The organism is Pseudomonas sp. 10(2024), from assembly GCF_045164175.1.
GTDB lineage: Bacteria > Pseudomonadota > Gammaproteobacteria > Pseudomonadales > Pseudomonadaceae > Aquipseudomonas > Aquipseudomonas alloputida.
Map to the genome: position 1 here is coordinate 110,326 of NZ_CP174006.1, position 57,671 is coordinate 167,996.

Below are 57,671 nucleotides of genomic sequence, written 5' to 3' on the forward strand. Positions count from 1 at the left end.
CCCTGGCTGACCGGTCTTGTGCCGGTAGTGGGCGCTATCCTAAAAGGGCAAGCTTTCAGCCAGCTTTCGCTGAAGCAAAGGTGACGAGAGGTAGGTGATGCAGGATGTAACCGAAGGTGGCTGCCATTGTGGAGCCCTGCGTTATCGGCTGGAGGGCAACCTGACGGACATTGCCCACTGCCATTGTTCGATCTGCAGGCGGGTCAGCGGTGGACTGGTGGTCACCTGGCTTACCCTGCCCCGTTCTGGGTTCCAGTGGTTAAGGGGCGAGCCGAGCTGCTATGTGGCGCCTGCCAGTTGCAGCCGCTACTTCTGTGGGCAGTGTGGGGCGCATGTGGCGCTGGTGACCACGCATAGCCCGCAGACGATCGATGTGACGGTGGCGACGCTGGATCACCCTGAGCGGGTACGAGCCAACCGACATATCTGGGCAGGCAGCCGGTTGGCTTGGCTGCATCTGGATGAGGATTTGCCCTCGGAAGATGAGGAGCGCCTGTAGGCGCGGGCTCGCCCGCGAAAGGGCCAGCCCTTCATACATCACAACTGCAGGCCACCAGCAGCCTTGTGCAACGCTCGCAAGTGCTCGCCGATCTGCTTCACGTTTGCCTCGACCGCTGCAATTTCCTTGGCTCGCGACGGCTCCAGCAGCGCCCTCACCTCTTTGTCCAGGCTTGTGCTCAAGCGCAACAGCTGTGCCTGGCGCTCTCTGCTCACCTGCTCCAGGTGCTTGCGCTCTTCTGGCTGCGGCAGCCCGTAGCCTTTGGAATCGAGCAACTCTGCCGGGCGGCTGAGAAAACCGCTGTTGGCAAGCATTTGCTTGAGCGTGGCATCGGCTTTGTTGATGCTGCCATCCTTCAAGGCTGCGGCATTCAGGTAACGCTGCTTGACCTCGTCCTGGGCCAGCAGAAGCTGCCGGCGCAGGCTGGCCTGCTCAAGCAGAAGCAGTGCCGCACTGGTGCGCAGGTCAGCCTTGGCGAACCAGCTACGGCGCTGCTCGGCATTGAGGGCCAGCCAGTCTTCAACCAGAGCTTGCTTGATTGGCAACTGCTTTCTCAGCACCTCGAACATGGCCTGGTACCGGTCGCGGTAAGAATCGAAGCGGTAGCCCAGGCGTAACGCTTCGCGCGGGTTATCAAGCACGCTGGTGTCTGCCAACCCCCTGCCCTTGAGCACTGCCAGCAAACCGTTGGGCATGATGCTGTCCAGGTCGTTGAGGCGTGGATTGGCGGTGCCGCTGCGCAGCAGCTTCAACGACTCCACGGCACAGTTGTTGGACAGGAACCAGTAGTTGCCGTCATAGCTCCAGTGCATCTCGGCGGCCTGGCGCACCAGGTTCTCGATTTCGTCGCGGCTGAGCTTCAAGGGCACCGAGGCCAGGCTGCGCAGCTCGGTCTTGGTGTATTCGTCGATCACCTGGCCCAGCGGCAGCACGAATAGCCGCGACGGGTAGTTGCCGACCAGGCCGTCCCAGCTGGACAGTTGCACGTCGTTGACGAAGGCGCGGTACGACAGCACCAGGCTTTGATCGAGGTCCAGGCGGCAGTCTGGTCCGCGTGGGCGGCCCGGCTTGCAGATCACCAGGCGCAGCATGCTGTGCCCCCAGCGGCTGACCAGGTTCTGATTGGCTTCAGCCAGCAGATAGTCCACTTCGTAGACCCTTTCCGGGTCTATTTCACCTAGGGGCTGGCGGGCGAAGTCGCTGCCGGCATTGATGAATGGCAGGCCCTTGGCACAGGTGTCCTGTTGGGGTGCCCAGCCGAAGTGTTCGCGAAGGTACTGATACAGCGCCGGGCGACGGCAGCTGTAGCTCGGGTCGAGGAGGAAATACTCCATGTTGACCGCGATGTATTCCTTGGGGCTGCTCAACTCATAGCTGTCGGGGCTGCGCACGAATTGGCCATTGTGCTGTTCGCGCTCGCCTCGTCGGCCCACGTACTGCTGCCACCCGGCCAGGTCGAGCAGGCGTGGGTCGTCGCTCAGGGTGAAGCGGCGCTCGGCCTGCCCGCGGCATTCTTCCGGCAGGCCGACCTTGCCCAGCGTGCCTTGCTGGCGTTTGCAGCGTGCAATCAGCGCATTTTCGGCGCTGGGCCACAGGCGGGCACGGTCGTAGAGATGGGTGAGCTCGTGCAGCACGGTGGCCAGCAGCTCTTCACGCACCGTGCCATGTGGGCGGTCGGTGCGCTTAGCGGCGGCGCTGCCATCGGCGAGGCTGGGCAGCAAGCGGCGGTTGAGCTCGAGGGTGGATATCAGTGATGCCTGCCCATAGGCGTCGGCAGGCATGTTGTCGCTCCAGCTGACCCGCACGCGGCGGTCCAGCTGTTGCTTGAAGCGCGGTGGCAGCTTGCCCATGGCCTCGTCGAGCAGGGCTTGGGAGGCTTTTGTTTGTTGTGGGTCGAGGCCGGACGCCTGCAGCTCAAGCTGCAGGTCGGCCAAGGCGGGCGTGCCGAGCAGCGTCAGGGCGCAGCCAAGCAGCCAGGCACGCACGCGCTTCACAGTGCGAGTATGGCTTCAGCCAATACCTGGTCGCTGGCGCCGCGCGCTTCCGGTACTCGCTCGCGCAGGGTACTGAAGGCCGCCTCGAGTTGGACGCCGCGGATGTCACCGTTGCTGGCGACGAAGCTTGCAGCGTCGTCGTGGGCTTCGCGCACCACTTTGGAGTCGCGGATCGAGGTGGTGGTGTCTGAGGTGAAGTCGATCGAGCGGCCAAAGGCACGCACGATGATGTTGCTGGTGGCCACCAGGGTCTGTGCCTGGGCCAGGTCGGCCAGCAGCAGCATGCCGAGGGAAGCGGCAATCAGCGGTTTGCGCATGGAGCATCTCCGAAAAATACAGGGAGTCAGATGTAGTTATTGGACGAGAATTGCCTGCGCCAGTTCCAGATCGCCGACGGCGTGCCGTGCGCAATTGTGGCGTAATGATTCCAGGGCGGCTTCCAGGCGTGCACCACGGATCAGCCCGTCGCTGGCAACGAATGCGGCGGCATCGTCGCGGGCCTGTGTAAGCAGTTTGCGATCGAATGGTGCGACTGTGACCTGGCTGGTGACATAGCCGGTGATGACCAGGCTTTGTGTGGTGGTATCCATGGCATGGGCGCTGGCCATGCCTGCGGCGGCGAACAGCAATGGCAACAGATAACGCATGAGCTTTCTTGAAGGCTGGAAAAATGAACGGCGAAGCCTACCTCAGGTGCGAGGGCCGAAGCCAACGCACCTGTTGTGCATGGCGCGTATCAGAGTGCCAGGATGGCCTGGGCCAGCTGTGCATCGCTGGCTTGCAGGGCCGGCATGTTCGAACGGATGTGCACAAAGGCGCTTTCCAGTCGGGCGCCGCGGATAGCGCCCTGAGTGCCGACGAAGCTGGCTGCGTCATCGCGGGCTGCCTGGACAATCTTGTCGTCGCGGAAGGAAGAGCTCACGTCGGATGTGGCGTCGGTGGAGGCAGCAACGGCGCCCACTACCGCGTCGGTGGTGACAACGAAACTGGTGGCATTGGCAGTGCCAGCCAGGCCAAGCAGCAGGGCGGCGCCAAGCAGGTGTTTACGGTTCATGATGTGGACTCCTGGGTAGGTCAGGTTGGTTCTGCTGTATCGGACGTTTGCAGGGCTCGTCACGGTACGTTTTCTTCAACGGGTTCCAGCAGACGGTTAGGCCAAGCGTATCACGCAGTGCTGTGTAGAGATGACAACGACTGCTATGTCAGACAACTGTTAAGGCGAATTTTCGTTTTTGTAAAACTGTACTGGTCTCAATCTGAAGCACGCGACTGCGCGTCTCTCGGGCAATAAAAAACCCGCTGCAGTCACCTGCAACGGGTTTGAGGAATTCACGGTGCCGGCGAAGCCGGCAAGCCGGGAGCTTAGCGCCAGAAAGGCTTGCTCAGCTCTTCGTAACGCTGCGACTCGCTGATACCGGCGTCTGCCAGCAGGCGGGAGTCCAGGCGAGCCAGTTGACGACGGCTGGTCATACGGCGCTGCCACAGCAGCAGGGTCGACAATGCGCGCAGTGGCAGCGAAGTGTTGGATTGCTGGGCGTTGCTTTCAAAAACCAGACCGGAACTGAGGGTACGTTCCATGATGCTTCATCCTTCCGCTTATGGCGGCATTAGGTAGTGATTTAACTGATGCCAATGATCCTCCTCTGTCGTCCATAACAGTAGATACAGTTCGGTGGAAAGACGATGGCTCAGTTAACTGTGTAACCCTACTGTTGCACTCGAAATAGGCGTAACTGTACTGGTCCGCACTTATTTGGTGCGTTCTGATTCGAAGAAGGGGATTTGTCAGTCGGGAAGGTCTGAAAGAACCAGTACAGTAGTACAGATTATGCTGCTAGTAGAGGCGTGGCGTAGTGATAGAAGGGTTTGACTGTTATGCCCCATTCGCGGGCAAGCCCGCGAAGAGGCCGGAACAGCGGAAGCAGGGCCGCCGTTCCGTACCACATCTGGATCAGCTGGCCAGCATGCGCCCGGTTTCTTCCAGGTTTTCGTGCCAGCTCAGGGCTTCACGCAGGATGTGCGGGGTATGGCCGCCACGCTGGCAGGCGCGGTCGAAGTAGTCGTTCAGCGCAGCGCGGTAGTCTGGGTGCACACAGTTGTCGATGATCGCTCGCGCCCGTTCGCGCGGCGCCAGGCCGCGCAGGTCCGCCAGGCCCTGCTCGGTGACCAGGATGTCCACGTCGTGCTCGGTGTGGTCGACATGGCTGACCATTGGCACCACGCTGGAAATCGCCCCGCCTTTGGCAATCGACTTGGTGACGAATACCGCCAGGTGGGCGTTACGGGCGAAGTCGCCGGAGCCACCGATGCCGTTCATCATCCTGGTGCCACAGACGTGGGTGGAGTTGACGTTGCCGTAGATATCGAACTCCAGTGCGGTGTTGATACCGATGATGCCCAGGCGACGCACTACTTCCGGGTGGTTGGAGATTTCTTGCGGGCGTAGCACCAGCTTGTCCTTGTAGCGCTCCAGGTTGCCGAACACATCGGCATTGCGGCGCGTCGACAGGGTGATCGAGCTGCCGGATGCGAAGCTAAGCTTGCCGGCATCGATCAGGTCGAAGGTGGAGTCCTGCAGCACTTCGGAGTACATGGTCAGGTCTTCGAACGGCGACTCGATCAGGCCGCACATCACCGCATTGGCAATGCTGCCAATGCCGGCTTGCAGCGGGCCGAGCTTGTTGGTCATACGGCCTGCATCCACTTCCTTCTTGAAGAAGTTGATCAGGTGGTCGGCGATGCCCTGTGTTTCATCATCTGGCGGCAGCACAGTGGACGGCGAGTCCGGCTGGTCGCTGATGACGATACCGACGATCTTGGCCGGATCGATCGGGATCGCGGTGCTGCCGATACGGTCGTCCACCTTTACCAGCGGGATTGGCGTGCGAGTCGGGCGGTAGGTTGGGATATAGATGTCGTGCAGGCCTTCGAGGTTGGTGTTGTGCGAGAGGTTGATCTCCACAATCACCTGCTTGGCGAAGATTGCGAAGCTGGCCGAGTTGCCCACCGAAGTGGTTGGCACGATGTGGCCTTGCTCGGTGATGGCCACGGCTTCGATGACCGCGATGTCCGGCAGCTTCAGCTGCTGGTTGCGCAGTTGCTCGACGGTTTCCGACAGGTGCTGGTCAATGAACATCACCTGGCCGTCATTGATGGCTTTGCGCAGGGTGCTGTCGACCTGGAACGGCATGCGGCGGGCCAACACACCGGCCTCGGTCAGTTGTTTGTCCAGGTCATTGCCCAGGCTGGCGCCGGTCATCAGGCTGATTTTCAGTGGCGATTGCTTGGCACGTTCGGCCAATGCATGCGGTACGGCCTTGGCTTCGCCGGCGCGGGTGAAGCCGCTCATGCCGACAGTCATGCCGTCCTCGATCAGACCAGCGGCATCAGCCGCACTCATTACCTTGCTGTGCAGGGAGGACAAGCGGATACGATCACGGTACATGGATTGTTATCTCGGGCTACTGAAACTACTGCAGCGCAGTCTAGAGATTTCGCCCATTGCCGTCCCACGACCATGGTCGTATGAGAAGCCTTGTATTTGAGCCGTTGATCCGGATCAATAAAAGAAAAGCCCCGGCAGATTCTGACCGGGGCTTCCTTTATATCAGCAGGTTTGCAGCGGCTGGTGTCACTCCACCGCCTTGACCATGTCCTCGATGACCTTCTTGGCGTCACCGAACACCATCATGGTCTTGTCCAGATAGAACAGTTCGTTGTCCAGGCCGGCATAGCCGCTTGCCATCGAGCGCTTGTTGACGATGATGGTCTTGGCCTTGAACGCTTCGAGGATCGGCATGCCGGCGATTGGCGACTTGGGATCGTTCTTCGCCGCCGGGTTGACCACGTCGTTGGCGCCCAGCACCAGCACCACGTCGGCCTGGCCGAACTCGGCGTTGATGTCTTCCATTTCGAATACCTGATCGTACGGCACTTCAGCCTCGGCCAGCAGTACGTTCATGTGCCCGGGCATACGGCCCGCTACCGGGTGAATCGCATACTTCACGGTCACGCCGTTGTGGGTCAGCTTCTCGGTCAGCTCTTTCAGCGCGTGTTGTGCGCGGGCTACCGCCAGGCCGTAGCCCGGAACGATGATCACGCTGTCGGCGTTGCTGAGCAGGAAGGTGGCATCGTCAGCCGAACCGGACTTCACCGGCCGCTGTTCTTGCGAACCTTGCGCCGCGCCAGTGTCGGTATCGCCACCGAAGCCGCCAAGGATGACGTTGAAGAACGAACGGTTCATCGCCTTGCACATGATGTACGAGAGGATGGCACCGGACGAACCTACCAGGGAACCGGCGATGATCAGCATCGAGTTGTTCAGCGAGAAGCCGATGCCGGCCGCTGCCCAGCCCGAGTAGCTGTTGAGCATCGACACCACCACTGGCATGTCGGCGCCGCCGATCGGAATAATGATCAGCACACCCATGATGAAGGCCAGGACCAGCATCAGGGTGAAGGCACTGTAGTGGCCAGTGAAAGTGAACAGCAGGCCCAGGGCGATGGTGGTCAGGCCAAGGATCAGGTTCAGTTTGTGCTGGCCAGCGAACTGTACCGGTGCGCCCTGGAACAGTCGGAACTTGTACTTGCCCGACAGCTTGCCAAAGGCGATCACCGAACCGGAGAAGGTAATGGCACCAATGGCGGCGCCGAGGAACAGTTCCAGGCGGTTACCGGTGGGGATCGGGTCGCTGATGGCAGCCACAATGCCCATCGACTGCGGCTCTAGTACGGCGGCGATGGCGATGAATACCGCGGCCAGGCCGATCATGCTGTGCATGAAGGCGACCAGTTCGGGCATCTTGGTCATTTCGACGCGCTTGGCCATGATCGAACCGGCGGTGCCACCGACCAGCAGGCCGACGATGACATAGCCGATACCCGCAGTGGCAAGTTCAGCCCCGAGCTTATAAATGAGGCCAACGGTAGTGAGGATGGCGAGCCCCATGCCGATCATGCCGAACAGATTGCCGCGCCGCGAGGTGGTCGGGTGCGACAGGCCCTTGAGCGCCTGGATGAAGCACACCGAGGCGACGAGGTAGAGGAGCGTTACCAGATTCATGCTCATGCTTACTTCTTCGCCTCGTTCTTGGTTTTCTTCTTGAACATCTCAAGCATGCGGCGGGTGACCAGGAAGCCACCGAACACGTTGACTGCGGCAAGGGCCACGGCCAGGGTGCCCATCAGCTTGCCAGCCGGGGTCACGGTCAGGGCCGCGGCTAGCATGGCGCCGACGATGACGATTGCCGAGATGGCATTGGTGACCGCCATCAGTGGGGTGTGCAGCGCCGGGGTGACGTTCCACACCACGTGGTAGCCCACATAGATGGCCAGCACGAAAATGATCAGGTTATAGATGCCGTGGGAAATCAGCATGTCTTCCATTGTCGTGCTCCTTAGCCGTTTTTGCGGACGACCTGACCATCACGGCACATCAGGCAGGCCGCGACGATGTCGTCTTCGAGGTTGATGATCAGCGCGCCATCCTTGTCGAACAGCAGCTTCATGAAGTCCAGCAGGTTGCGTGCATACAGTGCCGAGGCATCGGCACTCACCTGGGCCGGCAGGTTGGTCGGGCCGACGATGATCACGCCGTTTTCCTGCACCACCTGGTCTGCGACGGTCAGCGGGCAGTTGCCGCCTTGGGCTGCAGCCAGGTCGATGACCACCGAGCCGGGCTTCATCTGCGCCACGGTTTCGGCGCTTAGCAGGGTCGGCGCCTTGCGCCCGGGGATCAGCGCGGTGGTGATGACGATATCCGCCTGCTTGGCGCGCTCGTGCACGGCCTGCGCCTGGCGCTGCATCCAACTGGCCGGCATTGGTCGGGCATAGCCGCCAACACCTTCGGCGCATTCTCGCTCCTCGTCGGTCTCGTATGGCACGTCGATGAATTTTGCACCCAGTGATTCGATCTGCTCTTTCACTGCCGGGCGAACGTCGGATGCTTCGATCACTGCACCCAGGCGCTTGGCTGTGGCGATGGCCTGCAAGCCGGCAACGCCGGCGCCCAGTACCAGCACGCGTGCGGCCTTAACGGTACCGGCAGCGGTCATCAGCATTGGCATGAAGCGTGGGTAGTGATGGGCTGCCAGCAACACGGCCTTGTAGCCGGCGATGTTGGCCTGCGACGACAGCACGTCCAGGCTCTGCGCCCGCGAGGTTCGCGGCGCGGCTTCCAGGGCGAAGGCGGTAATGCCGCGTTCGGCCATCTTGCCGATCAGTTCACCGTTGAAGGGGTTGAGCATGCCCACCAGAAGGCTGCCGCTGTTGATCAGGGCCAGTTCCTGGTCGTTGGGGGCGACCACTTTGAGTACCAATTGGGCGCCGTAGGCATCGGCGGCGCTCCCAAGGGAAGCACCCACGGCTTCATAGGCACTGTCCGGAATGGCGGCGTTGAGCCCTGCCCCCCGTTGAACGGTGACCTGATGGCCCTGGCCAATCAGTTTCTTGATGGTTTCGGGGGTCGCAGCGACCCTTGTCTCACCGGTCTGCGTCTCGAGAGGAACACCAATGTGCACGACTATTTCTCCTGCGGTGACCTTTTGTCTTTGTAGAAGCCAACACACTTCGGATGGTGCGCTGGGGCGGCTGTGGAGCGCCAACCCGCCGGATCCCGGGCGGGGCGAAGCATTTTGCAGACGAACCCGAAGGCCTTCAACCGGTTCTGGAGCGAAACGAAGTCAAAACTACAAGTCACCCTGTGACCGCTTGTCGCAGCAATAGGGTTGCAGCCCGTCAAACATGCGCCATTGGCAGATTAGGAGAAAAAATCAAAAAAAAAGCGGCCAATTCGCTTACGACTAGTTGGATGTCGCAAAATAACCCGCAAAGCCGCGTACTGAGCACGGTTAAAGGGTGTTTTTGTGCTTGCGTTACAGTTTGCGAATATGCGACATATACATACATCTGTAGGTGTTTAAAATAATTGACTACAGGGTCAATTTGTCGCGTTTGTCCCTGAGCTATTTATGTAGGCCTGAGCCTGGCTTACCAGCCAGTCGCGGAAGGCGCGTAGCGACGCCGACTCCACCTTGCGCTCTGGAATCATCAGATAGTAGGCCTTGTCGCTACTCAGGGCATGCCTGTTAGCGACCACCAGCCTTCCCTCCTCCAACTCCCGCTGGATCAGGAACGGTGGTATCAGGGCAATGCCCATATCGTGCATGGCCGCCTGGGCGAGCATCGAGAATAGTTCATAGCGCGGGCCTGTCATGTCGCGCTCCACATTCATGCCCACACTGCCGAACCATTGCCGCCAGGCATACGGGCGCGTGCTCTGCTGCAGCAGTGGTAGCTGCGCGATGTGGCGTGCCTCGAGCATGCCTTGGCCGTTCAGCAGCGCCGGGCTGCACACAGGTACCGGGTTTTCACCCATCAGTTGGTGCGATTGGGTGCCTGACCAGTCCGCATCACCAAAATAGATGGCGGCATCGAAGGTAGTGTCGGCAAACAGGAATGGCCGGGTGCGGTTGGTGAGGTTGACTGTGACCTCCGGATGGCGCTGCTGGAAGTCCTTGAGCCGTGGTAGCAGCCATTGAGTGCCAAACGTCGGAACTACCGCCAGCTCGATCACATTGGCGCCTTGCTGGCGCATCACCGACAAGGTATCGCGCTCCACGGCGTCCAGTTGGGCCGCCACCTGGCGACTGTAGGACAGGCCGGCTTCGGTCAGCCTTACGCCGCGGCGCGAGCGACGGAACAGTTCCACATTAAGGAAGGCCTCCAGGCCACCGATCTGCCGACAGACGGCACCCTGGGTCAGCGCGAGTTCCTGGGCAGCCTTGGTAAAGCTCTCGTTACGGGCTGCCGCCTCGAAGCAAATCAGGGCGGCGGTACTGGGGATCTTGCGGCGCATGTACGTCAAACTCACTTGTAAGGCTGTCAATAAGGCGTTTTGCCGATTTACGGAGTGACAAAATATCACTAATCGGTGCGCAATCCTCGTTTGTCCCCGCAGCCGATCAGGCCTAGGCTCAAAGGCACAAGAAACTGCCCCCTATTTCGAGGATTCGCTCATGGCCGGTAAAGCAAGCTTCAACTGGATCGACCCGTTGCTGCTGGATCAGCAGCTCACTGAAGAAGAGCGCATGGTGCGTGACAGCGCTTATCAGTTCGCCCAGGACAAGCTGGCGCCGCGTGTGCTCGAGGCCTTCCGCCATGAGCAGACCGATCCGGCGATCTTCCGCGAGATGGGTGAAGTCGGCCTGTTGGGTGCAACCATCCCCGAGCAATACGGTGGCAGCGGCCTGAACTATGTGTGCTACGGCCTTATTGCTCGCGAAGTGGAACGTATCGACTCGGGTTACCGCTCGATGATGAGTGTGCAGTCGTCGCTGGTGATGGTGCCGATCAACGAATTTGGCACCGAAGCTCAAAAGCAGAAGTACCTCCCCAAGCTGGCCAGTGGCGAGTGGATCGGTTGCTTCGGTTTGACCGAGCCTAACCATGGCTCCGATCCTGGCTCGATGATTACCCGGGCGAGAAAGGTCGACGGTGGCTACCGGCTGACCGGCAGCAAGATGTGGATCACCAACAGCCCCATCGCCGATGTGTTCGTGGTGTGGGCCAAGGATGATGCGGGCGATATCCGTGGCTTTGTACTGGAAAAAGGCTGGCAAGGTCTGAGTGCCCCGGCAATTCATGGCAAGGTTGGCCTGCGCGCCTCGATCACTGGCGAAATCGTCATGGACAATGTGTTCGTGCCAGAAGAGAACATCTTCCCGGACGTGCGTGGCCTCAAGGGCCCGTTCACCTGCCTGAATTCGGCTCGCTATGGTATTTCGTGGGGTGCGCTGGGTGCCGCTGAAGCCTGCTGGCACACCGCCCGCCAATACACCCTGGATCGTCAGCAGTTTGGTCGTCCACTGGCCGCCAACCAGTTGATACAGAAGAAGCTGGCCGACATGCAGACCGAAATCACCCTGGCGCTGCAGGGCTGCCTGCGTCTGGGGCGCATGAAGGATGAAGGGACGGCTGCGGTGGAAATCACCTCCATCATGAAGCGCAATTCCTGCGGCAAGGCGCTGGATATCGCCCGTATGGCGCGTGACATGCTGGGCGGCAACGGCATCTCCGACGAGTTTGGTGTGGCCCGCCACCTGGTTAACCTGGAGGTGGTCAACACCTATGAAGGTACCCACGACGTGCATGCACTTATCCTGGGGCGTGCGCAGACTGGTATCCAGGCGTTCTATTAATAAGGAGCAAGCCATGGGCGCGCTATCACATCTGCGGGTGCTAGACCTTTCGCGCGTGTTGGCCGGCCCGTGGTCTGGTCAGATTTTGGCTGACCTTGGTGCCGACGTGATCAAGGTCGAGCGCCCAGGCAGTGGCGACGATACCCGCTCATGGGGGCCGCCTTTCCTCAAGGATGTCGAAGGTGAGGACACCAGTGAGGCGGCTTACTACCTGTCGGCCAACCGCAACAAGCGCTCAGTGACCATCGACTTTACCCAGCCGGAGGGGCAACGGCTGGTGCGGGAGCTGGCGGCGAAGTGCGATATCGTCATAGAGAACTTCAAGGTGGGTGGGCTGGCTGCCTATGGCCTGGACTACCAGAGCCTCAAGGCGGTAAACCCGCAGCTCATCTATTGCTCCATTACCGGCTTCGGTCAGACCGGGCCCTATGCCAAGCGCGCTGGCTATGACTTCATGATCCAGGGGTTGGGTGGGCTGATGAGCCTGACCGGCCGTCCGGAGGGTGAAGAAGGCGCAGGGCCGGTCAAGGTGGGTGTGGCGCTTACCGATATTCTGACCGGGTTGTATTCCACGGTCGCCATGCTGGCTGCCCTCGCTCATCGGGATCAGACAGGGGTCGGCCAGCATGTCGACATGGCATTGCTCGATGTGCAGGTGGCCTGCCTTGCGAACCAGGCAATGAACTACCTGACCACGGGCATCCCTCCCCGTCGGCTGGGTAATGCGCATCCTAATATAGTCCCTTACCAGGACTTTCCGACGGCAGATGGCGATTTCATTCTTACCGTCGGTAATGACAGCCAGTTCCGCAAGTTCGCTGAAGTGGCCGGGCAGCCGCAATGGGCGGAGGACCCTCGGTTCGTTACCAATAAGCTGCGGGTCGCCAACCGGGCTGAGCTGATACCTTTGATTCGCCAGGCTACGGTGTTCAAGACCACGGCTGAGTGGGTGGCCCAGTTGGAGGCTGCAGGAGTGCCATGTGGGCCTATCAATAACCTGGCGCAGATGTTCCAGGACCCCCAGGTGCTGGCGCGCGGGTTGGCGTTGAATATCCCGCATCCATTGGCGGGTAGTGTGCCGCAAGTTGCGAGCCCGATACGGTTGTCGGAGACGCCAGTGGAGTATCGCCGGGCGCCACCACTGCTGGGCGAGCATACCGAAGTGGTGCTGGGGGAAGTGTTGGGGCTGGATGCTGGCGAGGTACAGCGTCTGCGTGATGCTGGGGTGCTCTAGATGAAAAGCGGGGAGGCCGTCAGGCCTCCCCGCTTTGTTTTTCAGCGCTATCAAAGTTTATTGAAATTAAAGGTTGACGCCCTCTCGAATCCCCTTATAATGCGCCCCACTTCCAGCGACATCGGAACGAAAAACTCCTTGAAATTCAATGAGTTAAGTAGTTAAGGCGAAAGCTGAAAGGGCTGCGATCAAATGATCGAAAGCGGTTGAGATGATGGTTGACAGCGCTTCCAAGTGCTGTATGATTCGCCTCCCGCTACGAGAGATCGCAGCGAGCCAAGTGTTTGAAGCTAAACGAGTTTCTCGCAAAAAACTTCAAAATAAACGCTTGACAGACCCTGAGGAAAGCGTAGAATGCGCGCCTCGGTTGAGACGAAAAGCTCTTAACCAAACGCTCTTTAACAAATCGAATCAAGCAATTCGTGTGGGTGCTTGTGAGTACGGACTGATAGTCAAAAAGATTATCAGCATCACAAGTGGCCATGCGAGAAATCACATAGTCATTTGAGATTGCTGAGCCAAGTTTAGGGTTTCTTAAAAACCCAAGCAGTATTGAACTGAAGAGTTTGATCATGGCTCAGATTGAACGCTGGCGGCAGGCCTAACACATGCAAGTCGAGCGGATGACGGGAGCTTGCTCCTTGATTCAGCGGCGGACGGGTGAGTAATGCCTAGGAATCTGCCTGGTAGTGGGGGACAACGTTTCGAAAGGAACGCTAATACCGCATACGTCCTACGGGAGAAAGCAGGGGACCTTCGGGCCTTGCGCTATCAGATGAGCCTAGGTCGGATTAGCTAGTTGGTGGGGTAATGGCTCACCAAGGCGACGATCCGTAACTGGTCTGAGAGGATGATCAGTCACACTGGAACTGAGACACGGTCCAGACTCCTACGGGAGGCAGCAGTGGGGAATATTGGACAATGGGCGAAAGCCTGATCCAGCCATGCCGCGTGTGTGAAGAAGGTCTTCGGATTGTAAAGCACTTTAAGTTGGGAGGAAGGGCAGTAAGCTAATACCTTGCTGTTTTGACGTTACCGACAGAATAAGCACCGGCTAACTCTGTGCCAGCAGCCGCGGTAATACAGAGGGTGCAAGCGTTAATCGGAATTACTGGGCGTAAAGCGCGCGTAGGTGGTTTGTTAAGTTGGATGTGAAAGCCCCGGGCTCAACCTGGGAACTGCATCCAAAACTGGCAAGCTAGAGTACGGTAGAGGGTGGTGGAATTTCCTGTGTAGCGGTGAAATGCGTAGATATAGGAAGGAACACCAGTGGCGAAGGCGACCACCTGGACTGATACTGACACTGAGGTGCGAAAGCGTGGGGAGCAAACAGGATTAGATACCCTGGTAGTCCACGCCGTAAACGATGTCAACTAGCCGTTGGAATCCTTGAGATTTTAGTGGCGCAGCTAACGCATTAAGTTGACCGCCTGGGGAGTACGGCCGCAAGGTTAAAACTCAAATGAATTGACGGGGGCCCGCACAAGCGGTGGAGCATGTGGTTTAATTCGAAGCAACGCGAAGAACCTTACCAGGCCTTGACATGCAGAGAACTTTCCAGAGATGGATTGGTGCCTTCGGGAACTCTGACACAGGTGCTGCATGGCTGTCGTCAGCTCGTGTCGTGAGATGTTGGGTTAAGTCCCGTAACGAGCGCAACCCTTGTCCTTAGTTACCAGCACGTTATGGTGGGCACTCTAAGGAGACTGCCGGTGACAAACCGGAGGAAGGTGGGGATGACGTCAAGTCATCATGGCCCTTACGGCCTGGGCTACACACGTGCTACAATGGTCGGTACAGAGGGTTGCCAAGCCGCGAGGTGGAGCTAATCTCACAAAACCGATCGTAGTCCGGATCGCAGTCTGCAACTCGACTGCGTGAAGTCGGAATCGCTAGTAATCGCGAATCAGAATGTCGCGGTGAATACGTTCCCGGGCCTTGTACACACCGCCCGTCACACCATGGGAGTGGGTTGCACCAGAAGTAGCTAGTCTAACCTTCGGGGGGACGGTTACCACGGTGTGATTCATGACTGGGGTGAAGTCGTAACAAGGTAGCCGTAGGGGAACCTGCGGCTGGATCACCTCCTTAATCGACGACATCAGCCTGCTGATGAGCTCCCACACGAATTGCTTGATTCATTGTCGAAGACGTTTTTCCTGGTCAGAACCTGGAAATGAGCATTCGCTTCGAATGTTGATTTCTGGCTTTTGTCAGATCGTTCTTTAAAAATTCGGATATGTGATAGATATAGACTGAACACCAGTTTCACTGCTGGTGGATCAGGCTAAGGTAAAATTTGTGAGTTCTGCTCGAAAGAGCAACGTACGAATTTTCGGCGAATGTCGTCTTCACAGTATAACCAGATTGCTTGGGGTTATATGGTCAAGTGAAGAAGCGCATACGGTGGATGCCTTGGCAGTCAGAGGCGATGAAAGACGTGGTAGCCTGCGATAAGCTTTGGGGAGTCGGCAAACAGACTGTGATCCAGAGATCTCTGAATGGGGGAACCCAGCCAGCACAAGCTGGTTATCTTGTACTGAATACATAGGTGCAAGAGGCGAACCAGGGGAACTGAAACATCTAAGTACCCTGAGGAAAAGAAATCAACCGAGATTCCCTTAGTAGTGGCGAGCGAACGGGGACCAGCCCTTAAGTTGATTTGAGATTAGTGGAACGCTCTGGAAAGTGCGGCCATAGTGGGTGATAGCCCCGTACACGAAAATCTCTTATCAATGAAATCGAGTAGGACGGAGCACGAGAAACTTTGTCTGAATATGGGGGGACCATCCTCCAAGGCTAAATACTACTGACTGACCGATAGTGAACCAGTACCGTGAGGGAAAGGCGAAAAGAACCCCGGAGAGGGGAGTGAAATAGAACCTGAAACCGTATGCGTACAAGCAGTGGGAGCCTACTTTGTTAGGTGACTGCGTACCTTTTGTATAATGGGTCAGCGACTTATATTCAGTGGCGAGCTTAACCGAATAGGGGAGGCGTAGCGAAAGCGAGTCTTAATAGGGCGTTTAGTCGCTGGGTATAGACCCGAAACCGGGCGATCTATCCATGGGCAGGTTGAAGGTTAGGTAACACTGACTGGAGGACCGAACCGACTACCGTTGAAAAGTTAGCGGATGACCTGTGGATCGGAGTGAAAGGCTAATCAAGCTCGGAGATAGCTGGTTCTCCTCGAAAGCTATTTAGGTAGCGCCTCATGTATCACTGTAGGGGGTAGAGCACTGTTTCGGCTAGGGGGTCATCCCGACTTACCAAACCGATGCAAACTCCGAATACCTACAAGTGCCGAGCATGGGAGACACACGGCGGGTGCTAACGTCCGTCGTGAAAAGGGAAACAACCCAGACCGTCAGCTAAGGTCCCAAAGTCATGGTTAAGTGGGAAACGATGTGGGAAGGCTTAGACAGCTAGGAGGTTGGCTTAGAAGCAGCCACCCTTTAAAGAAAGCGTAATAGCTCACTAGTCGAGTCGGCCTGCGCGGAAGATGTAACGGGGCTCAAACCATGCACCGAAGCTACGGGTATCATCTTATGATGATGCGGTAGAGGAGCGTTCTGTAAGCCTGTGAAGGTGAGTTGAGAAGCTTGCTGGAGGTATCAGAAGTGCGAATGCTGACATGAGTAACGACAATGCGAGTGAAAAACTCGCACGCCGAAAGACCAAGGTTTCCTGCGCAACGTTAATCGACGCAGGGTTAGTCGGTCCCTAAGGCGAGGCTGAAAAGCGTAGTCGATGGAAAACAGGTTAATATTCCTGTACTTCCAGTTATTGCGATGGAGGGACGGAGAAGGTTAGGCCAGCCTGGCGTTGGTTGTCCAGGTTTAAGGTGGTAGGCTGAAATCTTAGGCAAATCCGGGATTTCAAGGCCGAGAGCTGATGACGAGTTGCCTTCAGGCGACGAAGTGGTTGATACCATGCTTCCAAGAAAAGCTCCTAAGCTTCAGATAACTGGGAACCGTACCCCAAACCGACACAGGTGGTTAGGTAGAGAATACCAAGGCGCTTGAGAGAACTCGGGTGAAGGAACTAGGCAAAATGGCACCGTAACTTCGGGAGAAGGTGCGCCGGCGAGGGTGAAGGACTTGCTCCGTAAGCCCATGCCGGTCGAAGATACCAGGCCGCTGCGACTGTTTATTAAAAACACAGCACTCTGCAAACACGAAAGTGGACGTATAGGGTGTGACGCCTGCCCGGTGCCGGAAGGTTAATTGATGGGGTTAGCGCAAGCGAAGCTCTTGATCGAAGCCCCGGTAAACGGCGGCCGTAACTATAACGGTCCTAAGGTAGCGAAATTCCTTGTCGGGTAAGTTCCGACCTGCACGAATGGCGTAACGATGGCGGCGCTGTCTCCACCCGAGACTCAGTGAAATTGAAATCGCTGTGAAGATGCAGTGTATCCGCGGCTAGACGGAAAGACCCCGTGAACCTTTACTATAGCTTTGCACTGGACTTTGAATTTGCTTGTGTAGGATAGGTGGGAGGCTTTGAAGTGGGGACGCCAGTTCTCATGGAGCCATCCTTGAAATACCACCCTGGCAACTTTGAGGTTCTAACTCAGGTCCGTTATCCGGATCGAGGACAGTGTATGGTGGGTAGTTTGACTGGGGCGGTCTCCTCCCAAAGAGTAACGGAGGAGTACGAAGGTGCGCTCAGACCGGTCGGAAATCGGTCGTAGAGTATAAAGGCAAAAGCGCGCTTGACTGCGAGACAAACACGTCGAGCAGGTACGAAAGTAGGTCTTAGTGATCCGGTGGTTCTGTATGGAAGGGCCATCGCTCAACGGATAAAAGGTACTCCGGGGATAACAGGCTGATACCGCCCAAGAGTTCATATCGACGGCGGTGTTTGGCACCTCGATGTCGGCTCATCACATCCTGGGGCTGAAGCCGGTCCCAAGGGTATGGCTGTTCGCCATTTAAAGTGGTACGCGAGCTGGGTTTAGAACGTCGTGAGACAGTTCGGTCCCTATCTGCCGTGGACGTTTGAGATTTGAGAGGGGCTGCTCCTAGTACGAGAGGACCGGAGTGGACGAACCTCTGGTGTTCCGGTTGTCACGCCAGTGGCATTGCCGGGTAGCTATGTTCGGAAGAGATAACCGCTGAAAGCATCTAAGCGGGAAACTTGCCTCAAGATGAGATCTCACTGGGATCTTGAATCCCCTAAAGGGCCGTCGAAGACTACGACGTTGATAGGTTGGGTGTGTAAGCGCTGTGAGGCGTTGAGCTAACCAATACTAATTGCCCGTGAGGCTTGACCATATAACACCCAAGCAATTTGCTGACGCAGATTGCGGTGGTGAAGACGAAAGACCCGAAAATTCGTAAGACCACAAATATCGCATATCCGAATTCGCTGGGCTGTCCAACTGGACATTCTGGCAACAGAATTTCTTGACGACCATAGAGCATTGGAACCACCTGATCCCATCCCGAACTCAGTAGTGAAACGATGCATCGCCGATGGTAGTGTGGGGTTTCCCCATGTGAGAGTAGGTCATCGTCAAGATTCATTTCGCAAAACCCCTATCTGCGCACGCAGGTAGGGGTTTTGTCTTTAAGTAGAAGCTCATGCTTCGTCCTGGTAAGCCGCAAGGTTAGCCAGCTGCAGTAAAAAGGTGGTTGACAGTGTTTTTGAATGCTGTATTATTCACCTCCCGCGACGAGAGATCGAAGCGAGTTAAGTGTCTGAAGTTAAACGAGTTTCTCGCAAAAACTTCAAAATAAACGCTTGACAGGCTCTGAGGAAAGCGTAGAATGCGCGCCTCGGTTGAGACGAAAAGCTCTTAACCAAACGCTCTTTAACAAATCGAATCAAGCAATTCGTGTGGGTGCTTGTGAGTACGGACTGATAGTCAAAAAGATTATCAGCATCACAAGTGGCCATGCGAGAAATCACATAGTCATTTGAGATTGCTGAGCCAAGTTTAGGGTTTCTTAAAAACCCAAGCAGTATTGAACTGAAGAGTTTGATCATGGCTCAGATTGAACGCTGGCGGCAGGCCTAACACATGCAAGTCGAGCGGATGACGGGAGCTTGCTCCTTGATTCAGCGGCGGACGGGTGAGTAATGCCTAGGAATCTGCCTGGTAGTGGGGGACAACGTTTCGAAAGGAACGCTAATACCGCATACGTCCTACGGGAGAAAGCAGGGGACCTTCGGGCCTTGCGCTATCAGATGAGCCTAGGTCGGATTAGCTAGTTGGTGGGGTAATGGCTCACCAAGGCGACGATCCGTAACTGGTCTGAGAGGATGATCAGTCACACTGGAACTGAGACACGGTCCAGACTCCTACGGGAGGCAGCAGTGGGGAATATTGGACAATGGGCGAAAGCCTGATCCAGCCATGCCGCGTGTGTGAAGAAGGTCTTCGGATTGTAAAGCACTTTAAGTTGGGAGGAAGGGCAGTAAGCTAATACCTTGCTGTTTTGACGTTACCGACAGAATAAGCACCGGCTAACTCTGTGCCAGCAGCCGCGGTAATACAGAGGGTGCAAGCGTTAATCGGAATTACTGGGCGTAAAGCGCGCGTAGGTGGTTTGTTAAGTTGGATGTGAAAGCCCCGGGCTCAACCTGGGAACTGCATCCAAAACTGGCAAGCTAGAGTACGGTAGAGGGTGGTGGAATTTCCTGTGTAGCGGTGAAATGCGTAGATATAGGAAGGAACACCAGTGGCGAAGGCGACCACCTGGACTGATACTGACACTGAGGTGCGAAAGCGTGGGGAGCAAACAGGATTAGATACCCTGGTAGTCCACGCCGTAAACGATGTCAACTAGCCGTTGGAATCCTTGAGATTTTAGTGGCGCAGCTAACGCATTAAGTTGACCGCCTGGGGAGTACGGCCGCAAGGTTAAAACTCAAATGAATTGACGGGGGCCCGCACAAGCGGTGGAGCATGTGGTTTAATTCGAAGCAACGCGAAGAACCTTACCAGGCCTTGACATGCAGAGAACTTTCCAGAGATGGATTGGTGCCTTCGGGAACTCTGACACAGGTGCTGCATGGCTGTCGTCAGCTCGTGTCGTGAGATGTTGGGTTAAGTCCCGTAACGAGCGCAACCCTTGTCCTTAGTTACCAGCACGTTATGGTGGGCACTCTAAGGAGACTGCCGGTGACAAACCGGAGGAAGGTGGGGATGACGTCAAGTCATCATGGCCCTTACGGCCTGGGCTACACACGTGCTACAATGGTCGGTACAGAGGGTTGCCAAGCCGCGAGGTGGAGCTAATCTCACAAAACCGATCGTAGTCCGGATCGCAGTCTGCAACTCGACTGCGTGAAGTCGGAATCGCTAGTAATCGCGAATCAGAATGTCGCGGTGAATACGTTCCCGGGCCTTGTACACACCGCCCGTCACACCATGGGAGTGGGTTGCACCAGAAGTAGCTAGTCTAACCTTCGGGGGGACGGTTACCACGGTGTGATTCATGACTGGGGTGAAGTCGTAACAAGGTAGCCGTAGGGGAACCTGCGGCTGGATCACCTCCTTAATCGACGACATCAGCCTGCTGATGAGCTCCCACACGAATTGCTTGATTCATTGTAAAAGACGATGCTGTAACGCGACCCTGTTATAGGTCTGTAGCTCAGTTGGTTAGAGCGCACCCCTGATAAGGGTGAGGTCGGCAGTTCAAATCTGCCCAGACCTACCATTACATGGTTCAGCCGTAGAATACGGGGCCATAGCTCAGCTGGGAGAGCGCCTGCCTTGCACGCAGGAGGTCAGCGGTTCGATCCCGCTTGGCTCCACCACTTTCGCCGTACGCAGTCACTTGTCAGAACTTAGAAATGAACATTCAGATCGAATGTTGATTTCTGACTTTTGTCAGATCGTTCTTTAAAAATTCGGATATGTGATAGATATAGACTGAACACCAGTTTCACTGCTGGTGGATCAGGCTAAGGTAAAATTTGTGAGTTCTGCTCGAAAGAGCAACGTACGAATTTTCGGCGAATGTCGTCTTCACAGTATAACCAGATTGCTTGGGGTTATATGGTCAAGTGAAGAAGCGCATACGGTGGATGCCTTGGCAGTCAGAGGCGATGAAAGACGTGGTAGCCTGCGATAAGCTTTGGGGAGTCGGCAAACAGACTGTGATCCAGAGATCTCTGAATGGGGGAACCCAGCCAGCACAAGCTGGTTATCTTGTACTGAATACATAGGTGCAAGAGGCGAACCAGGGGAACTGAAACATCTAAGTACCCTGAGGAAAAGAAATCAACCGAGATTCCCTTAGTAGTGGCGAGCGAACGGGGACCAGCCCTTAAGTTGATTTGAGATTAGTGGAACGCTCTGGAAAGTGCGGCCATAGTGGGTGATAGCCCCGTACACGAAAATCTCTTGTCAATGAAATCGAGTAGGACGGAGCACGAGAAACTTTGTCTGAATATGGGGGGACCATCCTCCAAGGCTAAATACTACTGACTGACCGATAGTGAACCAGTACCGTGAGGGAAAGGCGAAAAGAACCCCGGAGAGGGGAGTGAAATAGAACCTGAAACCGTATGCGTACAAGCAGTGGGAGCCTACTTTGTTAGGTGACTGCGTACCTTTTGTATAATGGGTCAGCGACTTATATTCAGTGGCGAGCTTAACCGAATAGGGGAGGCGTAGCGAAAGCGAGTCTTAATAGGGCGTTTAGTCGCTGGGTATAGACCCGAAACCGGGCGATCTATCCATGGGCAGGTTGAAGGTTAGGTAACACTGACTGGAGGACCGAACCGACTACCGTTGAAAAGTTAGCGGATGACCTGTGGATCGGAGTGAAAGGCTAATCAAGCTCGGAGATAGCTGGTTCTCCTCGAAAGCTATTTAGGTAGCGCCTCATGTATCACTGTAGGGGGTAGAGCACTGTTTCGGCTAGGGGGTCATCCCGACTTACCAAACCGATGCAAACTCCGAATACCTACAAGTGCCGAGCATGGGAGACACACGGCGGGTGCTAACGTCCGTCGTGAAAAGGGAAACAACCCAGACCGTCAGCTAAGGTCCCAAAGTCATGGTTAAGTGGGAAACGATGTGGGAAGGCTTAGACAGCTAGGAGGTTGGCTTAGAAGCAGCCACCCTTTAAAGAAAGCGTAATAGCTCACTAGTCGAGTCGGCCTGCGCGGAAGATGTAACGGGGCTCAAACCATGCACCGAAGCTACGGGTATCATCTTATGATGATGCGGTAGAGGAGCGTTCTGTAAGCCTGTGAAGGTGAGTTGAGAAGCTTGCTGGAGGTATCAGAAGTGCGAATGCTGACATGAGTAACGACAATGCGAGTGAAAAACTCGCACGCCGAAAGACCAAGGTTTCCTGCGCAACGTTAATCGACGCAGGGTTAGTCGGTCCCTAAGGCGAGGCTGAAAAGCGTAGTCGATGGAAAACAGGTTAATATTCCTGTACTTCCAGTTATTGCGATGGAGGGACGGAGAAGGTTAGGCCAGCCTGGCGTTGGTTGTCCAGGTTTAAGGTGGTAGGCTGAAATCTTAGGCAAATCCGGGATTTCAAGGCCGAGAGCTGATGACGAGTTGCCTTTAGGCGACGAAGTGGTTGATACCATGCTTCCAAGAAAAGCTCCTAAGCTTCAGATAACTGGGAACCGTACCCCAAACCGACACAGGTGGTTAGGTAGAGAATACCAAGGCGCTTGAGAGAACTCGGGTGAAGGAACTAGGCAAAATGGCACCGTAACTTCGGGAGAAGGTGCGCCGGCGAGGGTGAAGGACTTGCTCCGTAAGCCCATGCCGGTCGAAGATACCAGGCCGCTGCGACTGTTTATTAAAAACACAGCACTCTGCAAACACGAAAGTGGACGTATAGGGTGTGACGCCTGCCCGGTGCCGGAAGGTTAATTGATGGGGTTAGCGCAAGCGAAGCTCTTGATCGAAGCCCCGGTAAACGGCGGCCGTAACTATAACGGTCCTAAGGTAGCGAAATTCCTTGTCGGGTAAGTTCCGACCTGCACGAATGGCGTAACGATGGCGGCGCTGTCTCCACCCGAGACTCAGTGAAATTGAAATCGCTGTGAAGATGCAGTGTATCCGCGGCTAGACGGAAAGACCCCGTGAACCTTTACTATAGCTTTGCACTGGACTTTGAATTTGCTTGTGTAGGATAGGTGGGAGGCTTTGAAGTGGGGACGCCAGTTCTCATGGAGCCATCCTTGAAATACCACCCTGGCAACTTTGAGGTTCTAACTCAGGTCCGTTATCCGGATCGAGGACAGTGTATGGTGGGTAGTTTGACTGGGGCGGTCTCCTCCCAAAGAGTAACGGAGGAGTACGAAGGTGCGCTCAGACCGGTCGGAAATCGGTCGTAGAGTATAAAGGCAAAAGCGCGCTTGACTGCGAGACAAACACGTCGAGCAGGTACGAAAGTAGGTCTTAGTGATCCGGTGGTTCTGTATGGAAGGGCCATCGCTCAACGGATAAAAGGTACTCCGGGGATAACAGGCTGATACCGCCCAAGAGTTCATATCGACGGCGGTGTTTGGCACCTCGATGTCGGCTCATCACATCCTGGGGCTGAAGCCGGTCCCAAGGGTATGGCTGTTCGCCATTTAAAGTGGTACGCGAGCTGGGTTTAGAACGTCGTGAGACAGTTCGGTCCCTATCTGCCGTGGACGTTTGAGATTTGAGAGGGGCTGCTCCTAGTACGAGAGGACCGGAGTGGACGAACCTCTGGTGTTCCGGTTGTCACGCCAGTGGCATTGCCGGGTAGCTATGTTCGGAAGAGATAACCGCTGAAAGCATCTAAGCGGGAAACTTGCCTCAAGATGAGATCTCACTGGGATCTTGAATCCCCTAAAGGGCCGTCGAAGACTACGACGTTGATAGGTTGGGTGTGTAAGCGCTGTGAGGCGTTGAGCTAACCAATACTAATTGCCCGTGAGGCTTGACCATATAACACCCAAGCAATTTGCTGACGCAGATTGCGGTGGTGAAGACGAAAGACCCGAAAATTCGTAAGACCACAAATATCGCATATCCGAATTCGCTGGGCTGTCCATCTGGACATTCTGGCAACAGAATTTCTTGACGACCATAGAGCATTGGAACCACCTGATCCCATCCCGAACTCAGTAGTGAAACGATGCATCGCCGATGGTAGTGTGGGGTTTCCCCATGTGAGAGTAGGTCATCGTCAAGATTCATTTCGCAAAACCCCTATCTGCGCATGCAGGTAGGGGTTTTGTCTTTAAGTAGGAACTACAGAGATTCGCAGGCACGTCCTAGGGACGGGCCAGCACACAGAATTTCTTGACGACCATAGAGCATTGGAACCACCTGATCCCATCCCGAACTCAGCAGTGAAACGATGCATCGCCGATGGTAGTGTGGGGTTTCCCCATGTGAGAGTAGGTCATCGTCAAGATTCAAACCCAAAGCCCCTGTCTGCGATGCAGACAGGGGCTTTGTCTTTTCCGGGTTTCAATATCGGTTAGAACTGATAGCTGACCGTGGCGCTCACATTGCGCTCTTCACCCATGTAGCAGTAGTTCAGGCTGGCACATGAGGTGATGTAGCTTTCATTGGTAAGGTTGTTGGCGTTCAAGCGCACATCCACACCCGTAAGACCGACCTTGCCCAGGTCATAGCCGATCGAGGCGTCGAACAGGGTGTAGGAAGGCACCTTCATGCTGTTTTCCGCATCGACCCAGCTGTACCCCACATATCGCACCCCACCGCCCAGCCGCAGGCCATCCAGTGCCCCCTGGCGGAAGTTATAGTCGGCCCACAGCGAGAGCATCTGTTTCGGCGCCTGAGTCGGCGAATTACCCTTGTTGTCCAAGTTGCCCGACACAAGGCTCGGCATTGACTTCGAATACTCGATATCGGTGAAGGTATAGCCACCCAGCAGTTTGAGGCTGTCGGTCAGTTGCACATGGGCCTCCAGCTCCAGCCCTTGCGAGCGGACTTCACCGACAGGGCGGTAGAAGTCTTCGTCAGGCTGTTTAGACGCCAAATTCTCCTGCTCGATGCGGAACACCGATGCGGTGAACAGGTTGTCGCTCCCTGGTGGCTGATATTTGATGCCGGCTTCCCACTGAGTGCCCTCCGTCGGTGCCAGCGGCCGACCTTGCTGGTCGGACACGGTGTTCGGGTTGAACGACTCCGAGTAGCTGATGTAGGGCGCAATGCCGTTCTCGAACAGGTAGAGCACTCCAGCCCGGGAGGTGAACCTGGAGCGTTGATCACTGACCTTGCTGTCGCTGTCACGGTTCTCTTCGGACACCTTCACCCAGTCCTGGCGCAGTCCCAAGGAAAAGCGCCACTGGTCCAGCTCCACCAGATCCTGCAGGTACACACCCGTTTGTTGCAAACGCCGCTGGTAGCGGTTCTCGCCCAGTACCTGAAGGTTGCCATTGCCGTACTGAGGATTGCCAGCATCCAGCGGGTCGACGGTGCCATAACGCCATGTCACGTCGGCTTTGCGCCGCTGGTAGTCAGCCCCCAAGAGCAGGGTGTGCTTGGCGGCCCCAGTAAAAAACTCTGCCTGCAGCATGTTATCAATGATGTATGAATGCAGACGCTCGTCGCCGCCGGTATAGGCGCGGTTTAGCATGTTGCTGTCAACATCTGCCCAGCCGGCGGCGTACACCTGGTCCATCGACACGTCGGAATCCTGATAACGGAAGTTCTGCCGCGCGGTGAAAACATCATTGAAGCGGTGCTCAAACTGGTAACTGAAGGATTGCTGCGTGCGCTCGTAGTTGTCGATGCTCGGCTCGCCTTCGAAGAAATGGTCTGACAGGCGAAAACCGTTGCGCTTGTGCAGCATGCCGTCTGCAGGGTTGCCGCCGTGGTACCCACCGTCAGGGTCGTGCTGCAAATAGGCCTGCAGCGTGAGTGAGGTGTCTTCGGTGAAGTCGACACTGATAGCAGGGGCGATGGCGTAACGTTCTTCCTTGTTGTGGTCGAACTGAGTGTCGGAAGCATCCGCCAAACCCGTCAGGCGATACGCAATGCGTTTGTCGTCATCCACAGGACCACTGAAGTCGAAGCCCACGCCACGCTGGCCCTGAGTACCTACCGTGGCCTGAACCTGATGGTAAGGGGCAAAGAGTGGCTTCTTGGTGGTCAGGGCTACCAGGCCACCCGGCGAGCTTCGCCCGTACAGTACCGAAGATGGTCCCTTGAGAATGTCGATGCGCTCAAGGAAGTATGGGTCTACCTGCATTGTGCTGTAGGTGCCGTTGTCTCCCATTGACTTGAGCCCATCGACGTAGATGTTGTCCACCGAACCGTCGTTGAAGCCGCGCATGGCTACATAGTCATAGCGATGAGTGGCACCGTACGGGTTGGTCAGTACTCCAGGCGTGTAGCGCATGGCTTGGGCAACGGTCTGAGAGCCCTGATCATCCATTTGCTGGCGAGTAACCACCGAGATCGATTGGGATGTCTCCACCAAGGGCATGCTGGTCTTGGTCGCCACCTGGCTGTGCGTGGCGTTGTAACCCTCCATGCTGCCCAGTGCGTTGCCGAGGGAGAAACTACGGATGTCGGTGTCTGGCAATGCCAGGGCAGCGTTCTGACGCTGTGCCTGCAGCACATAGTTACGTCCCCCCTGGCTGACGGCTTCCAGTCCGCTGCCATTTAGCAACTGGCGCAGCGCCTGATCGGCTGTGTACTGCCCCTGCAGTCCGTTGGAATGCAGGCCATCGGTCAGCTGAGGCGTGCTCGATAGGGTGATCCCGGCCTGGCGAGCGATTGTGTTGAGCACGTCGGTCAGTTCGCCAGCTGGTATTGCATAGTGTTGGCTCACTTCGGCTGTGTCGGCCGCAACGGAAAGTTGCGGAACAGTTGCCAGGCCCAGGGCGGTACCAAACAGAACAGCCCGGATGGCATGGCGCAAGTGAGCTGATTGCAGGACTGGACGAAAATCATTCGGGCTGAAAGTGTGGGTTAACACCGGGTTGGTAGACATGAAGGGTCCGTTAAAGTGTCGAGGGCAGAAAGTGTTGCTTACTGTCCTAGCCGGACCTGGATTCAAAACCCGCCAGAAATCGATAACGCCTTATCAGGTGATGCTCTCTACATGCACCCACCAGCGTGTACGTCGACGAAGTCGTACGGGCAACGTCTGCGGTAGCAGCCGAAGCAGTTGCTCCGGGTCTTCGAGGCGGAACACCCCCGACAGGCGCAGGTCGGCAATATCATTGCTGCAGCCCAGGTAACCATGGCGATAGCGGCTGACCTGCGCGAGGAAGTTGGAGAGGCGCATGTCCTGAGTGACGATCAACCCTTCAGTCCAGGCCATCGCATCCATGTCCATGTGCGCGAGCCGGTGCGCACCTTGAGCATCCAGGCGCCAGTTCTGGCCACCTTCGATCCACTGAAGTTGGCCAGCACCAGGCCGGTGTATCGCCACTTTGCCGTGGCTGACGCTGACACGTGTGTAGTCGCTATCCTGATAGGCCACAAAGCGTCCTTCGAAGCCTTCAAGCAGCGCGTCGCGGGTTTGTACCAGCAGGGGATTCCGGGGGTTGCAGTTGATCATCAATTCCCCATGCTTCAGGCGGACCAGGCGCTGTTGATCATGGAAGGCCAGGTCCACGGCACTGCAGGTATTGAGTTGCATCAGTGAGCCATCGGGCAGGGTGAAGACGCGTCGCTCGCCCGTGCCGGTGGCATAGTCTGACGTCCAGGCACTCACAGTATCGAGGTCTTTGGCCAGCCAGCTCGCAGATCCTGCCATGACAACGCCGCCAAGCAGCTTCAGCGCCTGTCGACGGCGCAGGCGCTGCTGGCTGGTTTCCAGTGTCTGCAATGCCAGCCCGGCACCCGGGATAGCGCGCAGGTCGAGGTCCTTATGAAGGTGAACCATACGCTGCCAGGCCTGTTCGTTTTCGTGGTGGCTGCTGCGCCATTGCGCGCACTGTTGTTGCAGAGCTGGATCGTGCCCGCTCTCACGTAGCCGCAGCATCCACTGAATGGCCTGCCTGACCGTTTTTGGATCAGGGCGTGCGACGGTCATGGAATCAGCAGTCGTCTTCATAGCGCAGCACGTAGCAGTGATAGAGCGCATCGGCGATGTAGCGCTCAACGGTGCGCACGGAGATACCCATCTGTTCGGCGATGGCCTGATGCTTCAGCCCCTCGCATTGAGCCAGCAGGAATGCGCGACGTACCTTGGGTTTGAGGCCGTCGAGCATGCGTGCAATACGTTCAAGCAATTCCAGCAGCAGCTCGCGGGTCTCGACTGAGGGGACCAGTGCTTCCGGCACATGGGCCAAAGCCTCCAGGTAGGCCCTGTGCAGTTCCTCGCGGCGCCAATGATCGATCACCAACCCACGCGCTACCGTGCGCAGGAAGGCCCTGGGAGCATTCAGCTGCAATTGTTCACGACGCTGTAGCAAGCGGACGAAGGTATCCTGGGCGAGGTCAGCCGCATCGGCTGCGTTGCCGAGCTTGCTACGCAGCCAGGTATGCAACCAGCCGTGGTGGTCACTGTAGAGCGTTTGCACGGAATCGTTGCTGGGCATGGAGGAGGGCGCCGGCATCAATGGACGTTAATGATAATTAGTCTCATTGTTGGCGGAGCAAGATTAATTTGCAACCCATCAATTAACGCGTAAAGCCGGTAATGGGCTAACGCCCCAATTGCGTATCCAGGTAATTACGGATCACCCGCGCCCCGCCATTGAGGTGCCGTTCCAGCACCGCTACCGCTTCGTCCACCAGCTTGTCGCTGGCTGCATCTACCAGTGCGTTGTGATCGTCCTGAGTGAGCTTGCCCAGGCCCATGGACGAAAGATGGAAGCGCAGGAAGCGTTCTTCCTCGTTCAGTTCGTTCTCGATAAGGCGCAGTAGTTTCTTGTTCGGCGCCTTGCTGTACAGCGCCATGTGGAGCAGGCGGTTGAGGCGGCCAATTTCGGTGTGGCTGGTCTCGTTCTCCAGTTGCTGGATATACCCGCGGGCGCTGGCGATGTCGCTGGCATCAAGCAGCGGGATAGACTGGCGCAGCGCCTCGCTCTCGAGCAATACGCGAAGGGCATAGGTGTCCACTGCATCCTCGCCGATCAGCGGTGCAACGACGGCGCCCTTGTGCATCTCCACTTTCAACAGGGATTGCGCTTCGAGCTGGCGCAGGGCCTCGCGCACGGGCATGCGACTGACGCCGTACAAGGTGGCGAGCTCTTGTTGGCGAACTGCAGTACCAGGCGGCAAGCGACCATCGAGAATGGCGCTGCGCAGGCGTTCTTCGATCACGCCACGGGCCTGATGCGGCAACAACTGCTCGCTGGCCAGCACATTGCTCAATTTGATTTTCTTGGCCACGCGACGCCTGCCTCAACGATGACTATATTGGATCCAATTAAACTAGTAACAGCTTGTGAGTGTGTCAAACCTGCACCCACACTGGTACGGGCGCCCCAAAAGCGCGGCTATGGTGGAGGAAGTCGCACGTCAAAGGAAGCTGCCTATAGAAAGATGTAAGCAGAAAGTATAGGCGGGCTGACAGCCGGGTGCGTGATTGCAGGGTGCCATTGTCTTTTGCGGTGGCAAGCCCCACCATCGCTGCTTTCGACTGGTCTGAACAGGGCTTCGCAGTGGCGATATCCTGGTTGCTCAAAACCGTAGTGCGATATGTCGGCTTTGCCGCGCTGCTGGGCAGTCTTCTGCTGGGCGGCTTGCACGCGGATTGGGATTTCTCCCAGATCAGCCGCAAGTCGCAGGCTCTGTACGGCCCACTAGGTGCCGGGCAGGGTCGCATCGATGCTTGGCAGAGCCTGATGGCCACGCAGAAGCAGGGTACTGAGCTTGAACGGTTGCAAGTGGTCAACCGCTTCTTCAACCAGCAATTGCGTTATGTCGAGGATATCGATCTGTGGCATGAGGTCGACTACTGGGCCACACCTGTGCAGGCACTGATCAAAGGTGCAGGGGACTGCGAGGATTACGCCATCGCCAAATATTTCAGTCTACGGCGCATGGGAATCCCCAGCGAGAAACTGCGCATCACCTACGTCAAGGCGCTGCGGCAGAACCGGGCACACATGGTCCTGACCTATTATTCAAGCCCACAGGCCCAACCTTTGGTGCTGGACAGTCTGATGGATGCCATAAAGCCGGCAAGCCAGCGTACCGACCTGCTGCCGGTGTACGCCTTCAATGGCGAGGGGTTGTGGCTGACGGGCGCGGCAGGGAACAAGAAGGTTGGTGATACCAAGCGGCTGTCACGCTGGCAGGATTTGTTGAAGAAAATGCAGGCCGAAGGGTTCCCGGCCGAGCCGGTTTACTGAAGGAGCACAGATGTCACTGTTCAAACAATTGCTGTTGGCCATTTGCCTGTTCCTGGTGGTCGCCTTCAGTGGCAGTTTCATGGTCAGCCTGGAAAGCTCGCGCAGCCAGTACGTCAACCAGCTGCGCTCGCACGCCCAGGATGCGGCCACCGCGCTGGCGCTTTCGCTGACGCCGAATATCGACGACCCAGCGATGGTCGAGCTGATGGTCAGCTCGATTTTCGACAGTGGTTACTATGCAAGCATCAAGGTCGTCGACCTGGGTTCCAACGCCGTGCTGGTGGAGCGTCACGCCGAGCCAGACCCTGGCGGTGTGCCGCTTTGGTTCGTGCGCCTGATCGGCCTTGAGGCCGCCGGCGGCGATGCAATCGTCAGTCGTGGCTGGCAGCAGGCCGCGCGCGTTGAAGTGATCAGCCACCCGATGTTCGCCATTGCCAAGCTTTGGCAAAGCGCCTTGGGCAGCCTGGGTTGGTTGCTGTTGTGCGGTGCGGCCAGTGCCGTGCTCGGTGCTTTGCTGTTGCGCCGCCAGTTGAGGCCGCTGGACTACATGGTCGAGCAATCCCACGCTATTGCCCGCCGCGAATTCCTCAGCCTGCCAGAGTTGCCACGCACGCCGGAGCTACGCCGCGTAGTGCAAGCGATGAACCAGATGGTCGAGAAACTCAAAGCCCTGTTCACCGAGCAGGCCGAGCGCAGTGAGCGGCTACGTGCGGAGTCCTACCAGGACAGCCTGACCGGGCTGTCGAACCGCCGCTATTTTGAAATGCAGCTGAACAATCGGGTAAGCAACCTGGAAGACGCGCGCGCCGGCTACCTGCTGTTGCTGCGGGTTCAGGGCCTGGCTGGCCTGAACGCCCGCCTTGGCGGCCAGCGTACCGACCAGTTGTTGCAAGCGGTAGGTGAACAGCTGCGTCGTACTTGTGCCAGCTACCCGGAAACCAACGACCTCATTTCCCGCAGCCGCGGCGGCGAGTTTGCAGTGCTGGCACCGGGCATGGTGCATGAGGAGGCAGTACACCTTGCCCAGGCTCTGGAGGCAACGTTGCAGAGCCTGCACGAAACGGGGGCCAGTGATATCGACCCAGTGGCTTGTATAGGCCTGGCGCCATTCAGCCCTGGTGATTCACCCCAGGCATTGCTGAAGCTTGCCGACGAGGCTCTGGCCCGGGCTGAGAACCAGCCAACGCCGGGCTGGGTATGCCTTGAGCAAGGTGTTGCTGCGGTTGCTGCAGATAGCCAGCATGCCTGGCACGAACGGCTCGACCAGGCGTTCATCAATGGGCATTTCGAGTTGTTCTTCCAGCCAGTGATGGAGTGCGCTTCCTCGCAACGGGTACTGCACCACAAAGTTATTTCGCGTTTGCGCGATGGCCAGGGCGAGGCCTTGCCGGCGGGCCGCTTCCTGCCTTGGCTGGAGCGCTTCGGCTGGATGCCGCGGCTGGATGTGCTGGTGCTGGAGAAAGTGTTGGCGCACCTGCGAGGGCATGACCAGGTGCTGGCGTTGAACCTGTCCGCCGCCACCCTGGCCGACCCCAAGGCCCTTCAGCGCGTTTTCGAGCTGCTGGGCCAGAATGCGGCGCTCGGTCCGCGGCTGGTTTTTGAAATTGGCGAGGAGCAGTTGCCTGAGCAGGCCGCGTTGGAGCAACTCACCCGGCGCCTGCATGGGCTTGGCTTCGGGTTGGCTTTGCAACGCTTCGGTGGGCGCTTCAGCATGATTGGCAACCTGGCGCATTTGGGCCTGGCGTACCTGAAGATTGACGGCAGTTACATCCGCAACATCGATCATGAGCAGCACAAGCGGCTGTTCATCGAAGCGATCCAGCGTGCGGCGCATAGCATCGACCTGCCGCTGATTGCCGAGCGAGTCGAGACGGAAGGAGAGCGGTTGGTGTTGCTGGAGATGGGAGTAGGCGGGATTCAGGGGCAACTGGTGGGTGAGCCTGCGCCTTGGCGCTGAATGGCCTCCCGCGTGCCGCTGTAGGCGTGGGCTAGAGCCGCAAAAGGGCCGCGTAGCGGCCCCCAGGTTCACGTAGCGATTTGCAGGGCTGCTTGTACAGCCTTGTCGCGACATGAGGCCGCTCCTAAAGCAATGGCGAAACCTGCAGGTTGGCTATCACCGCTCCCGCAGCGCTTCCGAACGCGCTTTCATGATCGGCTTGAGCAGGTAGCTCATGATGGTTTTCTTGCCTGTCATGATGTCCACCGTCGCCACCATCCCCGGAATGATCAGCAGTGGCTTCTCGTCAGTCCCCAGGTGGCTGCGATCAGTGCGCAGCTTGATCAGGTAATACGTAGTCTTCTTGTCTTCATCGGTAATGGTGTCGGCGCCAATCTGCTCCAGCTTGGCCTTTAGCCCACCGTAGATGGTGTAGTCATACGCGGTGAACTTGACCGTCGCTTCCTGGCCAGGGTGCAGGAAGGCGATGTCTTTGGGCAAAATCTTCGCCTCGATGACCAGCGTGTCGTCCAGTGGCACGACTTCGAGGATATCGCTGCCTGGCTGGATCACACCACCAATTGTGTTCACCAGCAGTTGCTTGACGATACCGCGCACGGGCGAAGTGACCAGTGTGCGGTTCACCCGGTCGTCCAGCGCCTTGCTGGTGGCGGTAGCCTTGTTCAGTTCGGTGCGTGCCTCGTTCAGCTGGGTCAGCGCTTCGCTTCGGAACTTGCCACGTGTCTCTTCGATCTTGCTTTGCACCTCGCGGATCGCCGCCTCTGCGCGCGGGATCGCCAGCGCAGTGGAATCCAGCTGACCGCGGTTTTCCACTTCAGCACGGCGCAGGCGCAGCACTTCAACCTGGGAAATCGCGCCGGTTGCCACCAGCGGTTCGGACATGCTGATTTCCTTGCGCAGCAGCTCAAGGCTGTTGGCGTACTGGGTGCGTTTGGAGCTGTATTCGCGCAGCTCCTGCTGGCGTTGGACCAACTGCTGCTGCAGGCCGCCAATTTCGTCCTGCAGTTGCTGGCGCCGGCTCTGGTACAGCGACTCTTCACTGGCCGCCTGGTTTGGCGCGGCTTTACGCAGCTTTTCGTCGATAATCAGCGGGCGGTCCTCTACCTCGGCACTCAAACGTTCGACTCGCAGGGCCATGGCCAGGCGGTCAGCCTCGGTTTCACCAACGTTGGAGGCGAAGCGGGTTTCATCCAGGCGCAGCAATGGCTGGCCCACTTCGACGATCTGCCCCTCCTTGGCGAAGATTTCGGCGACGATGCCGCCCTCCAGGTTCTGGATCTTCTGCACCTTGGAAGACGGAATGGCCTTGCCTTCACCCCGCGTAACTTCGTCGATGGGCGCAACGCTGGCCCATACAATCAAGAACACGAAGAACAGGATCACGCCCCAGATGGTCAGCCGCACCACCCGCGGTGCATCTTCGATCAGGGCTTTGTTTACCTCGGGCAGCGGCTGGCCGCCAAGCGAGTCGCTGCCTTTGAAATAGCGCCGCAGGCCGTCCTTGAACTGCCCCATATCCAGCTTATGCAACACTGATCTGCCCCTTCTTCAGTGCATCCATGACCGCGGCTTTCGGGCCGTCGGCGACAATCTGCCCGCGATCGATCACGATCAGCCGGTCTACCAGCGACAGCAACGAGGCACGGTGCGTGACCAGCAGTACCGTCTTGCCCTCCACCACCGCTTGCAGGCGCTGCTTGAGGCGTTCTTCACCGGTGTTGTCCATGGCGCTGGTCGGCTCGTCCAGCAGCAGGATCTGCGGGTTGAGCAGCAGCGCACGGCCCAAGGCGACGTTCTGCCGCTGGCCGCCGGACAGGTTCTGCCCGCGTTCACCCACTTGCAGCTCGTAGCCGTCGGGGTGCAGCCGGGCGAATTCATGTACGCCCGCCAGTTCAGCGGCCTGCAGGATCAATTCGTCCTCGATGTAGCGGGCGCCGCTGACCAGGTTGTCACGCAAGGTGCCGGCCAGCAGCTGGATGTCCTGTGGGACGTAGCCGATGTTGTGGCGCAGTTCGCTGACATCAATCTGGCGAATGTCGACGCCATCGACCAGCAGCGAGCCACCATCGGCCTCGTACAGGCCGACAATGAGCTTGGCCAGCGAGCTCTTGCCCGAGCCGCTGCGACCGATGATGCCGACCTTCTCGCCAGGGCGAATGGTCAGGTTGATATTCTTCAGGGCCAGGTTCTGCTGGTTCGGATAAGTGAAGTCGACACCGCGGAACTCGACGCTGCCCTGTAGCACCTTGCGGCTCAGCGGGCGTTCTTCGAAGTTGCGCTCTTGCGGCAGATCCATCATGTGGTCGGTGGAGACCATGGTTACCTTGGCTTGCTGGTAGCGGGCCAGCAGGCCATTGAGCTGGCCCAACGGGCCGAGGGCGCGGCCGCTGAGCATGTAGCAAGCCACCAGGCCGCCCATGCTGAGGTTGCCATCGATGATCAGGTACACGCCGACGCAGATCATTGCCACGCCGGCCAGTTGCTGGATCAGCAGGGTGATGTTCATCGCCAGGCTCGACAGCACCTTCACCCGCAGCTCCAGGCGGCTTAGGGTGCCGAGCGTCTGTTCCCACATGTACTGGCGTTCGCTCTCGGCGTTGTTGACCTTTACCGCATCCAGGCCGGCGAGGGTTTCGATCAGGCTGGACTGGCGCTCTGATGCCAAAGCCATGGTCCGCTCCATGGTCGCCATCAGTGGCCGCTGCAGGGCGTAGCCGATGCCCAGAGCCAGCGGGAAGGCGATGATCGGTATCCACACCAGGTGCCCGCCAATGATGGCGATGACGATCAAAATCAGTATGGTAAAGGGCAGGTCGATCAGGCTGGTCAGGGTCAGCGAGGCGAGGAAGTCGCGCAGGCCCTGGAACTCGTGAATGTTCTGGGCAAAGCTGCCGACCCGCGCCGGCCGGTACTTCATCGACATGCCGACGATACGTTCAAACAGCGTTGCCGAGATGATCAGGTCGGTCTTCTTGCCTGCCAGGTCCAGGCACAGGCCGCGAAGGCCTTTGAGGATCAGGTCGAAGATATACGCGCCGGCGATACCGATGGCCAATACCCAGAGCGTCGAGGTGGCCTGGTTTGGCACCACCCGGTCATACACGTTCATCACGAACAGCGGCGCGGCCAAGGCGATCAGGTTGATCACCAGGCTGGCGGCGATGGCGTCGATATACAACCACTTGCTGCGCAGCAGGGTGTCGCGGAACCACGACTTCGCTCGTGGGATGAGGTTGCCGTGGTTGACATCGAACTTGTGCTGCGGCTGCGCGAAGAACACGCGGCCGCTGTAGTCGCTTAGCAGTGCTTCGCGGCTGACGTGCACCTCGCCACCGTCGCTCTCGCTGAGTAGCAGGCGCGCGGTGTCATCGTTCTCCCAGCCGAGCAGGACGGCGCTACGGCCCTCCTTGAGCAGCAGCATGGCCGGCATGGCGATACTCGGGATCTGCTCCAACTTTCGCTGAAGCAGGCGCCCCTGCAGGCCAGCCCGGGCCGCGGCGCGCGGCAGCAGTTCAGGGCTCAGGCGCTGGGCGGGTAGCGGTAGGCCTGTTGTCAGCATGACCCGGCTGGCGGGCTTCTGGTGCAGGACACACAGGCTCAGCAGACTATCCAGCAGGGGATCGTCATGCTGACTGCGTGGATCGTGGCTGAGTTGGACTCGACTGACTTCGGATTCCACGCGGCGCTCTCTTCATCCTTGTGGTGGGTGGGGTGGGTGTGCCGTCGTTAAGGTCAGGCCGGCTCACCCTGGCTTTCTTTGGTGCTGCAAAGCTGTGCTGATAAGGGTTATCACGCCCTGGTGCTGGAGCAGCTGGCCAATGTTCGCCTTGAATCGGTGTTGAGTAAACAATTCTACGTGCTTCATTTTCACCAGACTTAGCGGGGCAATGATTGTTTCATTTTTGATCCAGCCATCATCCGGCTTGTTGCAGCATAGCCTGCCACTCAGCCAAGGCATGCAAGGGCTTTGGGTTCCAGCTTAGTCACTGTCAGTAAACAGGCGCTGGTTTGTTGGCGCATATCTGTGGCTTGTTAGTCAGAATTCATCTATAGAGCGCGGATCCTTGCCTTCTTGCATTCAATATCCGCAAGCGATTTTCAATGATCGGGATACCATTATTCACGCACTCGTACGTCATCTCATTGATTTGCGACACATCGCTGCTTGTGACTCGCGCAGCGCTGAAAGCCTGGTGGGCCTTGAGCGAGCAAGCGCCCCGGCTCTGGCTGGCTATCGACCTCTGCCTGGCCGCATTCCGGCAAGGTTTGTGCTTATTTGGCAATCAGTGTCCCGGCGATTGACAGTGATCTGGATATTGACGCCAGTAACGCTGACATTGCCGAGTAAGACGGTCGCACCGCATGATTTACGGCTGCTGAGGTGTATGAAAAAGTGCTAAGACTGATGGCTTAACACCTTTTTGATGATGTAAGACATTTGTCCTCAGGAAACGCTTGGCTAAGGTACAAATATCAATGTGACATTACATTGCCGATTGTTTAGGATGGCATGTATAAGGTCAATAGTTTGGCAGTCAGGCAATTCCAAAAAGTTATAGACGGAATATTGACGTCAAAAACGTCAAGAGATCATCGACATAGTTCCGCCTGAAGTGGCTAGCAAGCGCCGCTCTGGCAGGGAAGTACCCCATCGGGTCACACGGAGAGTCCAATGAGCAGCGTTGTAGCCATCGTCAAAAGCATTGTCGGCCAGGTTATTGCGGTATCCCCAGAGGGCATCCGGCGTGTACTTATCGAAGGTGACCGCCTGTTGGCCGGTGAGGAAGTGCTCACCGGTCCGGGTGGCGCAGTTACTTTGGAGCTGGCTGATGGCCGACTGCTCGATCTTGGACGTGACAGCCAATGGAGCGCCGATGCGCCTGACAGTAGCACCGACCTGAGCCAGGCGGCAGCCCAGGCCGCGCCTTCGGTGGAAGAGCTGCAGCAGGCAATTGCTGCTGGTGTTGACCCGACTACTGAGCTTGAAGCTACCGCCGCTGGCCCGTCATCAGCGGGTGGTGGTGCGCTGGGCGGTGGCCACAGCTTCGTGATGCTCGAAGAGACGGCTGGCCGAGTTGACCCGACGGTTGGCTTCCCGACTGACGGGCTGGGCTTTGCGGGCGTACCCGATAACCAAGAAGTGGGCCTGCTGGACACTAACGGCAACAACCTGGTGACCACACCGACGGATACCGCCGTCGCTACTGAGCTGACGCTTGGCGCAACCCCTTCCATCAGTGAAGCGGGTGGCGTAATCGTTTATACCGCCACCGTTGGTCAGGCGCCGACCACCAACCTGGTAATTACTCTGTCCAACGGTGCCGTGATCGTCATTCCGGCTGGGCAGACCAGTGGTAGCGTCAACGTCGCAGTTCCGGCAAACGACACACCCTACATCGACGGGGGCCAGATTTCGGCCACCGTGACAGGTAGTACCGGTGGTGGCGGGCTGACGGTGACATTGCCGCAAACGCCAGCGGTTACCCAAGTGACCGATACAATCGACACTACAACCGCGACCCTGACCGCCTCGCCAAGCGTGACTGAAGGCGGCGTGATCACCTACACCGTGACCCTGAGCAACCCTGCCCAGACGCCTGTAACCGTGACCCTGTCCAACGGCCAGGTCATCACCGTTGAAGCCGGCAAAACCCAGGGCAGCGTTGATTTCCAGACCCCGGCCAATGACGTCTACAACAACGGTTCGACTGTCAGCGTCACCATCGAGAACGCCACGGGCGGTAATTTCGAGCAACTGACTCCGAATCCGACCCCGGCTCAGACCACGATCAACGACTCGGTCGATGCCACCACCGCGACCCTGACCGCCTCGCCAAGCGTGACCGAAGGCGGCGTGATCACCTACACCGTGACCCTGAGCAATCCTGCTCAGACGCCGGTAACCGTGACCCTGTCCAACGGCCAGATCATCACCGTTGAAGCCGGCAAAACCCAGGGCAGCGTTGATTTCCAGACCCCGGCGAATGACGTCTACAACAACGGTTCGACCGTCAGCGTCACCATCGAGAGCGCCACTGGCGGCAACTTCGAACAGCTGACCCCGAATCCGACCCCGGCTCAGACCACGATCAACGACTCGGTCGATGCCACCACCGCGACCCTGACCGCCTCGCCAAGCGTGACCGAAGGCGGCGTGATCACCTACACCGTGACCCTGAGCAACCCTGCCCAGACGCCTGTAACCGTGACCCTGTCCAACGGCCAGGTCATCACCGTTGAAGCCGGTAAAACCCAGGGCAGCGTTGATTTCCAGACCCCGGCCAATGACGTCTACAACAACGGTTCGACCGTCAGCGTCACCATCGAGAACGCCACGGGTGGCAACTTCGAACAGCTGACCCCGAACCCGACCCCGGCTCAGACCACGATCAACGACTCGGTCGACACCACCACCGCGACCCTGACCGCCTCGCCAAGCGTGACCGAAGGCGGCGTGATCACCTACACCGTGACCCTGAGCAACCCTGCCCAGACGCCTGTAACCGTGACCCTGTCCAACGGCCAGGTCATCACCGTTGAAGCCGGTAAAACCCAGGGCAGCATTGATTTCCAGACCCCGGCCAATGACGTCTACAACAACGGTTCGACTGTCAGCGTCACTATCGAGAACGCCACGGGTGGCAACTTCGAACAGCTGACTCCGAATCCGACCCCGGCTCAGACCACGATCAACGACTCGGTCGATGCCACCACCGCGACCCTGACGGCGAGCCCGTCGGTCACCGAAGGCGGCGTAATCACCTACACCGTGACCCTGAGCAATCCTGCTCAGACGCCGGTAACCGTGACCCTGTCCAACGGCCAAACGATTACCGTTGAAGCGGGTAAAACCCAGGGCAGCGTCGACTTCCAGATCCCGGCCAATGACGTCTACAACAACGGCTCGACCGTCAGCGTCACCATCGAGAGCGCCACGGGCGGCAACTTCGAACAGCTGACTCCGAATCCGACCCCGGCTCAGACCACGATCAACGACTCGGTCGATGCCACCACCGCGACCCTGACGGCGAGCCCGTCGGTCACCGAAGGCGGCGTGATCACCTACACCGTGACCCTGAGCAACCCTGCCCAGACGCCGGTGACCGTGACCCTGTCCAACGGCCAAACGATTATCGTTGAAGCGGGTAAAACCCAGGGCAGCGTCGACTTCCAGACCCCGGCCAATGACGTCTACAACAACGGCTCGACCGTCAGCGTCACCATCGAGAGCGCCACGGGTGGCAACTTCGAACAGCTGACCCCGAATCCGACCCCAGCCTCGACTGTCATCAATGACAGCATCGATACCGTCACCGTAAGCATTGTCAGCAATGGCAATGTGACCGAAGACCAGCAGCCTTCCTTTACTGTGAAAGTGAGCCAGGCGCTGGACCGTCCGTTGACCGTAACCCTGTCGAATGGCGACACCGTGACGATCGAAGCCGGTAAGACCGAAGTCGAATACAAGACCTCGGTTCAGGGCGATGACGTCTATCTTGATGCAGGCTCCATCACGCTCAGTGTTACCGACGCTACAGTTCCGGGTGCCACTTTCGAGAAGCTGGCCTTGGGTGGCCCGGCTACCGTTGAGATCTCGGACACTATCAGTGAAGTGGTGGCCAAACTGACCGCCACCCCTTCGGTCACCGAAGGCGGTGAGATCACTTACACCATCACGCTGACCAACAAAGACGGTCTGCCGATCAACAACCACTCGGAGCTGTACTTCAAGCTGACCGACGGCACCACCGTCGTCGTGGCAGCCAACAGCACCACCGGTTCGGCCACTGCAACCGCCCCGGACAACGTCTATGTGGGCACTAACCAGCCGGTGGTCAATGCCATCGACGCCGTCAGCGGCGCAGATGCGTGGAAGTTTGAAAACCTGAACCTGGACAAGACTCCAGTCAGCACCGAGGTGACTGACGAGCCAGGTACACCAGGCAGCGAAGGCGACATCGTCAAAGTCACCATCACGGCTGATCAGACTTCGGTGGCTGAGAACGTCAAGCCGACCTTCACCGTACACGTCAACCAGCCGCTGGCCCACGACCTAGTCGTGACCCTGAGCAACAACGCCCAGGTCACCATCAAGGCCGGCGAGACCAGCGCGCCGTACACCCACGACGCGCAAGGCGATGACGTCTATCAGGATGCGGGCCAGATCAGTCTGGGCATCAACTCGGCGGTGGACGCCACTGGTGCGACCTTCGAGAACCTGCAACTGGGCGGCAACGCTTCGGTTCAAGTGACCGACACCCTCGACGAAGTGGTGGCCAAGCTGACCGCGACCCCTTCGGTGACCGAAGGCGGTGAGATCACCTACACCATCACCCTGACCAACAAAGATGGTCTGCCGATCAACAACCACTCGGAGCTGTACTTCAAGCTGACCGACGGCACCACTGTCGTCGTGGCAGCCAATAGCACCACCGGTTCGGCCACTGCAACCGCCCCGGACAACGTCTATGTCGGCACTAACGCGCCGGTGGTCAATGCCATCGACGCGGTCAGCGGCGCAGATGCGTGGAAGTTTGAAAACCTGAACCTGGACAAGACTCCAGTCAGCACCGAGGTGACCGACGAGCCAGGCACCCCAGGCAGCGAAGGCGACATCGTCAAGGTCACCATCACGGCCGACCAGACTTCGGTAGCCGAGAACGTTAAACCGACCTTCACTGTGCACGTCAACCAGCCGCTGGCCCACGACCTGGTCGTGACCCTGAGCAACAACGCCCAGGTCACCATCAAGGCCGGCGAAACCAGCGCGCCGTACACTCACGACGCGCAGGGCGATGACGTCTATCAGGATGCGGGCCAGATCAGCCTGGGCATCAACTCGGCGGTGGACGCCACTGGTGCTGCGTTCGAGAACCTTGAGCTGGGCGGTGCTGCTTCGGTTCAAGTCAACGACACCCTCGACGAAGTGGTGGCCAAGCTGACCGCGACCCCTTCGGTCACCGAAGGCGGCGAGATCACCTACACCATCACCCTGACCAACAAAGACGGCTTGCCGATCAACAACCACTCGGAGCTGTACTTCAAGCTGACCGACGGCACCACCGTCGTCGTGGCAGCCAACAGCACGACCGGTTCGGCGACTGTAGCCGCCCCGGACAACGTCTATGTCGGCACCAACGCGCCGGTGGTCAATGCCATCGACGCCGTCAGCGGCGCAGATGCGTGGAAGTTCGAAAACCTGAACCTGGACAAGACTCCAGTCAGCACCGAGGTGACCGACGAGCCAGGCACCCCAGGCAGCGAAGGCGACATCGTCAAGGTCACCATCACGGCCGACCAGACCTCGGTAGCCGAGAACGTCAAACCGACCTTCACCGTGCACGTCAACCAGCCGCTGGCCCACGATCTGGTCGTGACCCTGAGCAACAATGCCCAGGTCACCATTAAGGCCGGCGAAACCAGCGCGCCGTACACCCACGACGCGCAAGGCGATGACGTCTATCAGGATGCGGGCCAGATCAGCCTGGGCATCACGTCCGCTGTGGATGTAGACGGTCACACCTTCGAGAACCTGCAACTGGGCGGCAACGCTTCGGTTCAAGTCACCGACACCCTCGACGAAGTCGTGGCCAAGCTGACCGCGACCCCGTCGGTCACTGAAGGCGGCGAGATCACCTACACCATCACCCTGACCAACAAAGACGGCTTGCCGATCAACAACCACTCGGAGCTGTACTTCAAGCTGACCGACGGCACCACCGTCGTCGTGGCAGCGAACAGCACCACCGGTTCGGCCACTGCAACTGCCCCGGACAACGTCTATGTCGGCACTAACGCGCCGGTGGTCAATGCCATCGACGCGGTCAGCGGCGCGGATGCGTGGAAGTTTGAAAACCTGAACCTGGACAAGACCCCAGTCAGCACTACCGTCACTGACGAGCCAGGCACACCAGGTAACGAAGGCGATATCGTCAAGGTCACCATCACCGCCGACCAGACTTCGGTGGCCGAGAACGTCAAACCGACGTTCACCGTACACATCAACACCGCCTTGGCCCACGACCTGGTCGTGACCCTGAGCAACAATGCTCAGGTCACCATCAAGGCCGGCGAAACCAGCGCGCCGTACACCCACGACGCACAGGGCGATGACGTCTATCAGGATGCGGGCCAGATCAGCCTGGGCATCACGTCCGCTGTGGATGTAGACGGTCACACCTTCGAGAACCTGCAACTGGGCGGCAACGCTTCGGTTCAAGTCACCGACACCCTCGACGAAGTCGTGGCCAAGCTGACCGCGACCCCGTCGGTCACTGAAGGCGGCGAGATCACCTACACCATCACCCTGACCAACAAAGACGGCTTGCCGATCAACAACCACTCGGAGCTGTACTTCAAGCTGACCGACGGCACCACCGTCGTCGTGGCAGCCAACAGCACGACCGGTTCGGCGACTGTAGCCGCCCCGGACAACGTCTATGTCGGCACTAACGCGCCGGTGGTCAATGCCATCGACGCGGTCAGCGGCGCGGATGCGTGGAAGTTTGAAAACCTGAACCTGGACAAGACCCCAGTCAGCACTACCGTCACTGACGAGCCAGGCACACCAGGTAACGAAGGCGATATCGTCAAGGTCACCATCACCGCCGACCAGACTTCGGTGGCCGAGAACGTCAAACCGACGTTCACCGTACACATCAACACCGCCTTGGCCCACGACCTGGTCGTGACCCTGAGCAACAATGCTCAGGTCACCATCAAGGCCGGCGAAACCAGCGCGCCGTACACCCACGACGCACAGGGCGATGACGTCTATCAGGATGCGGGCCAGATCAGCCTGGGCATCACGTCCGCTGTGGATGTAGACGGTCACACCTTCGAGAACCTGCAACTGGGCGGCAACGCTTCGGTTCAAGTCACCGACACCCTCGACGAAGTCGTGGCCAAGCTGACCGCGACCCCGTCGGTCACTGAAGGCGGCGAGATCACCTACACCATCACCCTGACCAACAAAGACGGCTTGCCGATCAACAACCACTCGGAGCTGTACTTCAAGCTGACCGACGGCACCACCGTCGTCGTGGCAGCGAACAGCACCACCGGTTCGGCCACTGCAACTGCCCCGGACAACGTCTATGTCGGCACTAACGCGCCGGTGGTCAATGCCATCGACGCGGTCAGCGGCGCGGATGCGTGGAAGTTTGAAAACCTGAACCTGGACAAGACCCCAGTCAGCACTACCGTCACTGACGAGCCAGGCACACCAGGTAACGAAGGCGATATCGTCAAGGTCACCATCACCGCCGACCAGACTTCGGTGGCCGAGAACGTCAAACCGACGTTCACCGTACACATCAACACCGCCTTGGCCCACGACCTGGTCGTGACCCTGAGCAACAATGCTCAGGTCACCATCAAGGCCGGCGAAACCAGCGCGCCGTACACCCACGACGCACAGGGCGATGACGTCTATCAGGATGCGGGCCAGATCAGCCTGGGCATCACGTCCGCTGTGGATGTAGACGGTCACACCTTCGAGAACCTGCAACTGGGCGGCAACGCTTCGGTTCAAGTCACCGACACCCTCGACGAAGTCGTGGCCAAGCTGACCGCGACCCCGTCGGTCACTGAAGGCGGCGAGATCACCTACACCATCACCCTGACCAACAAAGACGGCTTGCCGATCAACAACCACTCGGAGCTGTACTTCAAGCTGACCGACGGCACCACTGTCGTCGTGGCAGCCAATAGCACCACCGGTTCGGCCACTGCAACCGCCCCGGACAACGTCTATGTCGGCACTAACGCGCCGGTGGTCAATGCCATCGACGCGGTCAGCGGCGCAGATGCGTGGAAGTTTGAAAACCTGAACCTGGACAAGACCCCAGTCAGCACTACCGTCACTGACGAGCCAGGCACACCAGGTAACGAAGGCGATATCGTCAAGGTCACCATCACCGCCGACCAGACTTCGGTGGCCGAGAACGTCAAACCGACGTTCACCGTACACATCAACACCGCCTTGGCCCACGACCTGGTCGTGACCCTGAGCAACAATGCTCAGGTCACCATCAAGGCCGGCGAAACCAGCGCGCCGTACACTCACGACGCGCAGGGCGATGACGTCTATCAGGATGCGGGCCAGATCAGCCTGGGCATCAACTCGGCGGTGGACGCCACTGGTGCTGCGTTCGAGAACCTTGAGCTGGGCGGTGCTGCTTCGGTTCAAGTCACCGACACCCTCGACGAAGTCGTGGCCAAGCTGACCGCGACCCCTTCGGTCACCGAAGGCGGCGAGATCACCTACACCATCACCCTGACCAACAAAGACGGCTTGCCGATCAACAACCACTCGGAGCTGTACTTCAAGCTGACCGACGGCACTACTGTCGTCGTGGCAGCCAATAGCACCACCGGTTCGGCCACTGCAACCGCCCCGGACAACGTCTATGTCGGCACTAACGCGCCGGTGGTCAATGCCATCGACGCGGTCAGCGGCGCAGATGCGTGGAAGTTTGAAAACCTGAACCTGGACAAGACCCCGGTCAGCACCGAGGTCACCGACGAGCCAGGTACGCCAGGCAACGAAGGCGATATCGTCAAGGTCACCATCACGGCCGACCAGACTTCGGTAGCCGAGAACGTTAAACCGACCTTCACTGTGCACGTCAACCAGCCGCTGGCCCACGACCTGGTCGTGACCCTGAGCAACAATGCTCAGGTCACCATCAAGGCTGGTGAGACCAGCGCGCCGTACACCCACGATGCGCAAGGCGATGACGTCTATCAGGATGCTGGCCAGATCAGCCTGGGCATCAACTCGGCGGTGGACGCCACCGGCGCTGCGTTCGAGAACCTTGAGCTGGGCGGTGCTGCTTCGGTTCAAGTCACCGACACCCTCGACGAAGTCGTGGCCAAGCTGACCGCGACCCCTTCGGTCACCGAAGGCGGCGAGATCACCTACACCATCACCCTGACCAACAAAGACGGCTTGCCGATCAACAACCACTCGGAGCTGTACTTCAAGCTGACCGACGGCACTACTGTCGTCGTGGCAGCCAATAGCACCACCGGTTCGGCCACTGCAACCGCCCCGGACAACGTCTATGTCGGCACTAACGCGCCGGTGGTCAATGCCATCGACGCGGTCAGCGGCGCAGATGCGTGGAAGTTTGAAAACCTGAACCTGGACAAGACCCCGGTCAGCACCGAGGTCACCGACGAGCCAGGTACGCCAGGCAACGAAGGCGATATCGTCAAGGTCACCATCACGGCCGACCAGACTTCGGTAGCCGAGAACGTTAAACCGACCTTCACTGTGCACGTCAACCAGCCGCTGGCCCACGACCTGGTCGTGACCCTGAGCAACAACGCTCAGGTCACCATCAAGGCCGGCGAAACCAGCGCGCCGTACACTCACGACGCGCAGGGCGATGACGTCTATCAGGATGCGGGCCAGATCAGCCTGGGCATCAACTCGGCGGTGGACGCCACTGGTGCTGCGTTCGAGAACCTTGAGCTGGGCGGTGCTGCTTCGGTTCAAGTCAACGACACCCTCGACGAAGTGGTGGCCAAGCTGACCGCGACCCCTTCGGTCACCGAAGGCGGCGAGATCACCTACACCATCACCCTGACCAACAAAGACGGCTTGCCGATCAACAACCACTCGGAGCTGTACTTCAAGCTGACCGACGGCACTACTGTCGTCGTGGCAGCCAATAGCACCACCGGTTCGGCCACTGCAACCGCCCCGGACAACGTCTATGTCGGCACTAACGCGCCGGTGGTCAATGCCATCGACGCGGTCAGCGGCGCAGATGCGTGGAAGTTTGAAAACCTGAACCTGGACAAGACTCCAGTCAGCACCGAGGTGACCGACGAGCCAGGCACCCCAGGCAGCGAAGGCGACATCGTCAAGGTCACCATCACGGCCGACCAGACTTCGGTAGCCGAGAACGTCAAACCGACCTTCACCGTGCACGTCAACCAGCCGCTGGCCCACGACCTGGTCGTGACCCTGAGCAACAATGCTCAGGTCACCATCAAGGCTGGTGAGACCAGCGCGCCGTACACCCACGATGCGCAAGGCGATGACGTCTATCAGGATGCTGGCCAGATCAGCCTGGGCATCAACTCGGCGGTGGACGCCACCGGCGCTGCGTTCGAGAACCTTGAGTTGGGCGGTGCTGCTTCGGTTCAAGTGACCGACACCCTCGACGAAGTCGTGGCCAAGCTGACCGCGACCCCTTCGGTGACCGAAGGCGGCGAGATCACCTACACCATCACGCTGACCAACAAAGACGGTCTGCCGATCAACAACCACTCGGAGCTGTACTTCAAGCTGACCGACGGCACCACTGTCGTCGTGGCAGCCAACAGCACCACGGGTTCGGCCACTGCAACCGCACCAGACAACGTCTATGTCGGCACTAACCAGCCGGTGGTCAATGCCATCGACGCCGTCAGCGGCGCAGATGCATGGAAGTTCGAAAACCTGAACCTGGACAAGACCCCGGTCAGCACCGAGGTCACCGACGAGCCAGGCACCCCAGGTAGCGAAGGCGATATCGTCAAGGTCACCATCACGGCTGACCAGACTTCGGTGGCCGAGAACGTCAAACCGACCTTCACCGTGCACGTCAACCAGCCGCTGGCCCACGATCTGGTCGTGACCCTGAGCAACAATGCTCAGGTCACCATCAAGGCTGGTGAGACCAGCGCGCCGTACACCCACGATGCGCAAGGCGATGACGTCTATCAGGATGCGGGCCAGATCAGCCTGGGCATCAACTCGGCGGTGGACGCCACTGGTGCGACCTTCGAGAACCTTGAGCTGGGCGGTGCTGCTTCGGTTCAAGTGACCGACACCCTCGACGAAGTCGTGGCCAAGCTGACTGCGACCCCTTCGGTGACCGAAGGCGGTGAGATCACTTACACCATCACGCTGACCAACAAAGACGGTCTGCCGATCAACAACCACTCGGAGCTGTACTTCAAGCTGACCGACGGCACCACTGTCGTCGTGGCAGCCAATAGCACCACCGGTTCGGCCACTGCAACCGCCCCGGACAACGTCTATGTCGGCACTAACGCGCCGGTGGTCAATGCCATCGACGCGGTCAGCGGCGCAGATGCGTGGAAGTTTGAAAACCTGAACCTGGACAAGACTCCAGTCAGCACCGAGGTGACCGACGAGCCAGGCACCCCAGGCAGCGAAGGCGACATCGTCAAGGTCACCATCACGGCCGACCAGACTTCGGTAGCCGAGAACGTCAAACCGACCTTCACCGTGCACGTCAACCAGCCGCTGGCCCACGACCTGGTCGTGACCCTGAGCAACAACGCTCAGGTCACCATCAAGGCTGGCGAAACCAGCGCACCGTACACTCACGACGCGCAGGGCGATGACGTCTATCAGGATGCGGGCCAGATCAGCCTGGGCATCAACTCGGCGGTGGACGCCACTGGTGCGACCTTCGAGAACCTGCAACTGGGCGGCAACGCTTCGGTTCAAGTGACCGACACCCTCGACGAGGTGGTGGCCAAGCTGACCGCGACCCCTTCGGTCACTGAAGGCGGTGAGATCACCTACACCATCACGCTGACCAACAAAGACGGTCTGCCGATCAACAACCACAGTGCATTGACCTTCACGCTGAGCGACGGCAAAACCGTCATCACCGTGCCGGCCAATGGCACCGTGGGCACTGCCACCGTCACTGCCCCGGACAACGTCTACGTCGGCGCTAACGACCCTGTCGTGATGTCGATCGCAACCGTTGGCGGCGCGGACGTCGGCAAGTTCGAGCAACTGACGCTGGACAAGACCCCGGTCAGCACGTCGGTGACCGACGAGCCAGGTACGCCGGGCAACGAAGGCGATCTGGTTAAGGTCACCATCACCGCCGACCAGACCTCGGTGGCCGAGAACGTCAAGCCGACCTTCACCGTACACGTCAACCAGCCGCTGGCTCACGATCTGGTCGTGACCCTGAGCAACAACGCCCAGGTCACCATCAAGGCCGGCGAAACCAGCGCGCCGTACACCCACGCTGCGCAGGGCGATGACGTCTACAACGATGCTGGCCAGATCAGCCTGGGTATCAACTCGGCGGTAGACGCCACTGGTGCGACCTTCGAGAACCTCGAGCTGGGCGGTGCGGCTTCGGTCCAAGTGACCGACACCACCGACGAAGTAGTGGCCAAGTTGACCGCGACCCCTTCGGTGACCGAAGGCGGTGAGATCACTTACACCATCACGCTGACCAACAAAGACGGCTTGCCGATCAATAACCACAGTGCATTGACCTTCACCCTGAGCGACGGCAAAACCGTCATCACCGTGCCGGCTAATGGCACCGTGGGTACTGCCACTGTCACTGCCCCGGACAACGTCTACGTCGGCAGCAACGACCCTGTCGTGATGTCGATCGCTACCGTTGAAGGTGCGGACGTTGGCAAGTTCGAGCAACTGACGCTGGACAAGACGCCGGTCAGCACGTCGGTGACCGACGAGCCAGGTACGCCGGGCAACGAAGGCGATCTGGTTAAGGTCACCATCACCGCCGACCAGACCTCGGTGGCCGAGAACGTCAAACCGACGTTCACCGTGCACATCAACACCGCCCTGGCTCACGACCTGGTCGTGACCCTGAGCAACAATGCCCAGGTCACTATCAAGGCCGGTGAAACCAGTGCGCCGTACACCCACGCTGCGCAGGGCGATGACGTCTACAACGACGCTGGCCAGATCAGCCTGGGCATCACGTCCGCTGTGGATGTAGACGGTCGTACCTTCGAAAACCTGGAGCTGGGCGGTGCTGCGAAGGTGGATGTCACTGACACCACCGACGAAGTGGTGGCCAAGCTGACCGCCACCCCTTCGGTCACCGAAGGCGGCGAGATCACCTACACCATCACGCTGACCAACAAAGACGGCCTGCCGATCAACAACCACAGTGCCTTGACCTTCACGCTGAGCGACGGCAAAACCGTCATCACCGTGCCGGCCAATGGCACCGTGGGCACTGCCACTGTCACTGCCCCGGACAACGTCTACGTCGGTACCAACGACCCTGTCGTGATGTCGATCGCAACCGTTGGAGGCGCGGATGTCGGTAAGTTCGAGCAACTGACACTGGACAAAACCCCGGTCAGCACTACCGTCACCGACGAGCCTGGCACCCCAGGCAACCCGGGCGGCAGCAACGAAGGCGATCTGGTCAAGGTCACCATCACGGCCGACCAGACCTCGGTAGCCGAGAACGTCAAACCGACCTTCACCGTCCACGTCAACACCGCCCTGGCCCACGACCTGGTCGTGACCCTGAGCAACAATGCCCAGGTCACTATCAAGGCCGGTGAAACCAGCGCGCCGTACACCCACGCTGCGCAGGGCGATGACGTCTACAACGACGCTGGCCAGATCAGCCTGGGCATCACGTCCGCTGTGGATGTAGACGGTCGTACCTTCGAAAACCTGGAGCTGGGCGGTGCTGCGAAGGTGGATGTCACTGACACCACCGACGAAGTGGTGGCCAAGCTGACCGCCACCCCTTCGGTCACCGAAGGCGGCGAGATCACCTACACCATCACGCTGACCAACAAAGATGGTCTGCCAATCAACAACCACAGTGCCTTGACCTTCACGCTGAGCGACGGCAAAACCGTCATCACCGTGCCGGCCAATGGCACCGTGGGCACTGCCACTGTCACTGCCCCGGACAACGTCTACGTCGGTACCAACGACCCTGTCGTGATGTCGATCGCAACCGTTGGAGGCGCGGATGTCGGTAAGTTCGAGCAACTGACACTGGACAAAACCCCGGTCAGCACTACCGTCACCGACGAGCCTGGCACCCCAGGCAACCCGGGCGGCAGCAACGAAGGCGATCTGGTCAAGGTCACCATCACGGCCGACCAGACCTCGGTAGCCGAGAACGTCAAACCGACCTTCACCGTCCACGTCAACACCGCCCTGGCCCACGACCTGGTCGTGACCCTGAGCAACAATGCCCAGGTCACTATCAAGGCCGGTGAAACCAGCGCGCCGTACACCCACGCTGCGCAGGGCGATGACGTCTACAACGACGCTGGCCAGATCAGCCTGGGCATCACGTCCGCTGTGGATGTAGACGGTCGTACCTTCGAAAACCTGGAGCTGGGCGGTGCTGCGAAGGTGGATGTCACTGACACCACCGACGAAGTGGTGGCCAAGCTGACCGCCACCCCTTCGGTCACCGAAGGCGGCGAGATCACCTACACCATCACGCTGACCAACAAAGATGGTCTGCCAATCAACAACCACAGTGCCTTGACCTTCACGCTGAGCGACGGCAAAACCGTCATCACCGTGCCGGCCAATGGCACCGTGGGCACTGCCACTGTCACTGCCCCGGACAACGTCTACGTCGGTACCAACGACCCTGTCGTGATGTCGATCGCAACCGTTGAAGGCGCTGATGTCGGCAAGTTCGAGCAACTGACACTCGACAAAACCCCGGTCAGCACTACCGTGACCGACGAGCCTGGCACCCCAGGCAACCCGGGCGGCAGCAACGAAGGCGACCTGGTCAAGGTCACTATTACTGCCGACCAGACCTCGGTGGCCGAGAACGTCAAGCCGACCTTCACCGTGCACGTTAACCAGCCGCTGGCCCACGACCTGGTCGTGACCCTGAGCAACAACGCTCAGGTCACCATCAAGGCTGGCGACACCAGCGCGCCGTACACCCACGCTGCGCAGGGTGATGACGTTTACAACGACGCTGGCCAGATCAGCCTGGGCATCACGTCCGCTGTGGATGTCGACGGTCGCACCTTCGAAAACCTGGAGCTGGGCGGTGCCGCTTCGGTCCAAGTGACCGACACCACCGACGAAGTGGTGGCCAAGCTGACTGCTACCCCTTCGGTCACCGAAGGCGGCGAGATCACCTACACCATCACGCTGACCAACCAAGACGGTCTGCCAATCAACAACCACAGTGCCTTGACCTTCACGCTGAGCGACGGCAAAACCGTCATCACCGTGCCGGCCAATGGCACCGTGGGCACTGCCACTGTCACTGCCCCGGACAACGTCTACGTCGGTACCAACGACCCTGTCGTGATGTCGATCGCAACCGTTGAAGGCGCTGATGTCGGCAAGTTCGAGCAACTGACACTCGACAAAACCCCGGTCAGCACTACCGTGACCGACGAGCCTGGCACCCCAGGCAACCCGGGCGGCAGCAACGAAGGCGACCTGGTCAAGGTCACTATTACTGCCGACCAGACCTCGGTGGCCGAGAACGTCAAGCCGACCTTCACCGTGCACGTTAACCAGCCGCTGGCCCACGACCTGGTCGTGACCCTGAGCAACAACGCTCAGGTCACCATCAAGGCTGGCGACACCAGCGCGCCGTACACCCACGCTGCGCAGGGTGATGACGTTTACAACGACGCTGGCCAGATCAGCCTGGGCATCACGTCCGCTGTGGATGTCGACGGTCGCACCTTCGAAAACCTGGAGCTGGGCGGTGCCGCTTCGGTCCAAGTGACCGACACCACCGACGAAGTGGTGGCCAAGCTGACTGCTACCCCTTCGGTCACCGAAGGCGGCGAGATCACCTACACCATCACGCTGACCAACCAAGACGGTCTGCCAATCAACAACCACAGTGCCTTGACCTTCACGCTGAGCGACGGCAAAACCGTCATCACCGTGCCGGCCAATGGCACCGTGGGCACTGCCACTGTCACTGCCCCGGACAACGTCTACGTCGGTACCAACGACCCTGTCGTGATGTCGATCGCAACCGTTGAAGGCGCTGATGTCGGCAAGTTCGAGCAACTGACACTCGACAAAACCCCGGTCAGCACTACCGTGACCGACGAGCCTGGCACCCCAGGCAACCCGGGCGGCAGCAACGAAGGCGACCTGGTCAAGGTCACTATTACTGCCGACCAGACCTCGGTGGCCGAGAACGTCAAGCCGACCTTCACCGTGCACGTTAACCAGCCGCTGGCCCACGACCTGGTCGTGACCCTGAGCAACAACGCTCAGGTCACCATCAAGGCTGGCGACACCAGCGCGCCGTACACCCACGCTGCGCAGGGTGATGACGTTTACAACGACGCTGGCCAGATCAGCCTGGGCATCACGTCCGCTGTGGATGTCGACGGTCGCACCTTCGAAAACCTGGAGCTGGGCGGTGCCGCTTCGGTCCAAGTGACCGACACCACCGACGAAGTGGTGGCCAAGCTGACTGCTACCCCTTCGGTCACCGAAGGCGGCGAGATCACCTACACCATCACGCTGACCAACCAAGACGGTCTGCCAATCAACAACCACAGTGCCTTGACCTTCACGCTGAGCGACGGCAAAACCGTCATCACCGTGCCGGCCAATGGCACCGTGGGCACTGCCACTGTCACTGCCCCGGACAACGTCTACGTCGGTACCAACGACCCTGTCGTGATGTCGATCGCAACCGTTGAAGGCGCTGATGTCGGCAAGTTCGAGCAACTGACACTCGACAAAACCCCGGTCAGCACTACCGTGACCGACGAGCCTGGCACCCCAGGCAACCCGGGCGGCAGCAACGAAGGCGACCTGGTCAAGGTCACTATTACTGCCGACCAGACCTCGGTGGCCGAGAACGTCAAGCCGACCTTCACCGTGCACGTTAACCAGCCGCTGGCCCACGACCTGGTCGTGACCCTGAGCAACAACGCTCAGGTCACCATCAAGGCTGGCGACACCAGCGCGCCGTACACCCACGCTGCGCAGGGCGATGACGTCTACAACGACGCTGGCCAGATCAGCCTGGGCATCACGTCCGCTGTGGATGTAGACGGTCGTACCTTCGAAAACCTGGAGCTGGGCGGTGCTGCGAAGGTGGATGTCACTGACACCACCGACGAAGTGGTGGCCAAGCTGACCGCCACCCCTTCGGTCACCGAAGGCGGCGAGATCACCTACACCATCACGCTGACCAACAAAGACGGCCTGCCGATCAACAACCACAGTGCCTTGACCTTCACGCTGAGCGACGGCAAAACCGTCATCACCGTGCCGGCCAATGGCACCGTGGGCACTGCCACTGTCACTGCCCCGGACAACGTCTACGTCGGTACCAACGACCCTGTCGTGATGTCGATCGCAACCGTTGGAGGCGCGGATGTCGGTAAGTTCGAGCAACTGACACTGGACAAAACCCCGGTCAGCACTACCGTCACCGACGAGCCTGGCACCCCAGGCAACCCGGGCGGCAGCAACGAAGGCGATCTGGTCAAGGTCACCATCACGGCCGACCAGACCTCGGTAGCCGAGAACGTCAAACCGACCTTCACCGTCCACGTCAACACCGCCCTGGCCCACGACCTGGTCGTGACCCTGAGCAACAATGCCCAGGTCACTATCAAGGCCGGTGAAACCAGCGCGCCGTACACCCACGCTGCGCAGGGCGATGACGTCTACAACGACGCTGGCCAGATCAGCCTGGGCATCACGTCCGCTGTGGATGTAGACGGTCGTACCTTCGAAAACCTGGAGCTGGGCGGTGCTGCGAAGGTGGATGTCACTGACACCACCGACGAAGTGGTGGCCAAGCTGACCGCCACCCCTTCGGTCACCGAAGGCGGCGAGATCACCTACACCATCACGCTGACCAACAAAGATGGTCTGCCAATCAACAACCACAGTGCCTTGACCTTCACGCTGAGCGACGGCAAAACCGTCATCACCGTGCCGGCCAATGGCACCGTGGGCACTGCCACTGTCACTGCCCCGGACAACGTCTACGTCGGTACCAACGACCCTGTCGTGATGTCGATCGCAACCGTTGAAGGCGCTGATGTCGGCAAGTTCGAGCAACTGACACTCGACAAAACCCCGGTCAGCACTACCGTGACCGACGAGCCTGGCACCCCAGGCAACCCGGGCGGCAGCAACGAAGGCGACCTGGTCAAGGTCACTATTACTGCCGACCAGACCTCGGTGGCCGAGAACGTCAAGCCGACCTTCACCGTGCACGTTAACCAGCCGCTGGCCCACGACCTGGTCGTGACCCTGAGCAACAACGCTCAGGTCACCATCAAGGCTGGCGACACCAGCGCGCCGTACACCCACGCTGCGCAGGGTGATGACGTTTACAACGACGCTGGCCAGATCAGCCTGGGCATCACGTCCGCTGTGGATGTCGACGGTCGCACCTTCGAAAACCTGGAGCTGGGCGGTGCCGCTTCGGTCCAAGTGACCGACACCACCGACGAAGTGGTGGCCAAGCTGACTGCTACCCCTTCGGTCACCGAAGGCGGCGAGATCACCTACACCATCACGCTGACCAACCAAGACGGTCTGCCAATCAACAACCACAGTGCCTTGACCTTCACGCTGAGCGACGGCAAAACCGTCATCACCGTGCCGGCCAATGGCACCGTGGGCACTGCCACTGTCACTGCCCCGGACAACGTCTACGTCGGTACCAACGACCCTGTCGTGATGTCGATCGCAACCGTTGAAGGCGCTGATGTCGGCAAGTTCGAGCAACTGACACTCGACAAAACCCCGGTCAGCACTACCGTGACCGACGAGCCTGGCACCCCAGGCAACCCGGGCGGCAGCAACGAAGGCGACCTGGTCAAGGTCACTATTACTGCCGACCAGACCTCGGTGGCCGAGAACGTCAAGCCGACCTTCACCGTGCACGTTAACCAGCCGCTGGCCCACGACCTGGTCGTGACCCTGAGCAACAACGCTCAGGTCACCATCAAGGCTGGCGACACCAGCGCGCCGTACACCCACGCTGCGCAGGGTGATGACGTTTACAACGACGCTGGCCAGATCAGCCTGGGCATCACGTCCGCTGTGGATGTCGACGGTCGCACCTTCGAAAACCTGGAGCTGGGCGGTGCCGCTTCGGTCCAAGTGACCGACACCACCGACGAAGTGGTGGCCAAGCTGACTGCTACCCCTTCGGTCACCGAAGGCGGCGAGATCACCTACACCATCACGCTGACCAACCAAGACGGTCTGCCAATCAACAACCACAGTGCCTTGACCTTCACGCTGAGCGACGGCAAGACCGTCATCACCGTGCCGGCCAACGGCACCGTGGGCACTGCGACCGTGGCCGCTCCGGATAACGTCTACGTCGGTAGCAACGACCCTGTCGTGATGTCGATCGCTACCGTTGAAGGTGCGGACGTTGGCAAGTTCGAGCAACTGACGCTGGACAAGACGCCGGTCAGCACGTCGGTGACCGACGAGCCAGGTACGCCGGGCAACGAAGGCGATCTGGTTAAGGTCACCATCACCGCCGACCAGACCTCGGTGGCCGAGAACGTCAAACCGACGTTCACCGTGCACATCAACACCGCCCTGGCTCACGACCTGGTCGTGACCCTGAGCAACAATGCCCAGGTCACTATCAAGGCCGGTGAAACCAGTGCGCCGTACACCCACGCTGCGCAGGGCGATGACGTCTACAACGACGCTGGCCAGATCAGCCTGGGCATCACGTCCGCTGTGGATGTAGACGGTCGTACCTTCGAAAACCTGGAGCTGGGCGGTGCTGCGAAGGTGGATGTCACTGACACCACCGACGAAGTGGTGGCCAAGCTGACCGCCACCCCTTCGGTCACCGAAGGCGGCGAGATCACCTACACCATCACGCTGACCAACCAAGACGGTCTGCCAATCAACAACCACAGTGCCTTGACCTTCACGCTGAGCGACGGCAAGACCGTCATCACCGTGCCGGCCAACGGCACCGTGGGCACTGCGACCGTGGCCGCTCCGGATAACGTCTACGTCGGTAGCAACGACCCTGTCGTGATGTCGATCGCTACCGTTGAAGGTGCGGACGTTGGCAAGTTCGAGCAACTGACGCTGGACAAGACGCCGGTCAGCACGTCGGTGACCGACGAGCCAGGTACGCCGGGCAACGAAGGCGATCTGGTTAAGGTCACCATCACCGCCGACCAGACCTCGGTGGCCGAGAACGTCAAACCGACGTTCACCGTGCACATCAACACCGCCCTGGCTCACGACCTGGTCGTGACCCTGAGCAACAATGCCCAGGTCACTATCAAGGCCGGTGAAACCAGTGCGCCGTACACCCACGCTGCGCAGGGCGATGACGTCTACAACGACGCTGGCCAGATCAGCCTGGGCATCACGTCCGCTGTGGATGTAGACGGTCGTACCTTCGAAAACCTGGAGCTGGGCGGTGCTGCGAAGGTGGATGTCACTGACACCACCGACGAAGTGGTGGCCAAGCTGACCGCCACCCCTTCGGTCACCGAAGGCGGCGAGATCACCTACACCATCACGCTGACCAACAAAGACGGCCTGCCGATCAACAACCACAGTGCCTTGACCTTCACGCTGAGCGACGGCAAAACCGTCATCACCGTGCCGGCCAATGGCACCGTGGGCACTGCCACTGTCACTGCCCCGGACAACGTCTACGTCGGTACCAACGACCCTGTCGTGATGTCGATCGCAACCGTTGAAGGCGCTGATGTCGGCAAGTTCGAGCAACTGACACTCGACAAAACCCCGGTCAGCACTACCGTGACCGACGAGCCTGGCACCCCAGGCAACCCGGGCGGCAGCAACGAAGGCGACCTGGTCAAGGTCACTATTACTGCCGACCAGACCTCGGTGGCCGAGAACGTCAAGCCGACCTTCACCGTGCACGTTAACCAGCCGCTGGCCCACGACCTGGTCGTGACCCTGAGCAACAACGCTCAGGTCACCATCAAGGCTGGCGACACCAGCGCGCCGTACACCCACGCTGCGCAGGGTGATGACGTTTACAACGACGCTGGCCAGATCAGCCTGGGCATCACGTCCGCTGTGGATGTCGACGGTCGCACCTTCGAAAACCTGGAGCTGGGCGGTGCCGCTTCGGTCCAAGTGACCGACACCACCGACGAAGTGGTGGCCAAGCTGACTGCTACCCCTTCGGTCACCGAAGGCGGCGAGATCACCTACACCATCACCCTGACCAACAAAGACGGTCTGCCGATCAACAACCACAGTGCATTGACCTTCACACTGAGCGACGGCAAAACCGTCATCACCGTGCCGGCCAACGGTACCGTGGGTACTGCTACCGTCACTGCCCCGGACAACGTCTACGTCGGTACCAACGACCCTGTCGTGATGTCGATCGCAACCGTTGAAGGCGCGGATGTCGGCAAGTTCGAGCAACTGGCGCTGGACAAAACCCCGGTCAGCACTACCGTGACCGACGAGCCTGGCACCCCAGGCAACCCGGGCGGCAGCAACGAAGGCGACCTGGTCAAGGTCACCATCACGGCCGATCAGACCTCGGTAGCCGAGAACGTCAAACCGACCTTCACCGTGCACGTCAACCAGCCGCTGGCCCACGACCTGGTCGTGACCCTGAGCAACAACGCTCAGGTCACCATCAAGGCTGGCGAGACCAGCGCGCCGTACACCCACGCTGCGCAAGGCGATGACGTCTACAACGATGCTGGCCAGATCAGCCTGGGCATTAATTCGGCAGTGGACGCCACTGGTGCGACCTTCGAGAACCTGCAACTGGGCGGCAACGCTTCGGTTCAA

General features: G+C 58.9%; 22 protein-coding genes, 2 tRNA genes and 7 rRNA genes (1 of these 31 running past the window's edge). 15 read left to right on the forward strand and 16 right to left on the reverse strand.

All coding sequences use genetic code 11. The features are described from left to right. Positions 1 to 97 precede the first annotated feature (97 nt). Positions 98 to 499, forward strand: a complete 402-nt coding sequence (locus tag ACI7M0_RS00530; RefSeq protein WP_104960558.1) for a GFA family protein — start codon at positions 98 to 100, stop codon at positions 497 to 499. 38 nt (positions 500 to 537) lie between these two features. Here the strand turns inward: ACI7M0_RS00530 and ACI7M0_RS00535 are convergent, their stop codons facing one another. The 10 genes from ACI7M0_RS00535 to ACI7M0_RS00580 all read right to left on the reverse strand — a co-directional run bounded on the left by ACI7M0_RS00535 (position 538) and on the right by ACI7M0_RS00580 (position 10,348). Further along, complete coding sequence (locus tag ACI7M0_RS00535) at positions 538 to 2,493, reverse strand: DUF4105 domain-containing protein (protein ID WP_104960559.1); 1,956 nt, start codon at positions 2,491 to 2,493, stop codon at positions 538 to 540. Next, positions 2,490 to 2,810: a DUF2388 domain-containing protein gene (locus ACI7M0_RS00540; protein ID WP_020192357.1), complete on the reverse strand. Its 321-nt coding sequence runs from the start codon at positions 2,808 to 2,810 to the stop codon at positions 2,490 to 2,492. The genes ACI7M0_RS00535 and ACI7M0_RS00540 overlap by 4 nt, the downstream gene beginning before the upstream one ends. 36 nt (positions 2,811 to 2,846) lie before the next feature. Then, on the reverse strand, positions 2,847 to 3,140 hold the full coding sequence (locus ACI7M0_RS00545; RefSeq protein WP_010951544.1) for a DUF2388 domain-containing protein: 294 nt from the start codon (positions 3,138 to 3,140) through the stop codon (positions 2,847 to 2,849). Positions 3,141 to 3,229: 89 nt separating this feature from the next. Beyond that, positions 3,230 to 3,547, reverse strand: a complete 318-nt coding sequence (locus tag ACI7M0_RS00550; protein WP_014589278.1) for a DUF2388 domain-containing protein — start codon at positions 3,545 to 3,547, stop codon at positions 3,230 to 3,232. Positions 3,548 to 3,855: 308 nt separating this feature from the next. Beyond that, the gene (locus ACI7M0_RS00555) at positions 3,856 to 4,071 is read right to left on the reverse strand and encodes a DUF1127 domain-containing protein (RefSeq protein ID WP_003252924.1); all 216 of its coding nucleotides are present in this window, start codon (positions 4,069 to 4,071) and stop codon (positions 3,856 to 3,858) included. Between the two features lie 373 nt (positions 4,072 to 4,444). Continuing rightward, positions 4,445 to 5,938, reverse strand: a complete 1,494-nt coding sequence (locus ACI7M0_RS00560; protein ID WP_064490875.1) for an acetyl-CoA hydrolase/transferase family protein — start codon at positions 5,936 to 5,938, stop codon at positions 4,445 to 4,447. A 186-nt stretch (positions 5,939 to 6,124) separates the two neighbouring features. Then, a complete protein-coding gene (locus ACI7M0_RS00565; protein WP_003252919.1) occupies positions 6,125 to 7,561 on the reverse strand; it encodes an NAD(P)(+) transhydrogenase (Re/Si-specific) subunit beta in 1,437 nt (478 codons plus the stop codon). 2 nt (positions 7,562 to 7,563) lie between these two features. Beyond that, positions 7,564 to 7,878: an NAD(P) transhydrogenase subunit alpha gene (locus ACI7M0_RS00570; RefSeq protein WP_003252914.1), complete on the reverse strand. Its 315-nt coding sequence runs from the start codon at positions 7,876 to 7,878 to the stop codon at positions 7,564 to 7,566. An 11-nt stretch (positions 7,879 to 7,889) separates the two neighbouring features. After that, on the reverse strand, positions 7,890 to 9,011 hold the full coding sequence (locus tag ACI7M0_RS00575) for a Re/Si-specific NAD(P)(+) transhydrogenase subunit alpha (protein WP_020191551.1): 1,122 nt from the start codon (positions 9,009 to 9,011) through the stop codon (positions 7,890 to 7,892). Positions 9,012 to 9,430: 419 nt separating this feature from the next. Then, complete coding sequence (locus ACI7M0_RS00580; RefSeq protein ID WP_104960561.1) at positions 9,431 to 10,348, reverse strand: LysR family transcriptional regulator; 918 nt, start codon at positions 10,346 to 10,348, stop codon at positions 9,431 to 9,433. Positions 10,349 to 10,508: 160 nt separating this feature from the next. Here ACI7M0_RS00580 and ACI7M0_RS00585 point away from each other — a divergent pair, with 160 nt between their 5' ends. From ACI7M0_RS00585 to rrf (ACI7M0_RS00635), 11 genes are all read left to right on the forward strand, one after another. After that, positions 10,509 to 11,690 carry an acyl-CoA dehydrogenase gene (locus ACI7M0_RS00585; protein ID WP_003252907.1) on the forward strand — a complete coding sequence of 394 codons (1,182 nt, stop codon included), beginning with the start codon at positions 10,509 to 10,511 and terminating at the stop codon, positions 11,688 to 11,690. 13 nt (positions 11,691 to 11,703) lie between these two features. Next, on the forward strand, positions 11,704 to 12,924 hold the full coding sequence (locus tag ACI7M0_RS00590) for a CaiB/BaiF CoA-transferase family protein (RefSeq protein ID WP_129933003.1): 1,221 nt from the start codon (positions 11,704 to 11,706) through the stop codon (positions 12,922 to 12,924). Between the two features lie 554 nt (positions 12,925 to 13,478). Next, positions 13,479 to 15,015: ribosomal RNA gene (locus tag ACI7M0_RS00595) — 16S ribosomal RNA — on the forward strand. A gap of 292 nt (positions 15,016 to 15,307) precedes the next feature. Further along, positions 15,308 to 18,200, forward strand: a 23S ribosomal RNA gene (locus tag ACI7M0_RS00600). A 131-nt stretch (positions 18,201 to 18,331) separates the two neighbouring features. Then, positions 18,332 to 18,447 (forward strand): 5S ribosomal RNA (rrf, locus tag ACI7M0_RS00605). A 448-nt stretch (positions 18,448 to 18,895) separates the two neighbouring features. Next, positions 18,896 to 20,432, forward strand: a 16S ribosomal RNA gene (locus ACI7M0_RS00610). An 85-nt stretch (positions 20,433 to 20,517) separates the two neighbouring features. Continuing rightward, positions 20,518 to 20,594, forward strand: a tRNA-Ile gene (locus ACI7M0_RS00615). Positions 20,595 to 20,618: 24 nt separating this feature from the next. Next, a tRNA-Ala gene (locus tag ACI7M0_RS00620) sits at positions 20,619 to 20,694 on the forward strand. 243 nt (positions 20,695 to 20,937) lie between these two features. Then, positions 20,938 to 23,830, forward strand: a 23S ribosomal RNA gene (locus ACI7M0_RS00625). 131 nt (positions 23,831 to 23,961) lie between these two features. Then, positions 23,962 to 24,077 (forward strand): 5S ribosomal RNA (rrf, locus tag ACI7M0_RS00630). Between the two features lie 109 nt (positions 24,078 to 24,186). After that, positions 24,187 to 24,302 (forward strand): 5S ribosomal RNA (gene rrf / locus ACI7M0_RS00635). Together the 16S, 23S and 5S rRNA genes with 2 tRNA genes alongside form the textbook arrangement of a ribosomal RNA operon. A gap of 66 nt (positions 24,303 to 24,368) precedes the next feature. On the opposite strand, the gene ACI7M0_RS00640 is transcribed toward rrf (ACI7M0_RS00635), so the two are convergent. The 4 genes from ACI7M0_RS00640 to ACI7M0_RS00655 all read right to left on the reverse strand — a co-directional run bounded on the left by ACI7M0_RS00640 (position 24,369) and on the right by ACI7M0_RS00655 (position 29,209). Then, positions 24,369 to 26,783 carry a TonB-dependent siderophore receptor gene (locus ACI7M0_RS00640; protein WP_129933908.1) on the reverse strand — a complete coding sequence of 805 codons (2,415 nt, stop codon included), beginning with the start codon at positions 26,781 to 26,783 and terminating at the stop codon, positions 24,369 to 24,371. Positions 26,784 to 26,948: 165 nt separating this feature from the next. Beyond that, positions 26,949 to 27,905 carry a FecR family protein gene (locus tag ACI7M0_RS00645; RefSeq protein WP_104960565.1) on the reverse strand — a complete coding sequence of 319 codons (957 nt, stop codon included), beginning with the start codon at positions 27,903 to 27,905 and terminating at the stop codon, positions 26,949 to 26,951. A 4-nt stretch (positions 27,906 to 27,909) separates the two neighbouring features. After that, positions 27,910 to 28,413: a sigma-70 family RNA polymerase sigma factor gene (locus tag ACI7M0_RS00650; protein WP_014589285.1), complete on the reverse strand. Its 504-nt coding sequence runs from the start codon at positions 28,411 to 28,413 to the stop codon at positions 27,910 to 27,912. A 106-nt stretch (positions 28,414 to 28,519) separates the two neighbouring features. After that, positions 28,520 to 29,209, reverse strand: coding sequence for a GntR family transcriptional regulator (locus tag ACI7M0_RS00655; RefSeq protein ID WP_064492509.1), 690 nt, complete (start codon positions 29,207 to 29,209; stop codon positions 28,520 to 28,522). A 203-nt stretch (positions 29,210 to 29,412) separates the two neighbouring features. Between ACI7M0_RS00655 and lapG the strand changes: the two genes are divergently transcribed. Both lapG and lapD read left to right on the forward strand, forming a co-directional pair. After that, positions 29,413 to 30,174 carry a cysteine protease LapG gene (lapG, locus tag ACI7M0_RS00660; RefSeq protein WP_011953175.1) on the forward strand — a complete coding sequence of 254 codons (762 nt, stop codon included), beginning with the start codon at positions 29,413 to 29,415 and terminating at the stop codon, positions 30,172 to 30,174. 10 nt (positions 30,175 to 30,184) lie between these two features. Further along, positions 30,185 to 32,131 carry a cyclic di-GMP receptor LapD gene (gene lapD / locus ACI7M0_RS00665; protein WP_129933907.1) on the forward strand — a complete coding sequence of 649 codons (1,947 nt, stop codon included), beginning with the start codon at positions 30,185 to 30,187 and terminating at the stop codon, positions 32,129 to 32,131. 156 nt (positions 32,132 to 32,287) lie between these two features. Here lapD and ACI7M0_RS00670 read toward each other — a convergent pair whose 3' ends face one another. Both ACI7M0_RS00670 and ACI7M0_RS00675 read right to left on the reverse strand, forming a co-directional pair. Further along, entirely contained in the window at positions 32,288 to 33,646 is a 1,359-nt protein-coding gene (locus ACI7M0_RS00670; RefSeq protein ID WP_177413622.1) for an HlyD family type I secretion periplasmic adaptor subunit, read from the reverse strand. A gap of 7 nt (positions 33,647 to 33,653) precedes the next feature. Next, a complete protein-coding gene (locus ACI7M0_RS00675) occupies positions 33,654 to 35,810 on the reverse strand; it encodes a type I secretion system permease/ATPase (RefSeq protein ID WP_003256004.1) in 2,157 nt (718 codons plus the stop codon). Positions 35,811 to 36,803: 993 nt separating this feature from the next. On the opposite strand from ACI7M0_RS00675, the gene ACI7M0_RS00680 reads away from it, so the two are divergent. Then, on the forward strand, positions 36,804 to 57,671 hold the 5' portion of the coding sequence (locus tag ACI7M0_RS00680) for an immunoglobulin-like domain-containing protein (RefSeq protein ID WP_405314543.1). Its footprint extends 6,351 nt past the window's final position; only the first 20,868 of its 27,219 coding nucleotides appear in the window; the start codon lies at positions 36,804 to 36,806; its stop codon lies beyond the right edge, outside the window.

Coding starts and splice junctions, on each gene's coding strand:
- ACI7M0_RS00530 (WP_104960558.1), top strand. CDS start 98: ATGCAGGATGTAACCGAAGGTGGCTGCCATTGTGGAGCCCTGCGTTAT.
- ACI7M0_RS00540 (WP_020192357.1), bottom strand. CDS start 2,810: ATGCGCAAACCGCTGATTGCCGCTTCCCTCGGCATGCTGCTGCTGGCC.
- ACI7M0_RS00545 (WP_010951544.1), bottom strand. CDS start 3,140: ATGCGTTATCTGTTGCCATTGCTGTTCGCCGCCGCAGGCATGGCCAGC.
- ACI7M0_RS00550 (WP_014589278.1), bottom strand. CDS start 3,547: ATGAACCGTAAACACCTGCTTGGCGCCGCCCTGCTGCTTGGCCTGGCT.
- ACI7M0_RS00555 (WP_003252924.1), bottom strand. CDS start 4,071: ATGGAACGTACCCTCAGTTCCGGTCTGGTTTTTGAAAGCAACGCCCAG.
- ACI7M0_RS00560 (WP_064490875.1), bottom strand. CDS start 5,938: ATGTACCGTGATCGTATCCGCTTGTCCTCCCTGCACAGCAAGGTAATG.
- ACI7M0_RS00565 (WP_003252919.1), bottom strand. CDS start 7,561: ATGAGCATGAATCTGGTAACGCTCCTCTACCTCGTCGCCTCGGTGTGC.
- ACI7M0_RS00570 (WP_003252914.1), bottom strand. CDS start 7,878: ATGGAAGACATGCTGATTTCCCACGGCATCTATAACCTGATCATTTTC.
- ACI7M0_RS00580 (WP_104960561.1), bottom strand. CDS start 10,348: ATGCGCCGCAAGATCCCCAGTACCGCCGCCCTGATTTGCTTCGAGGCG.
- ACI7M0_RS00585 (WP_003252907.1), top strand. CDS start 10,509: ATGGCCGGTAAAGCAAGCTTCAACTGGATCGACCCGTTGCTGCTGGAT.
- ACI7M0_RS00590 (WP_129933003.1), top strand. CDS start 11,704: ATGGGCGCGCTATCACATCTGCGGGTGCTAGACCTTTCGCGCGTGTTG.
- ACI7M0_RS00645 (WP_104960565.1), bottom strand. CDS start 27,905: ATGACCGTCGCACGCCCTGATCCAAAAACGGTCAGGCAGGCCATTCAG.
- ACI7M0_RS00650 (WP_014589285.1), bottom strand. CDS start 28,413: ATGCCCAGCAACGATTCCGTGCAAACGCTCTACAGTGACCACCACGGC.
- lapD (WP_129933907.1), top strand. CDS start 30,185: ATGTCACTGTTCAAACAATTGCTGTTGGCCATTTGCCTGTTCCTGGTG.
- ACI7M0_RS00670 (WP_177413622.1), bottom strand. CDS start 33,646: ATGGGGCAGTTCAAGGACGGCCTGCGGCGCTATTTCAAAGGCAGCGAC.